We start from the raw sequence: 44,959 nt of genomic DNA on the forward strand, positions 1-44,959 counted from the left end.
TCGCTATATGTGTATCAATCAGATACGGAATAATTGATTATCCGTTACAAAGATAAACAAGCTTTTAGACTTAGACCAATAAAAATAATTCATTATAGGTGGTCATTTGTTTCAAATCTTGTTAGTAGCCTGTCAGTGTCTGCCCAGAGTAGCAAAAATCGACGCATCCAACGGAGTTTAAGGCGTAATCAGAACATTTGGGTAATAGTCATCAAACCGGACTATGTGATGTCACTCGCGCGTACCTATATATAATAAGGTATAGAATCTTATCCGTTACAGTGCGGATGCGGCTTCATCCGGTCTCTCTTCGTAAATTGAAGTAAATTTAAACAGGCTCTCAAGTAAAACGACTTATCATTCTCCATGAATAGAGGTGTAAAGTGAAGAAAATCTTAGGATTATATTTCATGTGTTGCATAACATAGTTTAGTAACACTGTCGATTAATTGCTTTTCTTTTGATAAATTTATAATTTGCGCCTCACTAAAATTAAGGGCACGTGCAAGCGTGCTGATTTATTCATTTTAAATCTTATATATCATGAAAGTATATCAGACGAATGAAATTAAGAACATTGCCCTGTTAGGCAATGACGGCTCAGGTAAGACCACTCTCACGGAAGCGTTGCTTTATGAGAGTGGCATTATAAAACGTCGCGGCAGAATTACTGCCAAGAATACGGTTAGTGATTACTTCCCCGTAGAGCAGGAATATGGTTATTCGGTTTTCTCCACCGTGTTTCATGTGGAATGGAACGGTAAAAAGCTGAACATCATCGACTGCCCGGGTAGTGACGATTTTGTGGGAGCCGCCATGACGGCGCTTAACGTTACTGATACTGCGATATTACTTCTGAACGGACAATACGGTCCGGAAGTTGGCACTCAAAACCACTTCCGGTATACAGAGAAGTTGGGCAAACCGGTCATCTTCCTTGTGAATCAGCTTGACCACGAAAAGTGTGATTACGACATGGTATTGGAGCAGTTGAAGTCCGCATACGGTTCGAAGGTAGTACCCGTGCAATACCCGTTGGCTACCGGACCGAACTTCAATTCGTTGATTGATGTACTTCTGATGAAAAAATATTCGTGGGGACCCGAAGGCGGTGCACCCACTATCGAAGATGTTCCCGCAGAGGAGATGGAGAAAGCCACCGAGTTGCATAAAGCATTGGTGGAAGCTGCTGCCGAACACGACGAAACCCTGATGGAGAAGTTCTTCGAGCAAGACTCCCTGACGGAAGACGAGATGCGCGAGGGTATTCGCAAAGGATTGGCTTCACGCGGCATGTTCCCCGTGTTCTGCGTATGCGCAGGCAAGGATATGGGTGTGCGCCGTCTGATGGAGTTCTTGGGCAACGTCGTTCCTTTCGTGGACGAGATGCCGCCGGTGCATAACACCCGCGGTGAGGTAGTAGACCCGAATCCCGACGGACCTACTTCGCTTTACTTCTTCAAGACAGCCGTAGAGCCTCATATCGGTGATGTACAATATTTTAAGGTGATGAGCGGAAAGGTGCACGAAGGCGACGACTTTGCGAATGCCGACCGTGGCTCGAAAGAACGCATTGCCCAGATATATGCCTGTGCAGGTGCTAACCGCATTAAGGTGGAAGAAATGGTGGCAGGTGATATTGGCTGTACCGTCAAGTTGAAAGACGTGCATACAGGTAATACCCTGAACGGCAAAGGTGCCGAACATCGCTTCAACTTCATTAAATATCCGAACTCCAAATATTCCCGCGCTATCAAGCCGCTGAACGAAGCCGATACGGAGAAGATGATGGTTGTGCTCAACCGCATGCGCGAGGAAGACCCGACATGGGTAGTGGAGCAGTCCAAAGAGTTGCGCCAGACCATCGTCCACGGACAAGGTGAATTCCACCTGCGTACACTGAAGTGGCGTCTGGAAAATAATGAGAAACTGCAAATCAAGTTCGAGGAGCCGCGAATTCCTTATCGTGAAACGATTACGAAGGCTGCGCGTGCCGACTATCGCCATAAGAAGCAGTCGGGTGGTGCGGGTCAGTTCGGTGAGGTGCATCTCATCGTAGAGTCCTACTATGAAGGCATGCCGTTGCCCGATACCTACAAGTTCGGTGGTCAGGAATTTAAGGTCAATGTGAAAGGTACCGAAGAGATCCCCTTGGAATGGGGTGGCAAGTTGGTATTCATCAACAGCATTGTGGGCGGTTCGATTGATGCCCGTTTCATGCCTGCCATCCTGAAGGGTATCATGTCCCGCATGGAACAAGGCCCGCTGACAGGCTCGTATGCCCGTGATGTGCGTGTGATAGTGTATGACGGCAAGATGCATCCCGTAGACTCCAATGAAATCTCTTTCATGCTGGCAGGACGCAACGCATTCAGCGAAGCATTCAAGAACGCCGGACCAAAAATTCTGGAACCGATATACGATGTAGAAGTTTTCGTGCCATCCGATAGAATGGGCGATGTGATGAGCGACTTGCAAGGACGTCGCGCCATGATTATGGGTATGAGCAGCGAAGCCGGTTATGAAAAACTGATTGCCAAAGTGCCTTTGAAGGAAATGTCGTCCTACTCCACAGCATTGAGTTCCCTGACGGGCGGACGCGCCTCGTTCATCATGAAGTTTGCCAGCTACGAACTTGTTCCCAGCGACGTACAAGACAAACTCATCAAAGAGTTTGAAGCCAAGCAAACCGAAGAATAAGATAGTTCACTTTGTCTGTTTTTATAATTTGTTAAAGCCGTTTCTCTCTCGAAATGAGGGGGAAATGGCTTTTTTATTAACAGTGGTTAAGAATGATGGCAAATGTGAATGCGGATATTTAATTTTTTATTAATTTTGCAAACCAAAGCCGTTCGGTTTTGTTATAATGCTTGTAATGCGACTTGAAAACAGCTTTCGGTTAATTTACGAGAACTCGCGGTTAAATCAGGTTAATAGGTTAGGAATGTTAATTAGTGAGTGTTAATTTTGTGACTATGAAAAAGTCAACTATATGGATATTAGGCATCGTTATGGGACTATCTTTCCTCAGTCTGCTGTATCTGCAAATCAGCTACATTGAGAAGATGGTGAAGATGCGTAACGAGCAATTTGATGAAGGTGTCAAGCGTGGGCTGATGGCCGCTTCGAAGGAAGTAGAATCCGAAGAAGTCGCGCGTTGGTTGCGTGAGGATATCTCCGAAACGGAAAAGAAGGCTTGGGAACAGGGCAAGTCGGTGGTGCATATCGAACAGTTTACAGCCACATCGCCCGATGGCTCCAAGTATCCGGTGATGGAGTTGCGGACGATAACCAACACGCATACTGAGTTGCCCCGTGTGATGATTTCGCGCAAGCATGGGGTCAAGACGATACCTCAGACAGCCCGCTCGATGGCGGACTTGGTGAGAAACCGCTATCTGTATCAACGCACCTTGCTGGATGAGGTGGCCCTGCAGATGGTGTATAAGGCAAGCAATAAGCCGCTTGAAGAACGCGTGAACTTCAAGAACCTGGACCAGCATCTGAAGTCGGGGTTGGTGGATAATGGTATCGATTTGAAGTATCACTTCAAGGTGATTGATCGCGATGGACGCGAGGTGTACCGCTGTGCGGATTATGTGGACGAAGGAAGCGAGAACTCTTATACCCAACCCTTGTTTCTGAACGATCCTCCGGCACGTATGAGTATGGTGAAGATACACTTCCCAGGTAAAAGGGATTATATTTTCGATTCGGTCAGTTTCATGATACCGTCGATGATATTCACCTTTGTATTGCTGATCACATTCATCTTTACGATTTATATCGTATTCCGCCAGAAGAAGTTGACGGAGATGAAGAATGACTTCATAAACAACATGACACACGAGTTTAAGACACCGATATCAACGATTTCGTTGGCCGCACAGATGCTGAAGGACCCGGCGGTGGGTAAGTCGCCAGCCATGTTCCAGCATATATCGACGGTGATTAACGATGAAACCAAGCGATTGAGGTTCCAGGTAGAGAAAGTGTTGCAGATGTCTATGTTCGACAGGCAACGGGCCACGCTGAAAATGAAAGAGCTGGATGCCAACGAACTGATTACGGGTGTTATCAACACGTTTGCCCTGAAAGTGGAGCGTTATAACGGCAACATCGAATCGGAACTGAACGCGACAGACCCGATTGTCTTTGCAGATGAGATGCATCTCACGAATGTGATATTCAATCTGATGGACAATGCGGTGAAGTATAAGAGGCCGGATTTGGATCTGGAACTGAAAGTGAAAACCTGGAACGAACCGGGCAAGCTGATGATCTCTATCCAGGACAACGGCATCGGCATTAAGAAAGAAAACTTGAAAAAGATATTCGAGAAGTTCTATCGCGTGCATACAGGTAATCTGCACGACGTCAAAGGATTCGGACTGGGACTTTCGTACGTGAAGAAGATCATCACGGACCATAAAGGAACCATCCGCGCCGAAAGTGAACTGAATGTGGGAACTAAATTTATTATAGCATTACCTTTACTTAAAAAATAATGATATGGACGAGAAATTGCGTATTTTATTGTGCGAAGATGATGAGAATCTTGGCATGCTTTTAAGAGAATATTTACAGGCAAAAGGTTATTCTGCCGAGTTATATCCTGATGGGGAAGCCGGTTACAAGGCTTTTCTGAAGAACAAATATGATTTGTGTGTATTTGATGTGATGATGCCGAAGAAAGACGGTTTCACGCTGGCACAGGAAGTGCGTGCCGCCAATGCTGAAATTCCTATTATCTTCTTGACGGCAAAGACGCTGAAAGATGATATTCTGGAAGGTTTCAAAATTGGTGCGGATGATTACATCACCAAGCCGTTCAGCATGGAAGAGCTGACCTTCAGAATTGAGGCCATCCTGAGACGTGTGCGTGGCAAGAAGAATAAGGAGAGCAATATCTATAAGATCGGTATGTTTACTTTCGACACGCAGAAACAGATTCTTTCTACGCCTGAAAAGCAAACGAAGCTGACTACCAAAGAGTCTGAATTGCTGGGATTGCTTTGTGCTCATGCCAACGAAATCCTGCAACGCGACTTTGCCCTGAAAACGATTTGGATTGATGACAATTATTTCAATGCCCGCAGTATGGATGTGTATATCACCAAACTGCGCAAGCACCTGAAAGAAGATCCTTCTATTGAGATCATCAACATCCACGGAAAAGGGTATAAACTGATCACGCCGGAACCGGAGTCTTGATAAGCTCCGGACAATCATTCCGCTGGAATAAAGAATAAAAAAGGCGGTCGTTATTGCAACGACCGCCTTTTTTATTCTTTTTCCGATATTAGTCTGCTATCTTTTTGTTGATGACAATGTATGAGATCAATCCCACTACCATCAGAACTGCTGAAGTTCCTAAGATGGCGTTGTCGTTAACATTACCGGTGAAAGAACATACAACCAGAATTATTGCTCCTACCAAGACTAATATCAAGCCCAGATTTTTTAATAAACCTTTCATGCGTGTGTATTTTAATTAGATTATTGTATTCTTGTCACAAAGAAAAGCATAATTCTTTAACAAGCGAAATTATTTTTGAAAAAAAACTCTATTTTAATGAAGAATGGGGAAATATAGGAGCAAAAGTATGGCTGTATTTCCTCTCTTTTGCTTAAATTTCTGCCTTCATCCTGTTTCCGTTTTCTCGGTTGCTTCTATTGTTTTAGTCTTTTGTATTAACGAATATCTTTCTCAGCACCTCCTGACTGATATCCAACTCTTCCGCAGTGACGCCGTACAGTGCCTCTTGCAGGGTTTGGTTGGCAAGGCCGCGTGCGCGTTCTTCCAATTCTTTCCCGTCTTTGGTAAGATGGATCAGGTTGGTGCGTCGGTCTCTTTTGTCGGAGATGCGGACGACTAAGTGCTGGCGTTCCATATTGTCGATGAGTCGTGTCATGCTGGGTTTGTCCTTGAAGGTTGCATTACACAACTCTTGTTGCGTCACACCGTCCTTTTCCCACAGAAAGATGAGTACCGTCCACTGCTCCGGAGTAATCTCCAAACCATTTAGGCGGAAGTTGCGGGACAGTTTCCGGTTGATGGCAGCAGACACTTTACCATTCAGTATGGCAAAAATCAATCGGATATCAAAGTTAAATTGCTCTATCATGAAATTATTGTTTAAACAACCTTGCAAAGGTAAGTCTCTTCCGCGATAAATCCTATCCCCACACACAAAAAAACATTAAATGTTTGTGGAACAAAATAAAATTCCTACCTTTGCACCGCAAAATTTTAAACGAATTATTAATTCATTAATTAAACAAGTATGAATCAATACGAAACCGTTTTCATTTTAACTCCCGTTTTGTCTGATGTACAGATGAAGGAAGCGGTAGAGAAATTCAAAGGCATTCTGACTGCAGAAGGTGCCGAGATCGTAAATGAAGAAAACTGGGGACTGAAGAAACTGGCTTATCCTATCCAGAAAAAGTCTACAGGTTTCTATCAGCTGATTGAGTTCAATGCAGAACCGACTGTAATTGAGAAGTTAGAAGTAAACTTCCGTCGTGACGAGCGCGTTATCCGTTTCTTGACTTTCAAGCAAGACAAGTACGCTGCTGAATATGCTGCGAAGAGAAGAAGTGTTAAATCAACTAAAAAGGAGGATTAATCATGGCACAACAAGTTCAATCAGAAATCAGATATTTAACTCCGCCCTCAGTGGACGTTAAGAAGAAAAAATACTGCCGTTTCAAAAAGAGTGGTATTAAGTACATTGATTATAAGGATCCCGAATTCTTGAAGAAATTCTTGAATGAGCAGGGTAAGATCCTTCCGCGTCGCATCACTGGTACTTCTTTGAAGTTCCAACGTCGTGTAGCTCAAGCTGTGAAGAGAGCCCGTCACTTGGCTTTATTGCCCTATGTAACTGACATGATGAAATAAATAAGGAGGAGGACAGTATGGAAATTATATTGAAAGAAGACGTAGTAAATTTAGGTTATAAGAATGATATCGTAACCGTTAAGTCTGGCTATGGCCGTAACTACCTCATCCCGACAGGTAAAGCTGTGATTGCTTCTCCTGCTGCAAAGAAAATGTTGGCTGAAGACTTGAAGCAACGCGCTCACAAGTTGGAGAAGATCAAGAAGGATGCAGAAGAATTGGCTGCTAAGTTGGAGGGTGTATCTTTGAAGATCGCTACTAAAGTTAGCTCTACGGGTACTATCTTCGGCTCAGTTGGCAATATTCAGATTGCAGAAGAACTGGCTAAGTTGGGTCATGAAATTGACCGTAAGATCATCGTTGTAAAAGACGCTGTGAAGGAAGTTGGTCAGTACAAAGCTGTCGTAAAATTGCATAAAGAAGTTTCAGTTGAAATACCTTTCGAGGTTGTAGCTGAGGCAGAGTAATTTATTGTTAATTTCACAAGAAAGTCCGGTTTTCGAAAGGAAACCGGACTTTTTTTGTTTGTACTGCTGTTGACTGTGTCCGCTACGGGATGGGGGATTGTATTGAAGCGGACTATGATATTTGCTTCACAAGACTGATAATTTCATCTCGTGAAACGAATAATTTCATCCCGTGAGACGAAAAAATCCGTTTCATGAGATGATTTTTTTCGTCTTGCGAGACGATTTTATTTGCTCCGTGAGACGAAAAAGAACATTGGGAGGGAGGAAGAGTGGATATGACAGGGTATAAAAAAAGTCTGTCCGCGCTTTGTGCGCGTCAGACTTTCAATTCTCTCTAATGATGTGCAGAATTGGATTATTCAGCTACAACTGCTGCGCTATCAACTGCCAAAGAATCGTTTGCTTCAGCTACAACTGCGCTGTCAGCCGGAGCTACTACTTCTTCTTCTACAGTTACTTCTGTTTCTGTTGCAGCTGCTTGGTCAGCGTTAGCTGCTTTGTTACCACAAGATGCGAAAGATACTGCTACGATAGCTGCAGCCATCAAAACTAATTTTTTCATTTTCTTTGCTTTTAAAAAACGTAATACAATCAATTGCTTTATTAAAACGATGCAAAGGTATGTACTTTTTTAATACGTTGTTCTCCAAACACTAACTTTTTTTTATACTTTTTTTTGAACTCGGCTTTTTTCTTATGTTCTACAGCATACTAATCTTCTGCAATACTGTTATATAAGTATCGTTTGATGCTGCGTTTAGGGGTCTTTTCGAATTCGGTCGGATAAAGCTGGATCTGGCTTACCCTTTCATAATTGGCTACACTGCTATTTAGGTTCTTCAGATTTTCGTCCATGATGGTTTTGATATTTTCCGGTTGGTTCAGCCCAAGCGAATCCAGTGCCTCATAGTCGGCATAGACTAAGGCTATCAGTCGCTTGTTCCGTTCGATGACAAGGCTTTCTATCACGAACGGCAGATTGTTGAGACGGGCTTCTATCTCTTCGGGGAAGATATTCTGACCGTTGGAACTCAATATCATGGTTTTGTTACGACCACGGATATAGAGGTTGTTGTCTTTGTCCAGTTTCCCTAAATCGCCGGTGCGCAACCAGCCATCTTCGGTGAAGGCTTCTTTGGTGGCTTCGGGATTTTTGTAGTAGCCCACCATGACATTCTCGCCTCTCACCTGTATCTCGCCGATTTCCGCTTCCGGATTCTCCTTGTAGATGCGTGCTTCCATGATGTCGAGTATGCGGCCGGAGGAAGTCGTCACAAACTCATTCCACGGGGCATAGCTGATAAGAGGGGCGCATTCCGTCATACCGTAGCCGATGGTGAATGGGAACTTGATGCGATGGAAGAATTCTTCCACTTCCGGATTCATGGCAGCACCACCGATAATGACTTCCTTGAAACGTCCGCCCAAGGCATCGATCAGCTTTTTGCGGATTTGTCCGTATATCTGTCCGTCGAGCAATGGGATGCTGAGCGCCCATTTCATAGCTTTCTTGTTGATGATGGGCTGGATGATGTTCTTGTATATCTTCTCGATGACAAGGGGTACGGTGATAATCAGACTGGGCTTCACCTCTTCGAACGCCTTCATCAGAATCTTGGGAGAAGGCGCCTTGCCTAACAGGGTGACATGAGTACCTACGGCAGTGGCTGTCAGGAAATCGAAAGCACAACCGTAAGCATGCGCCAATGGTAGGAAAGAGAGCACCTTGTCTCCTTTCTTCAACAGTCCGGTACGGATGCCGAAGGTGACATTTCCTGCAAGGTTGTTTCCCGTCAGCATGACACCTTTGCTGAAACCTGTAGTACCCGAAGTGTAATTCAGCAGCATTACTTTGTCATTGGACAGGGTGGTGTATTCGATATCTTCCCGGCGGAAATCTTTCGGATAGTTTTCATGCATCTCCTCATCTATATGTTTCAGGAAACGGTTGATGGTTTCCCCGTCGCGTTGGTGCAGGCAGCGGAAATCGGTGAGGGAAAACACGGCACGCAGTCCGGAGAGACGTTCTTCTTCCAATTGCTCCCAGATGGAATCGCTGGTGAAGAGGAATACGGATTCGGAGTGGTTGACAATATGGTGTACGTCGTTTGGGTTGAAATCTTGGAGTATAGGGACTACGATGGCACCATACGTGACTGTGGTCATGTAGGCAATGCACCAGCGGGAGTTATTCTTGCCTATGACGGCTATTTTGTCGCCGCGGCGCAGGCTGCAGTGTTTGAATAACAGATGTAACTTGGCGATTTCTTGCGCCACTTGACCGTAGGTGTAACTTTCATCTTCACCATAATCGGTGTAGCAGGGAAGGTCCCAATTTTCACGGAAACTCTGCTCGTAGAGTTTGATAAAGTTCTCTTGTATCATTGCACGAATGTTGATGAATTCCGCAAAAATAGGAAAAATATAAGAATTATATGTAACTTTGTTCCCGAAAATGTATTTTAGATAGTATGATTGATACCACTGTATTTCAAGATAAGACAGCAGTTTACTATACATTGGGATGTAAGCTGAATTTCTCCGAAACCTCTACGATTGGCAAGATACTGCGTGAAGCGGGCGTGCGTACGGCACGGAAAGGGGAGAAAGCGGACATTTGTGTAGTGAATACCTGTTCGGTGACGGAGGTTGCGGACAAGAAGTGTCGCCAGGCCATCCACCGTCTGGTGAAGCAGCATCCGGGAGCTTTCGTTGTGGTGACTGGTTGCTATGCCCAACTGAAACCCGATGCTGTGGCAAAGATAGAGGGAGTGGACGTGGTGCTCGGTGCGGAACAGAAGAAAGACTTGTTGCAATACCTGGGCGACTTGCAGAAGCGTGAGTCGGGAGAAGCCTATACTTCGGCGCTGAAAGACATTCATTCGTTTGCACCCTCCTGTTCGTGCGGCGACCGTACCCGATACTTCCTGAAGGTGCAGGACGGTTGCGACTACTTCTGTTCTTATTGCACGATTCCCTTTGCTCGTGGGCGGAGCCGTAACGGTACGGTGGCTTCGATGGTGGAGCAGGCACGTCAGGTGGCGGCAGAGGGTGGTAAGGAGATTGTATTGACCGGTGTCAATATCGGCGATTTCGGAAAGAGTACCGGAGAGAGTTTCTTCGACCTGGTGAGAGCACTGGATGAAGTGGAAGGAATAGAGCGTTATCGCATCTCTTCGATAGAACCGAATCTGCTGACCGATGAAATCATCGAGTTCGTGGCACGCTCGCGCAGCTTCATGCCCCACTTCCATATCCCGTTGCAGTCAGGTAGCGACGAAGTGCTGAAACTGATGCGCCGCCGTTACGATACGGCGCTTTTTGCCGCTAAGGTGCGGAAGGTGAAAGAGGTGATGCCCGATGCCTTTATCGGTGTAGACGTCATCGTGGGTACGCGTGGCGAAACGGATGAATACTTCGGGCAGGCATACGAGTTTATCCGTGGGTTGGACGTCACCCAACTGCATGTCTTCAGCTATTCCGAACGTCCGGGCACGCAGGCTTTGAAGATAGATCATGTGGTGTCTCCTGAAGAGAAACATCGTCGTAGCCAGTGCCTGCTGAAACTTTCGGACGAGAAGACACATGCGTTCTATGCCCGCCACGTCGGACAGACGATGCCAGTATTGCTAGAACACTCCAAGCCGGGCATGCCTATGCATGGTTTCACCCCCAACTATATCCGGGTTGAGCTTCCGCGTCGCAACGAACTGGATAACTGTGTACGTTCCGTTCGCTTGGGTGATTTTAATGAAGATGGGACGGCTCTGCTCGGGACTCTTTTATGATCTGGCAGGAATTCTTATATAAATCAGGAATCCTTATATAATAGGTATAAGAAGTATGAAATCAAAACTTATCTATTGGCTGACCTACGCGGGCATGTGGTTCGTGGCTTTGCTTCCTTTTCGGGCACTTTATATCTTGTCCGACGGGCTTTGCTTCCTGATGCGCCACGTCGTGCATTATCGTCGGAAGGTAGTCCGCAGGAATCTGAGCAACTCTTTTCCCGAGAAGTCGCAGGACGAACTGCGCCGGATTGAGCGCAAGTTCTACCACTACATCTGCGATTACATGGTGGAAGAGGTCAAGATGATGCGTATGTCGTTCGAAGACCTTTCCCGTCGTATGGAGTATGGGAATACGGAAGAGTATCTGGCAATGATCGAGAAACATGGGGGCATCGTCATACTCATTCCTCATTATGCCGACTTTGAGTGGCTGACGGGTATGGGGGCAATCATGAACCCCGGAGATATCCCGGTGCAAGTATATAAACCGCTACGGAATAAATATCTCGACGAGATGTTCAAGCTTATCCGTTCGCGTCACGGTGGTTACAACGTACCGAAACATTCTACTGCCCGCGAAGTAATCAGATTGCGTCGTGACGGCAAGCGGGTAGCGATAGGGCTGATCACCGACCAGTCTCCCAACCTTAGCGAAGCACACTACTGGACCACTTTCCTGAATCAGGACACGGTCTTCATGGATGGCGGCGAACGCATAGCCAAGATGATGGATTATCCCGTTTTCTATTGCGAGCTGGAGAAGAAGGGGAGGGGATACTGCAAGGCATACTTCGACCTGCTGACCGAAAATCCGAAGCAGACCGCCGACGGAGAGATAACCGAACTGTTTGCCCGCCGCTTGGAGCAGACCATCCGGCGCGAGCCTGCCTATTGGTTCTGGTCGCACAAGCGTTGGAAACTTACCCGGGAGAGCGTAAAACGGCATGGATAGAATGTAAAACGGCATGGATAAAGTAGCAGTTGTCATATTGAACTGGAACGGATGCGATATGCTCCGTTCGTTTCTTCCCTCAGTGGTACGCTTCTCCGAGGCGGACGGGGCGGTGGTGTACGTGGCGGACAATGGGTCGACGGATGCTTCGGTAGAGATGCTCCGCCGCGACTTTCCTTCCGTGCGTCTGGTGCTGCTGAAAGAGAACCACGGCTTTGCTGATGGCTATAATTTGGCTCTTCAGGCGATTGAGGCGGAATATGTGGTTCTTCTCAATTCGGATGTGGAGGTGACGGAACATTGGTTGGAACCTTTAGTAGGTTATATGGATATACATCCCGAGGTGGCGGCATGCCAGCCGAAGATTCTCAGTTGGCGGCAGCGCGAGATGTTTGAATATGCCGGAGCGGCGGGTGGTTTTCTCGATCGCTATGGCTATCCATATTGCCGCGGCAGGATAATGGGTGTGGTAGAGCGAGACGCGGGACAGTATGATGACGTTGTTTCCGTGTTTTGGGCTACGGGGGCGGCATTGTTTGTCCGTCTGCACGACTATCGCCGTGCCGGTGGGTTGGACGGGCGCTTTTTTGCCCACATGGAGGAGATCGACCTGTGCTGGCGGCTTCGTGCGCGGGGCAGGCAAATAGTGTGTGTGCCTCAGAGTGTGGTCTATCATGTGGGCGGTGCCACGCTGAAGAAGGAGAATCCCCGCAAGACTTTCCTCAATTTCCGCAATAATCTGATTATGCTTTATAAGAACTTACCGTCGGAAGAGTTGGTTCCGGTGATGCGAGTGCGTGCTTTCCTCGACTATGTGGCGGCGTTTGTCTTCTTGCTCAAATTCCAATTCTCCAATGCGTCGGCGGTGATTCGTGCCCGGCGGGAGTACCGTTTGCTGCGTTCTTCTTTCGCTCCGGCCCGCAAAACGAACCTGAAAGAGACTTCCCTCCACGTGATACCGGAACGGACGAAAAGCAGTATCTTGCTGGAATATTACTGTCGGGGGAGAAAATACTTCTCGCAACTATGAGACAATAATAAGATAATTATAAAGCAATAATAAGATAATTATAAAGCAATTATGAGACAATTATAAAGCAATTATAACTATCCTTTTCCTTGCCTCTCGCAGTGCACTTCCACTCCGGCGGCATCCACATCCGCGCCCATTGGTGGATTTCGTTTGGATAGTTTCAGTTCGATGCCCTCTATGGCAGGGAATGTGCGGAACAAGCGTTTTACGATACGTCCGCAAACATGCTCCAACAAGGCGGAAGGAATCTCCATCTCTGCCTTTACATTTTCGTAGACATCGGCATAACTTACGGTATGCGCCACGTTGTCCGTTTCGGCAGCAAGGGTGATATCTACTTTCAGTCTCAGGCTGATAATAAACTCATTGCCCACTTCGCGCTCTTGCTCGCCTACGCCGTGGTAGGCAAAAAAGCGGACGTTATCAAGGAATATGTAACTGTTCATAACCGACATTGTATAAAGTGAAGGGATTAAGAGAAGTCTATGGTATGATTGTCCCTTAAAAAAGAAAGCCGCTAACTAATCAATAGTTAACAGCTCTTATGTGGAGCGTACCGGACTCGAACCGGTCACCTCGACACTGCCAGTGTCGCGCTCTAGCCAGATGAGCTAACGCCCCGTTTGCTAACGTTTGCGATATTTCCCCTATTTTGATGGTGCAAATATAATGCATTATTCTGAAATAATTGCTATGTTTGCGAAATAAAGTGAAAGAAAAATATGCTGATTTATAATACAACCTATCAAGTAGAAGAAGAACAGGAAGATAACTTCCTGATTTGGATAAAGGAATTTTATCTCCCCGAAGTAGAAAAAAACGGCCTGTTGCGCGCGCCGCGCCTCGTTCGCGTACTGAGCCATCGTGAAGAAGGAAGCACCTGCTATTCACTTCAGTTTGAAGTGGAAAGCTCAGCCATACTCCACCGCTGGCACATGGGACAGGGAGTCCGACTGAACGAAGAACTGTTGAAAATATTCAAGGATAAAGTCGTAGGTTTTCCTACCCTGATGGAGGTGATAGAGTGATACAGCCGGTTAAGGAAAAAATAATCCTGGGCATCGACCCCGGTACAAACATCATGGGTTACGGCATCCTGCGCGTGCAAGGAACAAAGCCCGAAATGATAGCAATGGGAATCATCGACCTGCGCAAGTTCGGCGACCACTACCTGAAACTGCGCCACATACACGAGCGTGTATTAAGCATCATCGAAAGCTACCTGCCCGATGAACTGGCCATCGAAGCCCCTTTCTTCGGAAAAAACGTGCAGTCGATGTTGAAACTGGGACGCGCGCAAGGCGTGGCAATGGCAGCTGCCCTCAGCAGGGACATACCCATCACCGAATATGCCCCCCTGAAGATAAAGATGGCCATCACCGGAAACGGGCAAGCCTCCAAAGAACAGGTGGCGGACATGCTCCAGCGCCTCCTGCACTTTGCCAAAGAAGACATGCCCACCTTCATGGATGCCACCGACGGACTCGCCGCCGCCTATTGCCACTTCCTGCAAATGGGGCGTCCCGCCGTCGAGAAGGGATATCGCGGATGGAAGGATTTCATTGCCAAGAATCCCGATAAAGTGAAAAAATAAATTGATAGCTACCTGTAGCCGAACGTTAGTCAACTCGTAATAGAACAGTAATTAACTTGTAATAGAACAGTAATTAACTCGTAACAGAACAGTAATCAACCCGTAACAGAACAGTAATCAACCCGTAGCCGAACATTAATTAGTAAACTAAATATCATGAATCTGAATGAACTTGCCCTGATCGGAGTGGCAGCCGCTACAGTGACCGGCTGTACTCCTGCAAAGAAAGAGTACACATCTTATGAACTGTATCCCGTCCGTTCGGGCAGTCTGACTGAAATGGAGTATACCCCCGAGGCCACTCATTTCACGTTGTGGGCACCCACTGCCGACGAAGTGCGCCTGATGCTGTTCGACGCCGGCGAAGGAGGCCATGCATACGAGACCATTTCCATGATTCCCGATACAGAAGGAACCTGGACCGCCAAAGTGGAAAAGGACCTGCTGGGGAAATTCTATACATTCAACGTGAAGATCAACGAACGCTGGCTGGGAGACACCCCGGGCATCAACGCCAAGGCCGTGGGAGTGAACGGGAAGCGTGCCGCCATCCTCGACATGAGAACAACTGACCCCGAAGGATGGGCAGACGACAAACGGCCCGCGCTGGCTTCTCCGGCAGATGCAGTCATCTATGAGATGCACCATCGCGATTTCTCCGTAGACCCTTCGTCGGGCATTCGGAACAAAGGCAAATATCTTGCGCTGACCGAAGAAGGAACCCTAAGTCCCGAACAGTTGGCGACAGGCATTGACCATTTGAAAGAACTGGGAGTGACGCACGTACACATTCTGCCCTCCTACGACTACGCTTCCGTGGATGAAACCAAGTTGGATGAAAACAGATACAATTGGGGCTATGACCCGCAAAACTACAACGTCCCCGACGGTTCCTATTCCACCGACCCATACGACCCGGCTGTCCGTATCCGGGAGTTCAAACAGATGGTGCAGGCCTTGCACAAGGCTGGCATCCGTGTAGTGCTTGATGTAGTCTACAACCACACGTTCAATACCACCGAAAGCAACTTTGAGCGTACAGTACCCGGATATTTCTACCGCCAGATGTCCGATGGCAGCTTTGCCGACGGCTCCGCCTGCGGTAACGAGACGGCAAGCAACCGCCCCATGATGCGGAAATACATGAAAGAATCCGTTCTCTACTGGCTCAACGAATATCATCTGGACGGCTTCCGCTTCGACCTGATGGGCATTCACGACATCGCAACCATGAACGAAATCCGTACGGCAGTCACGGCAGTCGATCCGAGCATCATCATCTACGGTGAAGGCTGGGCAGCCAAAGCGCCTCAGATGCCGGAAGACTCTTTGGCAATGAAAGCCAACATCTATCGCATGCCGGGCATTGCCGCTTTCTCCGACGAAATGCGTGACGCTTTACGTGGTCCGTTCAATGATAATCGTCAGGGGGCTTTCCTTGCAGGCATTCCGGGTGGTGAAGAGAGCATTAAGTTTGGCATCGTAGGTGCCGTCAAGCATCCGCAGGTGGACAATGATTCGGTGAATTACAGTAAAGCTTCGTGGGCAGAGCAGCCTACGCAGATGATCAGTTATGTCTCTTGCCACGATGACATGTGTCTGGTAGACCGGTTGAAGGCAAGTGTTCCGGGCATTACCCCGCAGGAGCTGGCAAGGTTGGACAAACTGGCACAAACTGCCGTATTCACCTCGCAAGGCATCCCTTTTATCTATGCCGGTGAAGAAGTGATGCGCGACAAGAAGGGCGTTCACAATAGTTATAACAGCCCCGATTCCATCAATGCCATCGACTGGAAGCGCAAGGCGGAACACGCGGATGTGTTTGCTTATTATAAAGGATTGATACAGTTGCGCAAGAATCATCCTGCTTTCCGCATGGGTGATGCCGGCTTGGTGCGTAAGCATCTGGAATTTCTTCCGGTGGAGGGCAGCAACCTGATAGCCTATCGCCTGAAAGAGAATGCCAATGGCGATGCTTGGGAGGATATCATCGTCGTGCTGAACTCGCGCAAGGAGAATGCCAGACTGACTGTTCCCGAAGGCAAATATACCGTGGTCTGTAAGGATGGCTTCATCAGCGAAGGCGGATTAGGGACACTGTACGGTCCGGAAGTGATTGTTCCGGCACAGTCGGCTTTGATTATCTGGAAATAAGTTGTTGTAATTATAACTCCTTTTAACTCTAGGTAACTCCTTCAAATAAATCCATTTCCAATGATGCAATCCTATACGATACGTCTCTCGGGAGCCGTGGTCCGCAATCCGCAGGTTCGTTTGGCGGCTCCCGTTTCGGTCTCTTTTCCGGCCGATGAACACATTGCCATTGTCGGGCCGAACGGTGCCGGCAAAACTCTTTTGGTAGATATGCTGACAGGCAAATATCCGCTGAAGGAAGGTTCCTTGGATTACGACTTCTCTCCGTCCGTTTCGCCGATGGTCTACGATAACATCAAGTATATCGCATTTCGCGATACGTACGGTTCTGCCGATGCCAATTACTATTATCAACAGCGCTGGAACACGCACGACCAGGAGGATGTACCTTCGGTCAGGGAGATGCTTGGCGAAGTGAAAGACGAAGCGTTGCGGCAGGACTTGTTCGACCTGTTCCACCTTGAGCCGATGTTGGACAAACCCATGATCCTGCTCTCCAGTGGAGAGTTGCGCAAGTTCCAGTTGGCAAAAGCCCTGCTGACTTCTCCGCGCATACTGATCATGGACAATCCCTTCATCGGGCTGGATGCACAGACCCGCGAACTGCTGAATAAGTTGCTGGAAGACTTGTCGAAACGTTCTGCCGTGCAACTGGTTCTTGTGCTCTCGATGATGGATGACATTCCTGCTTATATAAATAAGGTGTTGCCGGTAGCCAATCTCACGGTGGGGCAGATGATGGAGCGCGACCCCTATTTAGCTATTTTCCGCAACTCGGATGTTCCCGTTCCCGAGGACTTGCAGCAGCGCATCATCAGTTTGCCTTACGAAAACACCAACTACGTTTCCGACGAAGTCGTGAAACTGAATAAGGTCAGTATCCGCTATGGCGACCGTACCATACTGAAAGAGTTGGACTGGACGGTAATGCGTGGGCAGAAATGGGCGTTGGGCGGCGAAAACGGTGCGGGAAAATCAACCCTGCTCAGTTTGGTCTGTGCCGATAATCCCCAGTCGTATGCCTGCGATATCAGCCTGTTCGGAAGGAAGCGGGGTACGGGCGAGAGTATCTGGGAGATAAAGAAACACATCGGCTATGTCAGTCCTGAGATGCATCGTGCCTATCTGAAGAACCTGCCGACGATTGAAATCGTAGCTTCCGGACTGCATGACAGCATCGGTTTATATAAGCGTCCTAAGCCCGAACAGATGTCCATCTGCGAATGGTGGATGGATGTTTTCGGTATCTCCTCCCTGAAGGACAAGCCTTTCCTTCAACTCTCCAGTGGCGAACAACGCCTGGCGCTCTTGGCACGCGCTTTCGTGAAAGACCCGGAACTGCTGATTCTTGACGAGCCGCTTCATGGCCTGGATACTTACAACCGCCGCCGCGTGAAGAAGATCATCGAAGCCTTCTGCCGCCGTCGGGACAAGACCTTGATTATGGTCACCCACTACGAAGAGGAACTTCCGGCTACCATAACGGATCGGCTGTACCTGAGGCGCAACCGCTGAATAAATCTCTTGTAAACTACGGAACTCTCTTTTAAAAAACGTACCTATAGGCCTATCTTTCACGGTTTTCTTGAACAATATTGGTGTAGAATAGAATAAAACAGTTATTTTTGCGCTCAATATGAATATACAATAAGAAAAGGCTGATGAAAGAAAAGCTTATAGGATGGATAAAGACGTATTTCCTTTTCGTCTTCATCTTTATATTACAGAAACCGCTGTTTTTACTTTATTATAGTGCTTTGTATGCAGAAACTGCCTGGACAGATATCTTTCGGGTTATTTGGAACGGTCTGCCTCTCGACTTCTCATTGGCGGGATATCTGACCGCTATTCCCGGATTGCTTTTCATCGTTTCCGCCTGGACGCTTTCCGCTACGCTTCGCCGCATCTGGAGAGGATATTATCTTTTTGTTTCCATTCTGCTTTCGGTTATTTTCGTGGTCGATTTGGGGCTATATGAATATTGGGGATTCCGGCTGGATGCCACACCGATATTCTATTTCTTCTCCTCTCCTAAAGATGCGTTGGCAAGCATCAGCGTGTGGCAGATGGCGGGAGGAGTGTTTGCGATGGTGCTGTATGCCTTGTTGCTGTATATCCTGTTCCTGTGGATACAGAAGGGTATCTGGCGAAGCATGAAGTTGCCCTATCGCCGTTTGTCGGTGTCGGGCGTGATGCTGTTGCTGACCGGATTGCTGTTTATCCCCATCCGTGGCGGTTTCACCGTCTCTACCATGAATACGGGCAAAGTCTATTTCAGTTCCAACCAACGTCTGAACCATGCGGCTATCAATCCGGCATTCAGCCTGATGGAATCGCTCTCGAAGCAGAAAGACTTTGCCAAGCAATACCGCTTTATGGATGCCGCTCAGGCGGATGAACTGATGAAGACGTTGGTAGACCCGATGGTGGCAGACAGTATGGCAACCGTTCCCGACACGTTGCGCACGTCCTTGTTTAAGACAGAGCGGCCGAATGTGCTGTTTGTCATATTGGAGAGTTTCTCTTCCCGGTTGATGACCAGTTTGGGAGGAGAGCCGGACATTGCCGTCCAGATGGACAGCCTGGCCAAAGAGGGCGTACTTTTCACGAACTTCTATGCCAACAGCTTCCGCACAGACCGCGGCTTGGTGTCCGTGTTGAGCGGTTTTCCCGCACAGCCCACTACGAGCATCATGAAGTATCCCCGCAAGACACAACATCTTCCTGCCATTGCAGGCAGCCTGCGCGATGCCGGATACCGGACCCAATATTATTACGGCGGTGATGCCGACTTCACCAATATGCGTTCCTATCTGATCTCTTCGGGTTTCGAGGCTATCGTTTCTGATGAAGACTTCCCCGTATCGGAGCGCTTGAGCAAGTGGGGAGCGCACGACCATCTTGTCTTCAACCGTCTGCTGGAGGATATGAAGGCTGAGGCTACAGGAGATACGGGAGATGCTTCCGCAGCGGACGCGCGTCCTTTCTTCAAGGTTTTGCAGACCTCCAGCAGCCACGAACCTTTTGAAGTGCCTTACCGCCGCTTGGCGAACGACCGCCTGAATGCTTTCGCCTATACGGACAGCTGTTTGGGCGACTTTGTGAGGCGTTTCCGCGAATTGCCGCAGTGGGAGAATACGGTGATGCTGTTGGTTCCGGACCACGTAGGGGCATATCCCGAATATCTGGATAACCAGACGATAGAGCGTTATCAGATTCCCTTGCTGCTGATAGGCGGTGCTATTGCTGCGCCGAGGCATATCGACATCTATGGTTCGCAGCACGATATTGCTGCGACGCTGCTGGCTCAATTGGGGTTGCCCCATCAGCAGTTCACGTTCAGCAAGGATATGCTGAATCCCGCTTCCCCTCACTTCGCTTTCTTCACGGTGCCGGACCTTTTCGGCATGCTGACACCGGACGATCAGTTGATATTCAATTGTGAGGCCGCTGCTACGGTGCTGGACGAAGGTACGGCGAAAGGGAAGAACCTTCTTCCGGGAAAGGCCTACTTGCAGAAGTTGTACGACGATATAGCAAAAAGATAAAGACATAAAGATATAACAAACAGATAAAATAAGAAATGGCATGATGTCAGAAGTCTTGAATGAGTTGATCAACATAGACACCAATATATTTCTTTCCATCAATCGGATGCACAGTCCGTTTTTCGATTATTTCATGAGTACTTACAGTGGTAAATGGATTTGGGTGCCTATGTATGTTTCCATATTCTACGTGATGTTGCGCAACTTTCATTGGAAAGTAGCTTTATCCTGCCTGATTGCTGTGGCGCTGGTCATCACCCTTGCCGACCAGACCGGTGCGACATTGATCCGTCCGTACGTAGGGCGTCTTCGTCCTGCCAACCTGGAGAATCCGATTTCCGATATGGTGCACATTGTCAACGGATACCGTGGCGGAAGTTATGGCTTCCCCTCCTGTCATGCGGCCAATACGTTCGGGCTGGCTTTCTTCATCAGCTTCCTTTTCAGAAAGAGATGGCTTACGGTGTTCTTCATGGGCTGGGCGCTGCTCACTTGTTACTCGCGCATCTACTTGGGCGTACACTATCCGGGCGACTTGCTGGTGGGTGCACTGATCGGCTTGTTGGCAGCGTATCTGGTTTATCTCCTTTTTATGAAGGTGAGCAGGCATAAGACGATGAAAGAGCTTCATCATGCCTATGCCCCGATATGGGTAGGCGGGTTGACAATAGTGGGAATACTGCTCTATGCGGCGCTTATGCTCGGATAGAGCCTCCCGCCTTTCACCTGTCGCTTCCCTCCCCTTCTCATTTCTCCTTCCCATTTTCCATTTTCCCCTTTCCATTTTCCATTTTATAACTGTCTGCCTACCGTCACCATCCCCTCCCGTGAACGGATGCCGAGTCGCGATGTGCTACTTTGCGTGGCGGAATAGGTCGTATAGCCATATTCTTTCTTGTTGAACAAGTTGTTCAGACTGGCCTCAAACCGCCATCTTTTGGTTTTGTAGACGAAAGAGGCATCGGCAAACAAGGTGTTGAGGCGCATATTCTCGTCCAGGTCGTTCCGGTAGTGTTCGCAGGAGAGACGCAGGTCTACGCGGCCGATGCTGAATGTGAGATGCAGGCGTTGCACAAGATTCAGTAGCGGAGTAAGCCGCGTGTCGTTTCCTATCTTGCTGCCGCCATATCCCAATGTGGCATGATATTCCGCTTCAAAGCCCGACATGGGCAACCAGATAAGTTTGGGCTCCGCTTGCAGGTAGTCGTAACGGTAGGTTTGCAGGCGGTTGTTCGTCAGTTGCTTGCCGGTGTTGCGGCTGAGGATGAGGTTCAGCGAGGTTTTCAAGTGCCAGTCATAGAAGCCTTTGGAGAGCATGGTGTGGAGTGACCAGTTCTCGGTATGGTTCTTTAGATGGTGGCGCGTATAGACGATGGAGTCCGGCGTGACGGTCTGTTCATAAAGGGTGTTCTGCTGCGTGCGTTGATGGGAGAGCGAGACGGTTACGAAAAACTCATGCACGGTATTCTTGTACTCTCCGTAAATCCGATAGTTCTGGCTGAGGGCGACGGGGAGCATCCGGTTGTTGTTCCACCATGTCCGGTAGTCCGTCCGGTAGGAGGAGTAGAGGTCGGCATCGGTTCCGGCGGAGCGGTTCAGACTGGCAGAGAGGCTGAACTTCCAGTGATAATCCACCTGACAACGCAGGTAGAGGGAAGGGGAGTAGAGGAGACGATTCGCCCCCAGTCCGAAGAAGCGTTTCCCTCGGAAGGGAAGCGTAAGGCTGCCCAGCCACTTGCCCCGCTCCAGCTGCAAGTAGGGGGAGAGATAGACGGACAGACTGGAGACATCGGACGCACGGTTGGATGTGCAGGCGGACGGCTGCATGTCCGGTTGTGCGGACGGCTGCACGGGCGAGGATGTGAAGGTACCCCATTCTCCCTGTACACCTGCACGGTATTGTCGGGTAAATCCATTATATTTGCGCAGGTAGCTGGCATGATGGTCGGCATAGAAGCTTTGTCGACGGTACTTCTCCCGCTGATCCGCTACTTGCAGTGACGAGGGGAGCAGGGTGTACTGCACGGTAGAATTGATTTCCCATGTCTCCTGTTCTTTGTTGCGGAGCAGGTGCAGGCGATTGCTGGCTTTCAGTTCCGAGGTCCGTATCTTCTGCTGGAGGCCTTGCGAGGTGCCGTTTCCGATGTTTCCTTCCAGTTGGAGGCGGTTGCTCAGGTAGTGCTTGGGGCTGTTATCTTCGTAGTGGGCTTCCGTATAAGCAGCGTTGCTTAGCAGACGGTAGCGGTAGGTCTCGTCCGTGCGCAGGGTGTCGCCGGGCTGGTAGTAGGCGAGCGTGTTCCGGCGTTCCTGTCTGATTTCGTCGTGCGTGTATCCGGCTTGCAGTCGCAAGCTGCGGTTGTCGTTCCATTTGTACATGCGGTTTCCGTTCAGCGTATGCGTGCGGTTGAAGAGAAGACGTTGCTTCTCGAGCGGAGCACTGATGCCCGGTTGGGAGAGAGGGGAGGAGACAAGGATATCCTCTTTTTGCCGGTTGATGAGCAAAGCTTGTTCGTTGCTGAGGTCTTTGCCTTTGTTGTTTGTCTTGTAGCTGTACAGGTTCTGTTTGCCTTTGCCCAGTTGGAGGGCACTGGCGGAGCCTTCCCAAAGCAGGTTATCCGTACCTCTTCCTCCGTCCGCCTGGCTGTAACCTGCTCCGAGTTGGGCGTTGACGAGCCATTGGTCGCGCGCTTTCGGATCCAGTTTCAGGTTTAGTGCCACTTCGTCGGAGTTGATTTTATCTTTCAGGGCTTTCACAGACTGGTAGTTCTCCATGATTTCCGCACTCTTCACAGCTTTGGCACTCAGCGTGTTGTTCACCTGGTTATACCGTCCGCCCGTCACGTCCATGCCCTCCACCAAGAAGTGGTCGATGGGCTTTCCTTTGTACTTCACCTGCCCGCTCTCTTCTACATCCACGCCGGGCAGGCGTTTCAGTACGTCTTTGATGTGCACGTCTTTGGAAGAGGCGAATTGCGAGAGGTCGTATCTCACGGTGTCCTTGCGCCCGTAGATGCGTCCGCCGCGTATCTGCACCTCTTTCAAGACGATGGCTTCGGGGCTTAGCCGGAAGTCCTGTCGGCCGGAGGCGGAGATGCTTCGCACTTCCCGTTTATAGCCTAATAGGGAGGCACTGAGCTGCAAGGTGCCGCTGTAGTTTTTCCATGGCAGGCTGTAGTGCCCTTTTGCGTCGGTCAGGGCATAATCTATCGTTTTGTTTTCGCGCATCACGCAGAGCATGACGGCTTCCAGTGGCTGATGGGTTTCAGCGTCGGTCACTGTGCCGCTCAATACTTGGGCAGACAGCGGGCGGCATAGGAGGGACAGTAGGCAACAGGTTATGAAGAGGGCGTGGCCGGTTGTACCGGACAGGTGGATGGATGGTTTCATCTGAATGTTTTTTTAAACGTAGGTGCAAGGTGTGTTTTTAAGTTCTCGTTATGGATAGGTGAAGAAGCGTGATGACTCCCTGAGGAAAGTTGTTTCACTCAGCTTGCAAAGTTGTTTGACTCAGGGAGAAAACTTCATCTCAGCTGGCGAGATGTACATCCCGGCTGGTGAGATATACATCTCGCGGGCTGAGATGTATATCTCGCGCCGCGAGATGAAGTTTTCTCCCTGAGTCATCCCTCTTTTCTCAGTGAGGGAATAGGGTTTTGTCAGTGAAGGAATGAAGTTTTTTCCCCGTGTCAAACCGCTTCTTTCTCCGTGTCGTCAGGGCAGGCTATTCCCTTTCTATCGGATTGGAGGGAATCCCCCTCGGCCTTATCTTGTTTCCGTTGCCGTCCGTCACGGTCATGCTGACGCCCGGTTGGCTACTATGGATGAAGCCTATGGGGTCGTCGTAGTAGCGTTCGTGTATTTTCCGGTACTGCTTTCGGCTGACTGCCTCGTAGTTTTTCAGTTCGGCGGTAATCGGACGTCGGGTGTGACACAGCTCGATGCCGCTGGCGGTGAAGCAATAATGCCCTTCGTTGTCTTTCGCTTTCAGGATGAGGCCGGGCAGTCCGCCCAACTTCCAGGGACCTTCACTGATGGCGACTTCATCGGTGAACCATGCGGTCCAGTGTCTTCCCTTGAAGTCGCATTTCGCCTTCCGGCAGGCCATGCCCAGCAGCGTGTCGGTCTCTTCGGTCAGCTCCCAGCGGGGGAACTCCAGCTTCTCTTCGTAGCGGATCCGGTTGCAGCCTGCCACTGCGTTTTGCGTGATGACCTGTCCGGCAGGGAAACCCTTGCAGATGATTTCGGTCATGAGCGCGTTGCCGTACTGGTTCAGGTGGCGGTTGATGGTCTCCTGCGACGCCTTGTTGGCAATGTCGGCATTATAGACGGAGTCGCAGATGTACTTGCTGTAGCTGTAGAATTTCGATACGCCGCTGCCCACCTCCAGTATCATGGTCTCTTCCAGTGGCTTCTCTTGCTTGACGGTGTCCAGGTAGAAACGGGTTTCGTACTGCACGCGCAGTTGCAGGTTGCCGATGGTGTCCGGCTTGGCGTAGTTTTCGGGCATGAATACATTGAACTGGGCTTGCGCGGCGAGCGGCGTCAGCAGGACGGCGAGGCAGGCGGATAGGATCTTTCTTGTTGTCATAGTGGATAAAATCTTTCTTGTTCCCATAACGGTTCTTGTTTTTGAGAGTTGGTTACTGATTACGGCTGCAAAGCTATTCGGTTTATTCCTTTCCATCGGGTGGAAGTTATTACTGAAATGTTATTCCACCGGAAAAAGAGGGTCTCACGTGTACCTATTGAGAGAGAAACGTTTACCTTTGTGGCAGAGAAATCGGAAAAGAAAGAGTATGGAACAACGGATAAAAGTAATCTGGATATTGTCCCTCGCCTCCATGATGCTGATTGTGGCGGGGCAGGGGTACTGGCTGTGGGACCAGTGCCAGTACAGGAACGAAGAACTGGTGAAGGAAGTGCGTGCCCGCGTGTTGGAAGCCACAGTGCTAAACGATTCCGTGCGCGGACTGTGCCCCAAGAAGATATTTACCGATTCGGCATCCGTCTCTTGGGGAACCAACAGCTACAGGGATCTGGTGATTGACTCACTGAGCGGACAGGAAAAGACTGTTTATTCTTACGCCCAATACATCAAAGTACGGCTCCGGAAGAGAGATGCATCGATGGGAGACACCTCTCCACTGGTTTACAAAGACTCCATCTACTTTCGTACGAAGGAAGAATTAGGGTGGTCTATGGAGAAGGAGATGCAGAAGTACAAGCTCCAGGTAGATGCGCCCTTCACGTTGCAACGGTTCGACTCCGTGCTGGCGGTCAAGTTGCCCGGTATCTCTTTCGATACGCAGTTCTGCACTCCGAAAGACTCGCTCTTCGTTACGACGGACTCCGTGACGCTGGCCGGCTCCCGTCTGCGTCCCGTAGTGGAGATAGTCTATCCCTATAATCCTTTAGGCTGGCAGCAGGTACGGATAACGGTTCGACCGCCACTGCCGATGTTGCTGCTCCGCATGGGCTGGCAACTGTTAGGCAGTTTCCTGCTGATACTTCTGCTGACCTTCTGCCTGCTCTTCCAGATAAAGACCATCTTGAAGCAACGCCGCATCGACGAGTTGCGGAAAAGCTTTGTAAACACCATGATACACGAGTTGAAACGCCCCGTCCAGACCCTGAAGATGTGCGTCGCCTTTCTTAACGACAAGTCCCTGCGGACGGACGAACAGGCAATGGACGAAGTGATACACGACTCCCTGTCCGAGCTGGACAACCTCTCCGCCTACCTCTCGAAGCTCCGCGACATGACCCGTGCCGACGAAGAACACACCCCGCTCTCTGTCCGTACCTTCGACATCCGCGAGACTGTGGAAAAGCTTGTCCGCCTCTATCATGCTCCCGAAGGCAAGGACGTCTCGTTTGAAACCCGCTTCAGCGAATCCACCTTGGTGACAGCCGACCCTGTCCACCTCTTCAATATCATCAGCAACCTGATAGAGAACTCTGTGAAGTACTCCGGTCCCTCGGTACACATCCTTGTCGATTGCCTCTTGTCTCCCCATCAGCTGCTTATCCGTGTATCTGACAACGGCATCGGCATACCCGCCTCCGAGCAAGGTCGCGTGTTCGACAAGTTCTATCGCGGTAGCCATCTGTCCAGTTCCGCACTGCCCGGCATCGGCCTTGGCCTGAGTTACGTCAAACTACTGGTAGAAGCCCATCGGGGTACCCTCTCCCTGACCAGTCAGGTCGGGAAAGGCACCACCCTCGAAATCTACCTCCCCCAGTAATTTTCCATTTTCACCTTTTCATTTTCCATTCCCTATGTCTCCACTAAAGATACTCTTCGCTGACGACGACCTCAAGTACTCCATGCTTCTGAAACGCTTTCTTGATAAAGAAGGCTACGAAGTGGTCTATGCAGGAAACGGTGCAATAGCCCTCGAACAGTTTCCCCTCGTCAAACCCGACTTGGTGCTGCTCGACATTAATATGCCCCTTTTCAATGGCTTCGAAGTAGCCGAGCGCATCCGCGAGACCGACAAGCGCGTTCTCATTTTCTTTCTTTCCGACCGTAGCGACAAAGCCGACCGCCTGCAAGGTTTCCAGCTTAAGGCAAACGACTACCTTGCCAAGCCTTTCTATCCCGAAGAACTGATAGCCCGCATCCGCGAACGCTTCGCCTCCCGGTTGTCCGATACTGTGGATGAAGAGACCTACCGCTTCGGCAAGTCCGTCTTCAACTACAGCACGAACGAAATCCGCACAGGCAGCAACAAGGTGCTCATCACCTCCCGCCAGGCAGATATCCTTCGCTTGCTTGCCCGTCATCCCAACTGTGCTGTAGCGCGGGACACCTTGCTGGAAGCCGTTTGGGGAACTTCTTCGTATGCCAACTCTCTCGCCCTGAATGTACAGATCACCTACTTGCGCCGCGCCTTGAAGAACGACCCTACGATCAGGATTGAATCGCTGATGAAGAAAGGATACGTTCTGAAAGTAGGGTGAAGGCGCACAAAGAAAGTATGAGGAAATGTAAAGTCACAAAGAGCATTGTGAAGAGAGCGGGCTGAGAGTGTGAAGAGAGTGCAAAGAGGGTCAAAAGAATCAACCCTTGATTACTGCAATAGGCGACAAGGTGGTGCGTATCTTTACCAGGTCGGTTTGATTCTCCATCACCTCATCAATGTTCTTGTAGGCACCTGCCGCCTCTTCCAGGTCCTTGGTGCCACGGATGGCATGTACGATGTTCTGCTCTTCAAGCCGGGCAATCTCTCTTTCCAATGACAGGCGGCGTACTGCTTCGGAACGGCTCATGGCGCGTCCGGCACCGTGTGAGGAGCTGAGGAAGCTGTCCGGATTTCCCAATCCCTCTACAATGTACGAATGTGTTCCTTGCGAACCGGGAATAATCCCTATTTCGCCTATGCCGGCATGCACGGCACCTTTCCGGTGTACGATGACATTCTCTCCGAAGTGTTCTTCCCAAGCGGCATAGTTGTGTGCGATGTTGATCATCGGTTCGAAGACGGCTTGCGGCAATGCATCGGCAATCACCTCTTGTATGCGCTCCATCATCAGTTTCCGGTTGGCAAGGGCGAAAGCAACGCAATATTCCATCTCCGCCCAGTACTGCTTGAACTCCGGTGTGCGCAGGGGAAGGAAGGCAAGTCTTAGTTCCGGCTTTACACTGGAGTACCAGCGGGTGTTCAGCGTCTCAGCCAACTTGTCGTAGTATTCGCCTACCATTTTCCCTAAGTTCCGGCTTCCGCTGTGTAGCATGATCCACAAATAGCCATCGTTGCAGCGTTGCAGTTCGATGAAGTGGTTTCCTCCTCCTAATGTGCCCACTTGCTTTTGGGCAGATGCCAGTTGGCGCTTCACCACCGTCATGTTGTCTGTGTCGAACCCTGCGGGCATATACTCTTCGCCCTGTGCGGTCTTGTGGTGTTCCATTCCCAAGGGGATACGCTTACGTATGCCTCGCATGATCTTTTTCCGTAACACCTCCTGCGAGATCTCTTCGACCTGAATGTTTGTCTTCACTGCACACATGCCGCAGCCGATGTCTACTCCTACTGCGTTGGGTATTACTACTCCTTTTGTGGCAAGCACGCCGCCTATCGGCATTCCCTTTCCACCGTGTGCGTCGGGCATCAGTGCCAGGTGATGGAACAGGAAAGGCAAGGTAGTCAGGTTGTTCACTTCTTCCCAAGCATGGGCATCCAACTGGCGTACCCACAACTTGACGGGTACTTGATTCATTTCAATCGTTGTCATATTACTTAATAATTTATGGTTTTTAGTTTCGGTTTCAGGAATTATCGGGAGTTAATTCCCGAATAGCTTCCGTTAACTTCTTATATTCTTCTTCATATTCCCTTCTCTCTTCTTGTGTCGCAAAGATTTGCATGAAGGTGCGCAATGTTTTTGCGCAACGCGAATTATTTTTCTATTTTTGGCAAAAAAAGTAGTTATGCCTGCCAATAGAAACGCATTGATAAGATATAAGACTATCGACCGTTGCTTGCGCAACCGCTATCGCCGTTGGACGTTGGAAGACCTGATGGAGGCGTGTTCCGAAGCCTTGTATGAGTACGAAGGAATAGACAAGGGGATATCCCGGCGCACGGTACAGATGGACATTCAGGTGATGCGTAGCGAGAAGTTGGGATATAATGCCCCGATCGAAGTGTATGAGAACAAGTATTATCGTTATGCGGAACCGGACTACACCATCACGCGTCTTCCGCTGTCGCAGAACGACATAGAGGTCTTGTCGGAAGCAGTCGGTCTGTTGCGTCAGCTTCAGGACTTCGATTGTTTCACGGAGATGGCGGATGTGATTGGCCGTTTGCAGGACAGTGTGGCAGTGGCCAAACATCATGCTCCGGCTGTGATAGACTTTGAACGTAACGGTAACTTGAAAGGCTTGGAGTATCTGAACCCTATCTATGACGCCATTGTGCATCGGCAGACGTTGCATGTATGTTATCGTTCGTTCCGTGCTCGCAGAGTGAAAGACTATTATCTTTATCCTTATCTACTGAAAGAGTACCGCAACCGTTGGTTTGTGTTTGGTGTGCGTGTGGAGGACGGCGAACTGATGAACCTGGCTTTAGACCGCATCAAGCAACTGCTGACAGCCCCCGACATCCCTTATTGTGTGAATGAGGATTTTCATCCTGAAACATTTTTCGAAGACGTGATCGGCGTGACCAAACATGCCCGTCTCTCCAAAGCGACCGTCCGTTTCAAAGCCGATACCCGTCAGGCGTCGTATATTCTGACTAAACCCCTGCATGCCTCTCAAGTGCTGATAGAGCAGTGCAAGGATGGAAGCATGGTCTTTGAAATCACAGTAGTACTGAATCCTGAACTTTATGCCGTATTGATGGGCTTCGGACCGGGAGTGAAGGTTCTGTCGCCGAAACAGGCGGTGGAGGAGATGCGGAAGATGTATCGGGAAGGTGCCGAAAACTACGGGAAGCAGGATAGGGAATAGTTGTAATTTCCCCAAACGTAAGAACCATCCGATGAAGGGATTCGTCCAAGTGTTGCAAGTATTGCTTTTCTTTGTGGCAACCATCATTGCTGTCTCCATTCTTATCGACAAGTCGCCCGCTACGTTTTTTGCCGGATTGGGCGCTTCGGCGGCTGTGCTGATGCTGGTCTTCAAAGATAGTATTTTGGGATTTGTGGCGGGAATACAACTTTCTGCCAATGAAATGTTGCGTATTGGCGATTGGATTGTCGTACCCAATGGGGGAGCTAATGGGATTGTCAGGGAGATTACGCTCAATACGGTAAAGATACAGAATTGGGATAATACGATTTCCACCGTTCCTCCCTACACCTTGGTGAACGGGTCTTTCCAGAACTGGCGTGGTATGCAGGAGAGCGGTGGCCGCAGGGTAGATAAGAATATCTATCTGGACATGACAACACTGAAGTTCTGCTCTCCCGAAATGATAGATATGATTCGTAAAGAAATCCCTCTGATGGCAGATTATCAGCCGGCAGAAGGAGAAATTCCCACCAATGCACAACTATACCGTATCTATATAGAACGTTATCTTTGTAGTCTTCCTGTTGTCAATCAGGATCTGGATTTGATTGTCAGCCAAAAGGAGATGACTACTTATGGCCTACCTATCCAGGTCTATTTCTTTTCACGAGACAAGGTTTGGAAAGAGTATGAGTGTATTCAGTCCGATATCTTCGACCATCTGCTGGTGATGGTACAGAAGTTTGATTTGAAGCTTTACCTGTATTCCGATTAGTAGATAAGCCGGAACTCTGCCCATGCAGGTAAATGGTCGCTGTATCCGGCCTGATACTTCATGCCGTAGTAGGTACGGAAAGGCTGTTTTCCTCCGTATTTGGGGTCTTTGGTCAAAAGGAATGCGGGGCGGAATATGTCGGCTTTGTCTTCATCGGTACGAAAGTCGGCGGAGGGATGAAGAAGTGTGCCGGACACGATGATGTGGTCCAGTAAGCCCCATTCTCCCCGATACTTATAGCTGCCGAACTGCTTTTGGGTGGCAGCTTTGCGGGCAAGCAAATGGTAAAGGCTGTGTGGTTGCAGGAGGTTCTTGTCATGGGGAGGATCTTGGGCTGATAGGACTTCTCTGATGGATTTGTTGTCGGGATAATCGTTGAAGTCTCCCATTATGAGAATCTGGGGATGACGTCGGTGAAGAGAGATGCTGTCGACGGCACTTCTGAGCCTGCGGGCGGCAAGGAGGCGATAGGGCTCGCTCTCTTTGGCTCCGCCGGAACGTGACGGGAAGTGGGTGATGAAGACATCCAGTGTGTCTTGGGTAAGCAACAAGCCGGATACATGCAGTATATCCCGGGTAGGGGAGAAACGTCTCTTGCCTGAGGCATTCGGAATACGAATACTTTGATAGGATAATAGTTTGAACTGGTCCCTTTGGTATAGCAGGGCTACATCGATGCCCCGAAGATCCGGAGAGTCGGTCATGACATAACGGTATTGGGACTCTCGCAGGATGGAGCGCTTGGTCAGATCGCGCAAGACGCTGTCGTTCTCTACCTCGCAAAGGGCGACAAGAGCAGGAGGAACCCAGTTGCCTATGGCTGTGATGACACGGGCGATGGCATTCAGCTTCTTCTTGTATTTGGTGTAGTTCCAGTGGCGGATACCGTCGGGAAGGAATTCATGATCATTCTTTAGCGTATCATGCCGGTAGTCGAATAGGTTTTCTACATTGTAGCTGACTACGCGGAATGCAAGTGTGTCTCTTCCTGCCTGTCCTCGAAGGAGAAGGAAGGGATAGAGCAGGAAGAGCAAGAGAAGCATTTCGTGAATTCTTCTTTCCATCTTTTTATGGTGTTGCGGCTTCTTTTTCATTTCTTATAAATTCATAGCATCCGGCATCCGGTGCTTTGTCCTGCAGGCGCGATCTTCCGTTTCTGTCCGTCGGATATGCATCGGCATCTTCTTTATTTCCTAAATTGATTGCTTCCGATTTCTCTTCAAGAGCGAAATTATAGGCTTGTGTCCTGCTGTCCATCAGAACAAAGTTGTCGTCTTTTCTCCATATCACGTTGATTATCCGGTCATTCTCTTCTTTTACTGAGTGGATGAGGTTGTGTGAGAAATAGTAGTTGAAAGCTGTGTTCTCATTTTTAGAGCGCCTTCCTTCTATTTCGTCTGTGCCTGAGCCTGCAATGATGCAGTTGCGGAAGATGGCGGAGGAGAGCGGATAATCGGTACCGTTCCATTCGTTACAGATTTGTAGTGCGGTGCCTTTTCGTACATTCCAGCTGAAATAGTTTGCCAGCGTGCAATGTGTGAAAGTATAGTCTCCACCTAACAGGCTGACGCAGTTGTTGCCCGCATTACTGATCTCACAGTTCCCGATGACGGCTTGGCAGGAGGTCAGTTCCAAGCCATTGCCTGATACTTGCCGGATGACGGAAGACTCCAGTGTCAGTTTCGTGCGGTCTGTTCTCGAAGAGTCGCAACGGATGCCGAAACTCCCTCCGTGAATGTCTGCATACACCAGATGATTGTCGTAACTGGTCGTGAGGAAATGGATGCCACCCCATTGTCCGGGCAGTCGGTCGTATGGCAGGTAAGGAAACATCCGGTCTGTACGGTCTCCTCGGAAGACAACCGGTGAAGACAGAGTTCCTTCTGCAGATAAACGCCCATGCACCTGCATGCCTGCTTTCCCGTGGAAGTAGAGGCGGGTACCGGCGGCAAGGGTCAGGTGGGCATTGGGGGCTACACTGATGCTGTCGTAGATCAGTATGGGGCGTTCGGAGGCTATCAGTGTGTCCTGCTCGATCACTTTGCCCCGGAAGGCGTAGGCATCTTGGGCGTATGCCCATAGCTTCACTTCTTGTCGTATACCGTTCAGTTGGAAAAGGATGGAATCTCTGATCAGCGTGATGCCCGCGTTTTTCTGTTGGGGTAGGGTAGCTTCTACGAAGATGTATAAACTGTCTTGTCCGGCGATTTCCACATCCGCGAATTGTTTTCCCGGCATTCCGTCCAGGTTGATGCGGAAACCGGATTCTCCGGCATCGGCAAGATTGATGGAGGAAATCAGCAGTGCTTTCTTATGTGGATTGTATATTTTCAGCTGATAGGTAGAAGTAGGGATGCCGGTGATGACAGTATCCATGCATAGTGTGTCTTGCGAAAACCGGAGCGTATGTTTGGGATCGGATGAATAGTCATCCGTATCGTCGCACGCTGCAAAGGGACACAGAAGAAACGCGAGGAGTATATATATAATAAGGTGTAGTGCTTTTGATTTCATACCGTATTGGTTGTTAAGTTGAGAGTTGAGAATAAAGTGTTGAGAACTGCAAGTTGATGTGTTTAATTCTCAACTCTCAACTCTTCATTCTCAGCTCCTAATTAATAACGTTATTTCGTTCCCTTTATTATTGGGTTTGTCTTTACTTTGCAAAATACAATGGCACGCAGGATAATGCGGAATCCCGCGTCCATCCTGCGTGCCATCGCTTTCTTACTTTATATCAAGAGAGATGAATTATCCTCTCCGTCCTGTCGCTTCAATCAGTTCTTTAATCTTTTCGTTCAGGCTGTTCGCTTTCATCAATTGCTCCAAAGTGAGATGCATGCGATAGCGCCAATAATGCCTTGGATTGGCAGGCACGTTGATACGCTCTTCCTGCACATTCGGATTACGCCACTTGCCATCCATAGACAACCAGTCTTGCAACGAGAGGATGCATAGGATGGAATTGCTGTAGAGATGATTACGTACCACCTCCTCGCAAAGTTCCGGAGTAGCGACTGCCGGGGCGGCTCCATAATGTCCAAGCGTCGTATTGTAATACCGTTGGGTTTGCTGGAAATCTTCCTCCCACCAACCGCGGAGCGTAGACATATCATGTGTAGAAATCGTACAAACCGAACGGTATGGATACCATTCCGGATGTCCAAACTCTTGTGCGGGATCTTTAGGCATACGCTGTATCTCCAAACTAAGGATGCGCAGCTCGTTCATCACCCATGCAACGCAATCGGGAATCATGCCAAGGTCTTCTCCACACACCAACATACGGGTGGATTGTGTCAGCTGTGGTAATTTCTTCATGGCTTGGTCGCGCCAGAAGTCATTATGGCGGTGATAGTAATACTGGTCGTACAAACGGTTGAATGCTGCTTTCTCCCAGTCGTTCAGCGCACGGTAAATGTAATCATGCTGTACGCCGATGCGTGGGTGGAACATATTCGGGTTCTCGCGATCGGGCACGAACAGCACATCACTGATGAGGGCATACAATCCGTCACGTATCCAAATGCTGTCTTCGTCGGTCTTTCCGGCAAAATAAGCCTCCACTTTACGCTGCGTGTCGAATTCGGGGCGCATACGATAGACTTCCCATGTATCCGTAGGCTCTATGAATGTCTGTTTCACATAGTCGGTATGAGGACCGAACATCTGCCCGAGGAAATATTCATGGATGTATGGTTTCACGAAGAAGTCTTCGCGGAAAGTGATGCCATAGCTTTCTATCTCTTCGCGAGACATGGGCAGGGCAGGCACAAACTGTCCCAGCAAGCCGTGAACGGCATGCATCGGGATTTCCCAAATGCGGAAGAATCCCAATATATGGTCAATGCGGTAAGCGTCAAAGTATTCCGACATCTTGCGGAAACGCTTCATCCACCACGAGTAGCCGTCTTTCTCCATGACGTCCCAGTTGTAGGTCGGGAGGCCCCAGTTCTGACCGTTTACGGAAAAGTCGTCGGGTGGAGCACCTGCTTGTCCGTTCAGGTTGAAGTAATAAGGCTCTGTCCAGGCTTCCACGCTGTTGCGGCTGATGCCGATCGGGATATCACCTTTCAGCACTACACCGTTGGCACGGGCGTGCTCCGTTGCGGCCAGCAATTGCTGGTGCAGGTGGAACTGGATGAAGAAATAGATTGCCACATGCGGGTATTCGGCAGAATCCGGTTGGCATAGTTTCTCGATCTCTTCAGCCTTATATTCATTGAATCTCGGCCATTCTCTGAAATTAGGCGTTTTGTAAGTGTCCCGCAAGTAACAGAATGCAGCATAAGGCTGCAACCATTCTTGATTGTTCTCAAAGAAAAGTCGGAAAGCTTTGGAAGTTAATACCTTTTTCCCTTCTTGCTGGTATATCAAGTGGAAGTATTCCCACTTCGTCCGGTTCACCGCCTCATAATCTATCGCGGGCAGAGCATTCAACTCCTTCTGGCGTTTTCTGAATTCGGCCATTTTCCCTTTATCCTTCAACGTGCCCATTTGTCTCAGGTCGGCATACATGGGGTGGAACGCATAGATGGATATGCTGTTGTAAGGATAGGAGTCCGTCCATGTGTGCGTCATGGTGGTATCGTTGATAGGCAATATCTGCACGGCTTTCTGATGCGTAAGCACTGCCCAGTCTATCATCTGTCGGAGGTCTCCGAAGTCTCCTACGCCGAAGCTTTTTTCGGAACGTAACGAGAAGATGGGAACTGCCACTCCGGTTCCTTTCCAGTCGGGCAGAGAGAAATAGACATAGCGGTCGCCGATGACAAGGGTTTCGTTGGCACCTATCTGCGGATCTGCCATATAGCGGTTGGGATTGTTTTCCCATGCTTCGGCACGTTGTTCTTTCTTATTATAAAGAATAAACTTATACTCCAGCGGGAAACTGAGCAGGTTGGCATCCATTTCAATCTGCCATTCGGGGAAGTTGGCGTCACTCATGAGCACTGCCTTGTCCGCATTCCAGTTGCCCAAAGCCTTTTGGTTACCGCAAATACCCAAGCAATGATCCTTGTCGATGTAGGGTGCGTACGCCTTTATCTGCAGTCCTTTCTGATAGCTTTTCGGAGCATTGCTGCGCTTGGGATGTGCTAACAACGATTCTGTGAAAGCAGACGTGTAGAAATATTGCTGTTCGGGCAAGTCTTTCCAGCAGTCTTGCAAGCAGTATACCTTCTTTTTCTTGCCTGATACGTAGAGCATACGGGGTAGTTTGTTCCACTCGGTCCGTATTACTTTACCATCGCGGTAGATCTGGTAGTTATACTGAACAAAACCATTTTCGGGCAATAAAATGTCCGTTTCCAAGGTCCAATGAATGCCGTCTACGGTTTGTAGTGGTATGGCATTTCCTTGTTGATTATCACCCAGCTCGGGAACAGAGCCTAAGACTCTGACTTCTTCGCCCCAACTGGTCCGGTATTCGATATGAAAAGATAATGTCATATATATTAGATTTAGCAATAGCTGCAATGATTATGCAAGTATAGACATTATTTTGCATAATCTCGCAGCTATCTTGATCTAATTTTTTTTTAATCCTATGCAAACGTTTGTGTTTGCCTTCTTGTGCTGGATATTATCCGCAGCGTGATGCGCCGCATGTGGTACAAATGAGGCATCCTTCTTGATAGACAAGCGTTTCATTTCCGCAGTTCGGGCATTTCTTGCCTTTGGCTGCCGTGCCGTCGGTGATGTACTTCTTCAAGGCACGTTCCACGCCATTCTTCCAGGTATTGATGCTCTCGCTGTCCAGCTGCAATGAGCCTACCAATTTGATAACCTGTTCGATGGGCATGCGGTAACGCAATACGCCGGAAATCAGTTTGGCATAATTCCAGTATTCCTTGTTGAACTTTTCGGACAGTCCTTCGATGGTGACTTTGTAGCCGCGTTTGTTTTGGAACTGGAAATCGTAACGTTTGTTACCGTCTTTATCCACATTCTTGATGATGTGTCCGCTGGTGACGTTCTTCGGAAGGATGATACCTTCGTCGTCGTCCTGCAGACCGGTGAAGATTTCATATGGATGTCCGTCCAGTAAACCTACGAATGCTACCCACTTCTCTTTGTTGTTTTGGAAGCGTACGATATCGGCATCGAGTATTTTCGGGCGGGTTTCCACTATCGTGGGCGGTTTGCAAGGGGGCAGATTGGCCTTCTTGTCACTCTTGGTAGAGATCAGCACGCCGGAACGTGAGCCATCGCGATAGACCGTACAACCTTTGCAGCCGGATTTCCATGCTTCTACGTATAGCCGGTTTACCAAGTCTTCGTCCACATCATTCGGCAAATTGATGGTGACGCTGATGGAATGGTCTACCCACTTTTGGATGCGTCCTTGCATCTTGACTTTCATCAGCCAATCTACATCGTTTGAGGTTGCCTTGTAGTAGGGAGACTGCTCAACCAGCTTGTCTATCTCCTCTTGCGTGTAGCGTTTGCTGGGATCGTATCCTTCGGCCTCCAGCCATGTCGCAAATTTTGGATGGAAGACGATGTATTCTTCGAAAGCATCACCAGTATCGTCCACAAAATCGATGTGTACGTTGGTATCGTTGGGGTTGACCTTGCGGCGGCGCTTGTATACCGGAAGGAATACAGGCTCTATGCCGGAAGTGGTTTGTGTCATCAGGCTGGTGGTACCGGTCGGTGCGATGGTGAGGCAGGCAATGTTGCGTCGTCCGTACTTCTTCATTTCTTCATACAGTTCCGGATCAGCTTCGCGTAAGCGGTTGATGAAAGGATTGTTTTTTTCGCGCTCCGTGTTGTAGATCTCGAAGGCACCGCGTTCTTTAGCCATCTCTATTGACGAGCGATAAGCATTCAGAGCAATTGTCTTATGCACCTTTTCCGAGAACTCAGTGGCCTCTTCGGTGCCGTAACGCAATCCGAGGGCGGCAAGCATGTCTCCTTCGGCTGTGATGCCTACTCCTGTCCGGCGTCCTTGACCGCTTTTCTTATATATCTTTTCCCACAACGTGCGTTCGGTGTGTCTTACGTCTTCGCTTTCCGGATCGGAATCAATCTTCTCGATGATACGTTCAATCTTCTCCAGTTCGAGATCAATGATGTCATCCATAATGCGCTGTGCCAGGCGTACATGCTTTTTGAACAGTTCAAAATCGAAATAGGCATCCGATTTGAAAGGATTCACCACATAAGAGTAGAGGTTAATAGCGAGCAGACGGCAGGAGTCGTATGGGCACAAGGGGATTTCACCACATGGATTGGTCGATACAGTGCGGTATCCCAAGTCTGCATAACAGTCGGGTACGGATTCCTTCAGAATGGTATCCCAGAACAATACGCCCGGTTCTGCTGATTTCCATGCATTATGCACGATCTTTTTCCACAAGTTGGTTGCGTTGATTTCCTTTTGCACGATCGGATTGTCTACATGGATTGGATATTGCTGGATGTATGGAGTGCCTGTAGTGGCGGCAGTCATGAAAGCATCGTCTAGTTTCACTGATACGTTGGCACCTGTCACTTTTCCCTCCGTCATCTTGGCATCGATGAAGGCTTCTGAATCAGGATGTTTGATAGATACACTCAACATCAGTGCACCGCGGCGGCCGTCTTGTGCTACTTCACGCGTGGAGTTTGAATAACGTTCCATGAAAGGAACCAGACCGGTGGAAGTCAGTGCAGAGTTCTTTACCGGAGAGCCTTTCGGACGGATGTGTGATAAATCGTGCCCCACACCCCCGCGGCGTTTCATCAACTGTACTTGTTCTTCGTCTATTTTGAAGATTGCACCGTATGAATCGGCTTCACCGTCTACTCCGATAACGAAACAGTTGGATAAGGAAGCTACCTGATGGTTGTTTCCGATGCCCGTCATCGGGCTTCCTTGCGGCACGATGTACTTGAAATGGTCGAATAAGTCGAATAGCTCTTCTGCGCTCAATGGATTAGCGTACTTGGCTTCAATGCGTGCCACTTCATTGGCTATTCTCCAATGCATGTCTACTGGGGATTTTTCGTAGATATTCCCGAAAGAATCCTTAACTGCATACTTGTTTACCCAAACACGTGCAGCCAATTCGTCACCCTGGAAGTATCGTAAGGATTCTTCGTAGGCTTCGTCATAAGAATAAGTTTGTTTTTCCACGATGCTTTTCTCTTAGATATATTTTTTTAATAAGTATATAATGTAGAAGTGATACTTATCGTTAATAAAAGTGTTTGCAAAACTAAGCATGTTTTTTGGTATATCAAAATAAAAAGTGAATAAGTTATGAACAGTTTGTCAGTATTCTTGTTGCTAATATTAAAGTTTTGATTATTAGTTTTTTTAATACAGAAGTAAGATTGGAAAGTTTTCCAAAAAGAAAATTGTGAACCGGAATTGGTGGAACAGATTGTTTCTTTTTAGAAGATACTGGTAAACTTTCAACTTATGCCTGGCTATGATCTGATATTCTTTTCCTATATTTGCAAAAAAAACAAGAGAATGGAAACCTTGAAACAAAGAAGAACAATCCGTAAATATCAGCAGAAAGATATTTCTTCTGATTTGTTAAATAATTTGCTCGATTCTGCTTTCCGTGCTTCTACGGTAGGAAACATGCAGGTGTATAGTGTCATTGTCACGCGCGATGCCGACCGGAAAGCCAAACTGGCGCCGGCTCATTTCAATCAGCCGATGGTGCGGACTGCACCTGTCGTACTGACGTTCTGCATTGACCTTCGTCGGTTCAGCAAGTGGTGCGAGCAGAGGAATGCGGTTCCCGGATATGATAACTTTGAATGGTTTGTGACCGGATCGGTAGATGCTTTGTTGGTGGCGCAGACTTTCTGTGTGGCAGCTGAGGAGAAAGGGTTAGGAATCTGTTATTTGGGTACTACTACCTATAATCCGCAAATGATAATTGACGCTTTGGAGTTGCCCGAGCTAGTATTCCCGATCACTACAGTGACGGTGGGATGGCCCGATGAGCTGCCCGCCCAAGTGGATCGTTTGCCGTTGGAGGCTATTGTGCATGAGGAGACTTATCACGACTATACGCCGGAAGACATAGATCGGTTGTATGCTTATAAGGAATCCTTGCCGGAGAATAAGCAATTCATTTTGGAAAATAATAAAGAGACGTTGGCACAGGTCTTTACCGATGTACGCTATCGGAAGGAAGACAATGAGGCGATGTCGGAAAATCTTTGGAAAGTAATGAAAAAGCAGGGTTTTTAATCCTGCTTTTTTAATGTCGTTTGTATATCGTCTATTTCAGCGCGGAAGGCCTTGTCTACTTCCCGTAACTCTTTGATTGTCTTGCAGGCGTGTAATACGGTAGCATGGTCCTTGTTTCCGATGAGGGTGCCTATCTTGGATGTAGAGAAATCCGTGTAGGTCTTGGCAAGATACATGGCTATTTGGCGTGCCTGTACTACTTCACGCTTCCGTGACCGGGTGTGAATGGTGGCAGTATCCAAAGAGAAATGCTTGCATACCACGTTAATGATGTTGTCTACCGTAATCGTCTTGTTTTCGCTTCTAACCACCTTACGTACGATGCGTTGCGCCAGCTCCATGTCGATCTCCTTATTATAGATGGTGGAATGGGCCATGATGGAGATGATGATACCTTCCAAGTCACGCACGCTATCGCTGACATTTTCGGCGATGTAGTCTATTACCTCTTCGGGGAACTGCAGGCCATCGCGGTGTATCTTATTTCTTAAGATATTTTTACGCAATTCTACGGTCGGCTTTTCCAATTCGGCGACCATACCCCATTTGAAACGGGTAATCAGGCGTTCTTCCATACCTTGCAGCAATACGGGGGCTCGGTCTGAGGTCAGGATAAGCTGTTTTCTGTTTTGGTGCAGATGGTTGAAGATATGGAAAAAGGTATTCTGGGTTTTGGTGACACCGGCAAATTCCTGAATATCATCAATGATCAATACATCGATAGACTGATAGAAGTTGATGAAGTCATTTGTTGTATTGTTACGCACGGAATCGGTGTATTGCACCTGAAACAAGTGTGCCGACACGTATAAAACCCTTTTCTCAGGATACAGTTCCTTGATCTTCGTACCGATAGCGTTTGCCAGATGGGTTTTCCCCACTCCGGATGCTCCGTAGAAGAACAGCGGATTGAAGATGGTTTTAGCCGGATTTTGAGCGACGGCTTCCGCTACACTGCGAGAAAGTTTGTTGCTATAACCTTCAATAAATGTTTCAAAGTTATATTCCGGATTCAGATGCGGATCTAAATCCTTGATAGGAGCTTGCGGTATTTCTTTGCTGATAACTCTCTTTTGTGAAATAAGAGTGCGGGGAGTGGACTCCAAATCAATCGTAGTACGTGAACTTTTGTCCACCATCACATTGTATAATAACTTGGTGCCGTCTCCAATCACCTTATACAACGTCTTACGCAACAAGTCTACGTACTTGTCTTCTAAGAATTCATAGAAGAACTGACTTGGCACTTGCACGACCAATGTTCCGTCCTCATACTTCAATGGAGTGATGGGGAGAAACCAGGTTTTATATGCCTGATCTGGAACATTATCTCTGATGATTTCGAGACAACGGTTCCATAACCCGACATGATTCAATTCACTCATAACGGCTTTAGATACATTTATTGATTAAGCAAAACTTCTACGTTTGCAAAATTGGCAATCTTATTTTGAAAAAACAAATGCGTTTTTTCTTGCTTTTCTGCTAAAAAGAATAATCACCTTACTTCCAGTTACTTATCTTTGCTCTCACAAATGACCTCTAAAAAACGGATTTGTGTTTTAGTAAGTCTTTGAATCCTAATTGAATATGTGTATAAACAGGTTTGCTTAAGACCGATAGAAATTTGTGAGAATGAAAAAATACTTTAGTTTCTGCACTGACAGGCTAGGGTTTTCCAATTCTATTCGATTTATATTCTTTATTTAGACTTATTCTATTTAAGTGCTATCTTCCTATTTGTCTTTTTTGCCGAACAAAGAGAAGTGGACATACCTTTTGGGATGCGCTTTCAGGTCTTCGAGAAGACTGGCGGCGTTGGCACTCGTGGCACTCAGGTTATTGTAGAGCGACGGGTCGTTCAGCAACAAGCCTATGGTGTTGTCCTTCCGTCCCAGTTGGTCGGTGAGCATTTTAACATTGTTCAGCGTAGAGTCGATTCGGGCAAATGAGGCGGCGTAGTCTATCTTTTTCAGGTTGTCGCTCATGACGGCGAAGTTTTCCCCGATGGTATTCAACTTTTGCGTGAACTGCGGGATGTCTTTGCTCATGAGGCCTTGTAATTGCCGGCTGGTGACTTCCATGCTTGCCATGGTGTTCTGCACACTATGCAGGGTGTTGGCAAGGGCGGGGTCTCCGATCAGAGTATTCAGGGAAGCTAGGATGGAGTCCAGTTTGGGAAGCATCTTTTCCACTTGCGGCATGATCGTTGCCACTTGTTCCATGATACCGTTGTTGACGTTGCCTTGCAGGGTGTCTCCCGTCATGTATCTTTCGCGTGGATTGTTGGCAAGCAGCAGATTCATCTTCACTCCTCCCATCAGTTCGGAAGCCAGTTCAGCGGTGCTGCCTTTCGGTATGCGCAGTTCGGGTTCCACGTCAATTTCCGCAATCACTTTCCCAGGTTGGGTATAGTCGTAGTAGAGATCGCGGACAATCCCCACGCGGAAACCGTCGGCGAAGACGGGACTTGATTTGGTCAGGCCGTTTATGTTCTGGAATTTTACATAAAAATAGTTGGTTGGCTTGAACATGTGTATGCCTTTTAGGTAATTGATGCCGTACACCAATATGCAGAGGGCGATAATGCCTGCAATACCTATTCTGACTTCTTTAGTAAAATACTTCCTCATGATATCTTATGTCTTTTTTTTATTTGTTTCTATTCTTTTTAAATTCTCCGATGGCGGCATTGACGTTTGTCTTCTTGCCATTCTTGAAGGCGATAATAAAGGCATCTTTGAACTTCGGAGTGATTTCTCGTTTGGTGCGTAACACTCTGTTGTAGTCCGTCGATGCACCATACGTATATTTGTAGATTCCTCCTTCTTTATAATGCTCTACGTTCTTTAGTCCTTTCAGTCGTTTGTCGTTGGGGGAAAGTAGGTGCGAGGAGGTGAGTATCTGTATCTTAAATACAGGAGCTGCGCTTCCGGTTGGTTTTCCGGAGGCATTTCTTGTATGGTTTCTTGTCTTGGCGCTGCCGTTGGCAGGTATAGTCGGTTGGCGGGAGGTTTCGCGGGATGGGGCAGGGTTGTCCTGTGCCATGTCCGGTTCTGCGGAAGCGGCATTTGCTTCTTCTGCGCGGTCGGCATCCGTATTTTCGGGCAATGGGGTTTGGCTGCTGCCGTTGAGCCGTATTTCCTGTTCGCGTTTGTAGGAGAGGAAGGCGCGGAAGATACCGTTGGCAAGTGTCGTACTACCGGCTTCCGAGTTGAGATAACGTTCCTCTTCCGGTTGTGATATGAAGCCAAGCTCCACCAAAATGCTGGGCATGGCACTGGCTTTCAGTACTAGAAAGCCGGCTTGATGCACGCCGCGGTCTGCCCGTTTACAGGTCTGTCGGAATTCTTTCTGCACTAATGAGGCCAAGTGTACACTTTGCGACATATACTTGTCTTGCATGAACTCGAAGATAATGTAAGACTCCGCTGAGTTGGGATTGAATCCTGCGTACCGGGTCTTGTAGTCACTTTCGTATAAGATAACGGAGTTTTCCCGTTTTGCCACTTCCAGATTGGCGTCCGATTTTGCCAAACCGAGCGTCCAGGTAGAGGCTCCTTTGGCTGTCCGATTGTTGGCTATGGAGTTGGTATGGATGGAGATGAACAGGTCCGCCTTGGCATTGTTGGCAATCTCTGCCCGTCTGTCGAGGGGGATGAAAATGTCTCGTTCACGGGTATATATCACTTTCACGTCCGGACAGTTTCTTTTTATCTGTTTTCCCAGTTTCAGGGCAACGTTCAGGTTGATGGTCTTTTCTTTGGAGAACTTGCCTAAAGCACCAGGGTCATGCCCACCGTGTCCGGCATCGATTACGACAATAAAATCCTTTGCCCCGGCACTGGTGGTGCAGAGAGGAGAGAGGAACAGCCCGAAGCAAGTACAGATATATAATATGTATCGTTTGTATAGTTTCATACCAAAAGCCGATGCAAATGTAGTGGAATTTTGGAGAAAACTGATGTTTTGAATGAAGTTTTGTTACTTTATTATTCTGAAATGTGATACTTTTCTTCAAAACAGCTTAATTTTGCACCCGCAAATTAAACAATGAAACAAGTATGTTGGTTCGTTTTCTTAAGAACTGGACGTTGCCGCTGGCAATGATTACGGGTACTTTGGGGTACTTTATTCTTGCGAATGTCCCTTTTCTAGCGCCCGCCAAACCCTATATTAATGAGCTGATTGCATATATTACCCCCTTGCTGATATTTGTCCAGCTCCTGCTTACTTTCTGCAAGATAGAGAAGTGGAACGAATTGAAACCTAAAGCGTGGCATGGCTGGCTGCTTTTGTTCCAGGCATTTTCCTGCTTGGTGATAGCGGCTTTGTTGGTCTGCTGTCCGATGAACGAGACCTACCGCGAAGTGTTCGAAGGCGCGATGGTCTGTTTGATTTGTCCTACGGCTACGGCTGCGGCCGTCATTACCGGTAAGTTGGGCGGCAGCGCATCCACGCTGACTACCTATACACTGCTTTCCAATCTGCTGGCGGCGGTAGCGGTTCCGTTGGTCTTCCCCTTGGTAGAGCCTCATGCGGGCATGGGCTTTTTTGCCGCTTTCTTGAAGATATTGAGTAAGGTCTTCCCCTTGTTGCTGTTTCCCTTTTGCATGGCGTGGCTTCTGAAGATGTTCTTGCCGCCTGTGCACCGCTTCTTGCTGGGACTGCACGACCTTGCCTTCTACCTCTGGGGAGTGGCGCTTGCTATCGTCTCCGGACAGACTGTCCGTTCGCTGGTGGCGAGTGACGCACCGGCAGGTGTGGAGTGGCTGATTGCTTTTGCTGGACTGGCGGCTTGTTGCCTCCAGTTCTTTCTAGGCAAGAAGATTGGCGGACGTTATGACGACCGCATCAGCGGCGGACAGGCACTGGGGCAGAAGAATACAGTGCTTGCCATCTGGATGGCATACACTTACCTCAACCCGCTCTCTTCGGTGGGACCAGGATCATATGTGCTGTGGCAAAATATCATCAATAGCTATCAGTTGTGGAAAAAGAGAAAAAATGAGATAAAATATTAAGAGCCTGTTTAAATTTTCCTCAATAATAATCTTATAGTGGCTAATTTGA

35 protein-coding genes, 1 tRNA gene and 1 pseudogene are annotated in these 44,959 nt (G+C 48.5%); 21 read left to right on the top strand and 16 right to left on the bottom strand.

Going from position 1 to position 44,959, the window contains the following annotated elements; genetic code table 11:
* The first annotated feature begins 543 nt into the window (after positions 1 to 543).
* The 3 genes from QZ323_RS08985 to QZ323_RS08995 all read left to right on the top strand — a co-directional run bounded on the left by QZ323_RS08985 (position 544) and on the right by QZ323_RS08995 (position 5,214).
* Positions 544 to 2,700: an elongation factor G gene (locus QZ323_RS08985; RefSeq protein WP_294634275.1), complete on the top strand. Its 2,157-nt coding sequence runs from the start codon at positions 544 to 546 to the stop codon at positions 2,698 to 2,700.
* 275 nt (positions 2,701 to 2,975) lie between these two features.
* Positions 2,976 to 4,508 carry a HAMP domain-containing sensor histidine kinase gene (locus QZ323_RS08990; protein ID WP_294634276.1) on the top strand — a complete coding sequence of 511 codons (1,533 nt, stop codon included), beginning with the start codon at positions 2,976 to 2,978 and terminating at the stop codon, positions 4,506 to 4,508.
* Positions 4,509 to 4,512: 4 nt separating this feature from the next.
* Positions 4,513 to 5,214: a response regulator transcription factor gene (locus tag QZ323_RS08995; RefSeq protein WP_294634277.1), complete on the top strand. Its 702-nt coding sequence runs from the start codon at positions 4,513 to 4,515 to the stop codon at positions 5,212 to 5,214.
* Positions 5,215 to 5,302: 88 nt separating this feature from the next.
* On the opposite strand, the gene QZ323_RS09000 is transcribed toward QZ323_RS08995, so the two are convergent.
* Together QZ323_RS09000 and QZ323_RS09005 are read right to left on the bottom strand one after the other, a co-directional pair.
* Positions 5,303 to 5,452 carry a hypothetical protein gene (locus QZ323_RS09000; protein ID WP_294634316.1) on the bottom strand — a complete coding sequence of 50 codons (150 nt, stop codon included), beginning with the start codon at positions 5,450 to 5,452 and terminating at the stop codon, positions 5,303 to 5,305.
* A 229-nt stretch (positions 5,453 to 5,681) separates the two neighbouring features.
* Positions 5,682 to 6,128 carry a MarR family transcriptional regulator gene (locus tag QZ323_RS09005; RefSeq protein ID WP_294634278.1) on the bottom strand — a complete coding sequence of 149 codons (447 nt, stop codon included), beginning with the start codon at positions 6,126 to 6,128 and terminating at the stop codon, positions 5,682 to 5,684.
* 159 nt (positions 6,129 to 6,287) lie between these two features.
* Between QZ323_RS09005 and rpsF the strand changes: the two genes are divergently transcribed.
* The 3 genes from rpsF to rplI are packed head-to-tail and all read left to right on the top strand — an operon-like array spanning position 6,288 to position 7,374.
* Complete coding sequence (gene rpsF, locus QZ323_RS09010) at positions 6,288 to 6,632, top strand: 30S ribosomal protein S6 (RefSeq protein ID WP_025832522.1); 345 nt, start codon at positions 6,288 to 6,290, stop codon at positions 6,630 to 6,632.
* Between the two features lie 2 nt (positions 6,633 to 6,634).
* Positions 6,635 to 6,907 carry a 30S ribosomal protein S18 gene (gene rpsR / locus QZ323_RS09015; RefSeq protein WP_004288442.1) on the top strand — a complete coding sequence of 91 codons (273 nt, stop codon included), beginning with the start codon at positions 6,635 to 6,637 and terminating at the stop codon, positions 6,905 to 6,907.
* Between the two features lie 17 nt (positions 6,908 to 6,924).
* The gene (rplI, locus tag QZ323_RS09020; RefSeq protein WP_294634280.1) at positions 6,925 to 7,374 is read left to right on the top strand and encodes a 50S ribosomal protein L9; all 450 of its coding nucleotides are present in this window, start codon (positions 6,925 to 6,927) and stop codon (positions 7,372 to 7,374) included.
* A gap of 358 nt (positions 7,375 to 7,732) precedes the next feature.
* Here rplI and QZ323_RS09025 read toward each other — a convergent pair whose 3' ends face one another.
* Together QZ323_RS09025 and QZ323_RS09030 are read right to left on the bottom strand one after the other, a co-directional pair.
* Entirely contained in the window at positions 7,733 to 7,939 is a 207-nt protein-coding gene (locus tag QZ323_RS09025) for a hypothetical protein (protein ID WP_294634312.1), read from the bottom strand.
* Positions 7,940 to 8,088: 149 nt separating this feature from the next.
* Positions 8,089 to 9,762, bottom strand: coding sequence for a long-chain fatty acid--CoA ligase (locus tag QZ323_RS09030; protein ID WP_294634281.1), 1,674 nt, complete (start codon positions 9,760 to 9,762; stop codon positions 8,089 to 8,091).
* 86 nt (positions 9,763 to 9,848) lie between these two features.
* Here QZ323_RS09030 and mtaB point away from each other — a divergent pair, with 86 nt between their 5' ends.
* The 3 genes from mtaB to QZ323_RS09045 are packed head-to-tail and all read left to right on the top strand — an operon-like array spanning position 9,849 to position 13,150.
* A complete protein-coding gene (mtaB, locus tag QZ323_RS09035; RefSeq protein WP_294634282.1) occupies positions 9,849 to 11,165 on the top strand; it encodes a tRNA (N(6)-L-threonylcarbamoyladenosine(37)-C(2))-methylthiotransferase MtaB in 1,317 nt (438 codons plus the stop codon).
* A gap of 55 nt (positions 11,166 to 11,220) precedes the next feature.
* Positions 11,221 to 12,120 carry a lysophospholipid acyltransferase family protein gene (locus QZ323_RS09040; protein ID WP_294634283.1) on the top strand — a complete coding sequence of 300 codons (900 nt, stop codon included), beginning with the start codon at positions 11,221 to 11,223 and terminating at the stop codon, positions 12,118 to 12,120.
* A gap of 13 nt (positions 12,121 to 12,133) precedes the next feature.
* The gene (locus QZ323_RS09045; protein ID WP_294634284.1) at positions 12,134 to 13,150 is read left to right on the top strand and encodes a glycosyltransferase family 2 protein; all 1,017 of its coding nucleotides are present in this window, start codon (positions 12,134 to 12,136) and stop codon (positions 13,148 to 13,150) included.
* A 77-nt stretch (positions 13,151 to 13,227) separates the two neighbouring features.
* Here the strand turns inward: QZ323_RS09045 and folB are convergent, their stop codons facing one another.
* Positions 13,228 to 13,599, bottom strand: a complete 372-nt coding sequence (gene folB, locus QZ323_RS09050) for a dihydroneopterin aldolase (RefSeq protein WP_294634285.1) — start codon at positions 13,597 to 13,599, stop codon at positions 13,228 to 13,230.
* A gap of 101 nt (positions 13,600 to 13,700) precedes the next feature.
* A tRNA-Ala gene (locus tag QZ323_RS09055) sits at positions 13,701 to 13,774 on the bottom strand.
* A 101-nt stretch (positions 13,775 to 13,875) separates the two neighbouring features.
* On the opposite strand from QZ323_RS09055, the gene QZ323_RS09060 reads away from it, so the two are divergent.
* From QZ323_RS09060 to QZ323_RS09085, 6 genes are all read left to right on the top strand, one after another.
* Positions 13,876 to 14,181 (top strand): DUF4286 family protein, encoded by a 306-nt coding sequence (locus tag QZ323_RS09060; protein ID WP_294634286.1) that lies wholly within the window; start codon positions 13,876 to 13,878, stop codon positions 14,179 to 14,181.
* Positions 14,178 to 14,747 (top strand): crossover junction endodeoxyribonuclease RuvC, encoded by a 570-nt coding sequence (ruvC, locus tag QZ323_RS09065; RefSeq protein ID WP_294634287.1) that lies wholly within the window; start codon positions 14,178 to 14,180, stop codon positions 14,745 to 14,747. Before QZ323_RS09060 ends, ruvC begins: the two co-directional genes overlap by 4 nt.
* 156 nt (positions 14,748 to 14,903) lie before the next feature.
* Positions 14,904 to 16,901 carry a type I pullulanase gene (gene pulA / locus QZ323_RS09070; RefSeq protein WP_294634288.1) on the top strand — a complete coding sequence of 666 codons (1,998 nt, stop codon included), beginning with the start codon at positions 14,904 to 14,906 and terminating at the stop codon, positions 16,899 to 16,901.
* Positions 16,902 to 16,964: 63 nt separating this feature from the next.
* A complete protein-coding gene (locus QZ323_RS09075) occupies positions 16,965 to 18,416 on the top strand; it encodes an ATP-binding cassette domain-containing protein (protein ID WP_294634313.1) in 1,452 nt (483 codons plus the stop codon).
* Positions 18,417 to 18,562: 146 nt separating this feature from the next.
* Positions 18,563 to 20,449, top strand: a complete 1,887-nt coding sequence (locus QZ323_RS09080; protein ID WP_294634289.1) for an alkaline phosphatase family protein — start codon at positions 18,563 to 18,565, stop codon at positions 20,447 to 20,449.
* A gap of 40 nt (positions 20,450 to 20,489) precedes the next feature.
* On the top strand, positions 20,490 to 21,158 hold the full coding sequence (locus tag QZ323_RS09085) for a phosphatase PAP2 family protein (RefSeq protein WP_294634291.1): 669 nt from the start codon (positions 20,490 to 20,492) through the stop codon (positions 21,156 to 21,158).
* Positions 21,159 to 21,241: 83 nt separating this feature from the next.
* On the opposite strand, the gene QZ323_RS09090 is transcribed toward QZ323_RS09085, so the two are convergent.
* Positions 21,242 to 23,836, bottom strand: a complete 2,595-nt coding sequence (locus tag QZ323_RS09090; RefSeq protein ID WP_294634292.1) for a carboxypeptidase-like regulatory domain-containing protein — start codon at positions 23,834 to 23,836, stop codon at positions 21,242 to 21,244.
* A gap of 334 nt (positions 23,837 to 24,170) precedes the next feature.
* Entirely contained in the window at positions 24,171 to 25,037 is an 867-nt protein-coding gene (locus QZ323_RS09095; protein WP_294634293.1) for a GLPGLI family protein, read from the bottom strand.
* A 208-nt stretch (positions 25,038 to 25,245) separates the two neighbouring features.
* Here QZ323_RS09095 and QZ323_RS09100 point away from each other — a divergent pair, with 208 nt between their 5' ends.
* Positions 25,246 to 26,694 (top strand): HAMP domain-containing sensor histidine kinase, encoded by a 1,449-nt coding sequence (locus tag QZ323_RS09100; RefSeq protein WP_294634294.1) that lies wholly within the window; start codon positions 25,246 to 25,248, stop codon positions 26,692 to 26,694.
* A 34-nt stretch (positions 26,695 to 26,728) separates the two neighbouring features.
* Complete coding sequence (locus QZ323_RS09105) at positions 26,729 to 27,412, top strand: response regulator transcription factor (RefSeq protein WP_294634296.1); 684 nt, start codon at positions 26,729 to 26,731, stop codon at positions 27,410 to 27,412.
* Between the two features lie 99 nt (positions 27,413 to 27,511).
* Here QZ323_RS09105 and QZ323_RS09110 read toward each other — a convergent pair whose 3' ends face one another.
* Positions 27,512 to 28,684 carry an RtcB family protein gene (locus QZ323_RS09110; RefSeq protein WP_294634298.1) on the bottom strand — a complete coding sequence of 391 codons (1,173 nt, stop codon included), beginning with the start codon at positions 28,682 to 28,684 and terminating at the stop codon, positions 27,512 to 27,514.
* A gap of 196 nt (positions 28,685 to 28,880) precedes the next feature.
* Here QZ323_RS09110 and QZ323_RS09115 point away from each other — a divergent pair, with 196 nt between their 5' ends.
* Positions 28,881 to 29,909, top strand: coding sequence for a WYL domain-containing protein (locus tag QZ323_RS09115; RefSeq protein ID WP_294634300.1), 1,029 nt, complete (start codon positions 28,881 to 28,883; stop codon positions 29,907 to 29,909).
* A gap of 19 nt (positions 29,910 to 29,928) precedes the next feature.
* Positions 29,929 to 30,687, top strand: a pseudogene (locus tag QZ323_RS09120) (mechanosensitive ion channel domain-containing protein); the annotation flags it as partial.
* Here the strand turns inward: QZ323_RS09120 and QZ323_RS09125 are convergent.
* The 4 genes from QZ323_RS09125 to QZ323_RS09140 all read right to left on the bottom strand — a co-directional run bounded on the left by QZ323_RS09125 (position 30,684) and on the right by QZ323_RS09140 (position 38,809).
* Positions 30,684 to 31,730: an endonuclease/exonuclease/phosphatase family protein gene (locus tag QZ323_RS09125; protein ID WP_294634314.1), complete on the bottom strand. Its 1,047-nt coding sequence runs from the start codon at positions 31,728 to 31,730 to the stop codon at positions 30,684 to 30,686. The pseudogene QZ323_RS09120 and the gene QZ323_RS09125 overlap by 4 nt on opposite strands.
* A 25-nt stretch (positions 31,731 to 31,755) precedes the next feature.
* Positions 31,756 to 33,201, bottom strand: a complete 1,446-nt coding sequence (locus QZ323_RS09130) for a right-handed parallel beta-helix repeat-containing protein (RefSeq protein ID WP_294634302.1) — start codon at positions 33,199 to 33,201, stop codon at positions 31,756 to 31,758.
* A 237-nt stretch (positions 33,202 to 33,438) separates the two neighbouring features.
* Positions 33,439 to 36,138, bottom strand: coding sequence for a 4-alpha-glucanotransferase (locus tag QZ323_RS09135; RefSeq protein WP_294634304.1), 2,700 nt, complete (start codon positions 36,136 to 36,138; stop codon positions 33,439 to 33,441).
* Positions 36,139 to 36,271: 133 nt separating this feature from the next.
* Positions 36,272 to 38,809 carry an adenosylcobalamin-dependent ribonucleoside-diphosphate reductase gene (locus tag QZ323_RS09140; protein ID WP_294634305.1) on the bottom strand — a complete coding sequence of 846 codons (2,538 nt, stop codon included), beginning with the start codon at positions 38,807 to 38,809 and terminating at the stop codon, positions 36,272 to 36,274.
* A 342-nt stretch (positions 38,810 to 39,151) separates the two neighbouring features.
* Between QZ323_RS09140 and QZ323_RS09145 the strand changes: the two genes are divergently transcribed.
* Positions 39,152 to 39,886, top strand: coding sequence for an NADPH-dependent oxidoreductase (locus tag QZ323_RS09145; RefSeq protein WP_294634306.1), 735 nt, complete (start codon positions 39,152 to 39,154; stop codon positions 39,884 to 39,886).
* Here the strand turns inward: QZ323_RS09145 and dnaA are convergent.
* The 3 genes from dnaA to QZ323_RS09160 all read right to left on the bottom strand — a co-directional run bounded on the left by dnaA (position 39,883) and on the right by QZ323_RS09160 (position 43,807).
* Complete coding sequence (gene dnaA / locus QZ323_RS09150) at positions 39,883 to 41,271, bottom strand: chromosomal replication initiator protein DnaA (protein WP_294634307.1); 1,389 nt, start codon at positions 41,269 to 41,271, stop codon at positions 39,883 to 39,885. The two genes, QZ323_RS09145 and dnaA, sit on opposite strands and share 4 nt — an antisense overlap.
* Positions 41,272 to 41,622: 351 nt before the next feature.
* Positions 41,623 to 42,519 (bottom strand): MlaD family protein, encoded by an 897-nt coding sequence (locus QZ323_RS09155; protein WP_294634308.1) that lies wholly within the window; start codon positions 42,517 to 42,519, stop codon positions 41,623 to 41,625.
* Positions 42,520 to 42,538: 19 nt separating this feature from the next.
* Complete coding sequence (locus QZ323_RS09160) at positions 42,539 to 43,807, bottom strand: N-acetylmuramoyl-L-alanine amidase (protein WP_294634310.1); 1,269 nt, start codon at positions 43,805 to 43,807, stop codon at positions 42,539 to 42,541.
* A 143-nt stretch (positions 43,808 to 43,950) separates the two neighbouring features.
* On the opposite strand from QZ323_RS09160, the gene QZ323_RS09165 reads away from it, so the two are divergent.
* Positions 43,951 to 44,910 carry a transporter gene (locus QZ323_RS09165; protein WP_294634311.1) on the top strand — a complete coding sequence of 320 codons (960 nt, stop codon included), beginning with the start codon at positions 43,951 to 43,953 and terminating at the stop codon, positions 44,908 to 44,910.
* Positions 44,911 to 44,959: the final 49 nt, after the last annotated feature.

The organism is uncultured Bacteroides sp. (genome assembly GCF_910585845.1).
Taxonomy (GTDB): Bacteria; Bacteroidota; Bacteroidia; order Bacteroidales; family Bacteroidaceae; genus Bacteroides.

Excerpts from the sequence above, each read along its gene's own strand:
- QZ323_RS09075 (WP_294634313.1), top strand. The coding sequence starts at position 16,965 with ATGCAATCCTATACGATACGTCTCTCGGGAGCCGTGGTCCGCAATCCG.
- rpsF (WP_025832522.1), top strand. The coding sequence starts at position 6,288 with ATGAATCAATACGAAACCGTTTTCATTTTAACTCCCGTTTTGTCTGAT.
- mtaB (WP_294634282.1), top strand. The coding sequence starts at position 9,849 with ATGATTGATACCACTGTATTTCAAGATAAGACAGCAGTTTACTATACA.
- QZ323_RS09030 (WP_294634281.1), bottom strand. The coding sequence starts at position 9,762 with ATGATACAAGAGAACTTTATCAAACTCTACGAGCAGAGTTTCCGTGAA.
- pulA (WP_294634288.1), top strand. The coding sequence starts at position 14,904 with ATGAATCTGAATGAACTTGCCCTGATCGGAGTGGCAGCCGCTACAGTG.
- QZ323_RS09005 (WP_294634278.1), bottom strand. The coding sequence starts at position 6,128 with ATGATAGAGCAATTTAACTTTGATATCCGATTGATTTTTGCCATACTG.
- QZ323_RS09165 (WP_294634311.1), top strand. The coding sequence starts at position 43,951 with ATGTTGGTTCGTTTTCTTAAGAACTGGACGTTGCCGCTGGCAATGATT.
- QZ323_RS09110 (WP_294634298.1), bottom strand. The coding sequence starts at position 28,684 with ATGACAACGATTGAAATGAATCAAGTACCCGTCAAGTTGTGGGTACGC.
- QZ323_RS09095 (WP_294634293.1), bottom strand. The coding sequence starts at position 25,037 with ATGACAACAAGAAAGATCCTATCCGCCTGCCTCGCCGTCCTGCTGACG.
- QZ323_RS09130 (WP_294634302.1), bottom strand. The coding sequence starts at position 33,201 with ATGAAATCAAAAGCACTACACCTTATTATATATATACTCCTCGCGTTT.
- QZ323_RS08995 (WP_294634277.1), top strand. The coding sequence starts at position 4,513 with ATGGACGAGAAATTGCGTATTTTATTGTGCGAAGATGATGAGAATCTT.
- QZ323_RS09145 (WP_294634306.1), top strand. The coding sequence starts at position 39,152 with ATGGAAACCTTGAAACAAAGAAGAACAATCCGTAAATATCAGCAGAAA.
- QZ323_RS09125 (WP_294634314.1), bottom strand. The coding sequence starts at position 31,730 with ATGCTTCTCTTGCTCTTCCTGCTCTATCCCTTCCTTCTCCTTCGAGGA.
- folB (WP_294634285.1), bottom strand. The coding sequence starts at position 13,599 with ATGAACAGTTACATATTCCTTGATAACGTCCGCTTTTTTGCCTACCAC.
- QZ323_RS09100 (WP_294634294.1), top strand. The coding sequence starts at position 25,246 with ATGGAACAACGGATAAAAGTAATCTGGATATTGTCCCTCGCCTCCATG.
- QZ323_RS09090 (WP_294634292.1), bottom strand. The coding sequence starts at position 23,836 with ATGAAACCATCCATCCACCTGTCCGGTACAACCGGCCACGCCCTCTTC.
- rplI (WP_294634280.1), top strand. The coding sequence starts at position 6,925 with ATGGAAATTATATTGAAAGAAGACGTAGTAAATTTAGGTTATAAGAAT.
- rpsR (WP_004288442.1), top strand. The coding sequence starts at position 6,635 with ATGGCACAACAAGTTCAATCAGAAATCAGATATTTAACTCCGCCCTCA.
- QZ323_RS09115 (WP_294634300.1), top strand. The coding sequence starts at position 28,881 with ATGCCTGCCAATAGAAACGCATTGATAAGATATAAGACTATCGACCGT.
- QZ323_RS08985 (WP_294634275.1), top strand. The coding sequence starts at position 544 with ATGAAAGTATATCAGACGAATGAAATTAAGAACATTGCCCTGTTAGGC.
- QZ323_RS09085 (WP_294634291.1), top strand. The coding sequence starts at position 20,490 with ATGATGTCAGAAGTCTTGAATGAGTTGATCAACATAGACACCAATATA.
- QZ323_RS09105 (WP_294634296.1), top strand. The coding sequence starts at position 26,729 with ATGTCTCCACTAAAGATACTCTTCGCTGACGACGACCTCAAGTACTCC.
- QZ323_RS09060 (WP_294634286.1), top strand. The coding sequence starts at position 13,876 with ATGCTGATTTATAATACAACCTATCAAGTAGAAGAAGAACAGGAAGAT.
- QZ323_RS09160 (WP_294634310.1), bottom strand. The coding sequence starts at position 43,807 with ATGAAACTATACAAACGATACATATTATATATCTGTACTTGCTTCGGG.
- QZ323_RS09045 (WP_294634284.1), top strand. The coding sequence starts at position 12,134 with ATGGATAAAGTAGCAGTTGTCATATTGAACTGGAACGGATGCGATATG.
- QZ323_RS09135 (WP_294634304.1), bottom strand. The coding sequence starts at position 36,138 with ATGACATTATCTTTTCATATCGAATACCGGACCAGTTGGGGCGAAGAA.
- QZ323_RS08990 (WP_294634276.1), top strand. The coding sequence starts at position 2,976 with ATGAAAAAGTCAACTATATGGATATTAGGCATCGTTATGGGACTATCT.
- dnaA (WP_294634307.1), bottom strand. The coding sequence starts at position 41,271 with ATGAGTGAATTGAATCATGTCGGGTTATGGAACCGTTGTCTCGAAATC.
- QZ323_RS09080 (WP_294634289.1), top strand. The coding sequence starts at position 18,563 with ATGAAAGAAAAGCTTATAGGATGGATAAAGACGTATTTCCTTTTCGTC.
- QZ323_RS09155 (WP_294634308.1), bottom strand. The coding sequence starts at position 42,519 with ATGAGGAAGTATTTTACTAAAGAAGTCAGAATAGGTATTGCAGGCATT.
- QZ323_RS09040 (WP_294634283.1), top strand. The coding sequence starts at position 11,221 with ATGAAATCAAAACTTATCTATTGGCTGACCTACGCGGGCATGTGGTTC.
- QZ323_RS09025 (WP_294634312.1), bottom strand. The coding sequence starts at position 7,939 with ATGAAAAAATTAGTTTTGATGGCTGCAGCTATCGTAGCAGTATCTTTC.